Genomic DNA, 57,273 nt, shown 5'->3' on the forward strand with positions numbered 1-57,273 from the left:
CCGAGGCACGGCGCCCGCGCCCCCGCTGTCGTACCGACAGCGGGGGCGCGGGCGTATGTTCTATTCTGCCGGTGAGACGACACGGGGGTGGACCGGAAATGCCCGAGCGTGACCACGACGACCAGGAGCGCGAGTTCGACCTGAGGTGGGCGGACAGCGCCGAGCACAAGGAGCCCTCGGCGCGGGCCCGTATGCTCGCCGCGCGCTGGAAGGAGAACCCGCCCGGTCCGGTGCCGTTCCGGGCCGACCCCGACCATGTCGCACGACGGCACCGCCGGTCGGGCTGGGTGTCCACGGCGATCGTCCTGGGCTGTGTCGCCGCGGTGATCGTCCTGCTGGGCTACATCAACTTCCGTACGTACTGAGACCGAGGTCTTTGCTGGTCCTAGGGCCGATCACGACCCGTTCATGGGCGTCGCCGGGTGCACACTGGGCAGTGGGACGAGTGCCTGAGTGCGCGGGGTGATGCGAGATGCGGAGCCGCTTCCGGAGTGATCGCGGGCTGACCGCCCGTATGGGGATCACGCTGTTTCTGCTCGGGTTGTTGTACGTGGCCTTCGTCGCCGCGCTGATCGTGCTGCTGAAGTCCTGGGTCCTGGTCGTGGTGGTCGCGGCCGCGCTGCTGGGGGCGCAGTACTGGTTCTCGGACCGGATCGCGCTGTTCGCGATGCGCGGGCGGGTCGTGGAGCGGGAGGAGTATCCCGAGCTGCACGGGGTCGTCGACCGGCTGTGTGCCCTCGCCGACATGCCGAAGCCCGTCGTCGCCGTGTCGGACATGGAGATGCCGAACGCGTTCGCCACCGGACGGAATGCCGATCACGCCGTGGTCTGCGTGACCACGGGGCTGCTGCGGCGGCTGGAGCCGGACGAGTTGGAGGGTGTGCTCGCGCACGAGTTGTCGCACGTGGCGCACAAGGACGTCGCCGTGATCACGGTGGCCTCGTTCCTCGGCGTGATCGCGGGGCTGATCGTGCGGTTCGCCTTCTACTCGCAGCTGTTCGGCGGCGGGCGCCGCGACCAGAACACCGCGGTGGTCTTCGCCGCCGTGCTGGGTGTGTCGGCCGCCGTGTACGCGATCAGCTTCCTGCTGATCCGGGCCCTGTCCCGGTACCGCGAGCTGGCCGCCGACCGGGCCGCGGCGCTGCTCACCGGACGGCCCTCCGTGCTGGCCTCCGCGCTCACCAAGGTCTCCGGCGACATCGCCCGGATCCCCACCAAGGACCTGCGGACCGCGCAGGCCTTCAACGCCTTCTACTTCACGCCGGCGCTGGGCCGGGAGCCGAGCGTCTCGCGGCTGTTCTCGACCCACCCGAGCCTGGAGCAGCGGCTCGACCAGCTGGGGCGGATCTCCGCCGAGCTGGGTGAGGCGGCGGCTCCCGGAGGGGCGTGAGCATGGGACTGCTGGACATCCTGCTCGGCCGTACGAAACCGGTCGCGCCCGATCTCGACCAGCTTTTCGGGCTGCCGTCGGCGGCGGTGACGCTGGAGGCGACGGCCGGGTTCCGGCCGACCGGGAGCGGGGCGGTGTGCTTCGCGGCGGTCGAGGGCGCGGCCTTCGAGCAGACGCACCGCGAGGTCCAGGCGCTGCTCGACGCGGACGCCGATCGGGAGGGCCGGCCGGTGGAGCTGACGCGGGACGGCTACGGCTACTCGTGGCTGGTCTCCCGGCGCACACCCGAGCAGCTCCCGGAGCTGGTCAACGACCTGCACGCGGTGAACAGCGCGATGGAGGTCAACGGCTTCGGGCCGCAACTGCTGTGCTCGCTGGCCGGGTTCGCGGACGAGGCGGGCAGGCGGCTCGCCCTCGTCTACCTCTACAAGCGCGGCACCTTCTACCCGTTCGCGCCGCTGCCCGGCACCACGGAACGGCGTGACAACCCGCTGGAGCTGCGGGTGAAGGCGGCCCTCGCGGACGATCTGCGGATCGAGCAGGACCTCAACCGCTGGTTCCCCCTCTGGGGCGCCCCCGGCCTGTGACCGGGGGCGCCTCGGACTACCGGCGCGGCTGGTCTCACCTGCTTTTCTCGCGCTCCTGACGACGGGCCTCCAGGGGACGCTCGCGGCGGTAGCGGCGCTCCCACTTTGCCTGTGTGTCACGGCGGTTGCGGTAGGCGCGGTAGTCCGCGGGCATGGCCCCTGACGACGAGGCCCCTCCCCCGGCCCCGCCGCTGGACGCCGCGGAGTCCCGGCCGTAGCGCAGGTACAGGAACAGCACGGCGACCGCGGCCAGCCAGTAGAGGTGGTTTCCGAATCCGAGGATCACCAGGACGACAGTCCCGGACATGACGATGGTGCCCATCACGGGCCTCCGTGAGCGTGGGTCGATTCTGGATCTCGAGCGGTGACCGATGTCCCGACGGGGCGCTGGGGAAGGACGGCCGTCCGTCGGTACGCAGTAAGCCGCCCCGAGTCCGCAGGGCGGCGCCTGCCCTGCGCGAAGCGGCGTGAGCTGCTCCGTTACGCGTGTCCAGCGTAGGGATCCGGTCACCGGGCGTGCACCTCCTTTTCCCGTGGCCCAAGTGCCGTGAATGAATGGGCGCATGACCGAGCTCTCCTCCGTGCTGTCCTCCTTCGCATACGCCCACGACGGTGAACTGCTCAGCGGTGTGTACGCCGGTGACGCCGAAGGCGCCGGGGCGGCCACCGTCGTTCTGCTGCACGGCGCGGGCAACGGCAGCAAGGAACGGCTGCTCCCGCTGCTCGCCGAGTTCGTGTCCCGCGGCTGCCGTGGGCTCGCCTTCGACTTCTCGGGGCACGGCGAAAGCACCGGGGAGCTGAGGGAGTTGAGCCTGCGGCGACGCTTCGAGCAGGCGGTGGCCGTCATCGACGCGCGCGTGCCGGCGGACGGCCCGCTGATCCTGGTCGGGTTCAGCATGAGCGGGCAGACGGTGTCGGACCTCGTCGCGCACTACGGGGAGCGCGTGGCGGCGGTGGGGCTGTGCGCGCCCGCGGTGTACGCCGAGGAGGCGTGGGACGTGCCCTTCGGGGCGGGCGACGGGCGGTTCAGCGAGATCATCCGCAGGCCGGACGGCTGGCGCGGGGCGCCCGCGCTCGACGTGCTGCGGGCGTACGAGGGCCGGGCGGTGCTCGCGGTGCCGGGAACGGACGCGGTCATCCCGCCGGCCGTGACGGAGGCGGTGCAGGACGCGCTGGCCGCCCGCGCCCGGTTCACGCGGTTCGAGGTGCCGGACGCGGAGCACAGGCTGGGGCTGTGGTTCCAGGAACACGCCGAGGACAGACGGGAGTTCGTGACGACCGTACTGACCGGCCTGGGCGACGGGGGCTGGACGGCCACCCGGTCATGGCTGGCCGAGCGGCTTCCCGAGGGCCGGACGGTCACCGGCACGGCCTTCGCGACGGGCGGTTGGAGCTCGCAGATGCGGCGGCTCACCCTCGACGACGGCACTCAGCTCGCGCTGCGCACCTTGGTGAAGCCCTTCTTCCGCCGGCACGCGCCGGGCCTGCTGACCCGGGAGGCGTCGATCCTCACCCTGCTCGCCGGCCAGGAGCGCGTCCCCGCGCCCCGGTTGGTCGCCGTCGACGCCACGGCCGAGCACTGCGACCACCCGTCGCTGCTGATGACCCTGCTGCCGGGCCGGGTGCGGGTCGACGAGGAGGACCTGGACCGTCGCCTGGACCTGCTGGCGGGCCAACTCGCCGCGGTCCACGGGGTCGTACCGGACGAGCGCCCGCGTACGTATCAGGCGTGGACGTCCCCGGAGCAGGTGCGCACTGCCGGCGGCGCGCTCTGGGAACGGGCCGTGGACGTGATCCGCCGCGAGCCCCCCGCCTACGAGGGGTGCTTCCTGCACCGGGACTTCCACCCGGGGAACGTGCTGTTCAGCGGCGCGGGCGGGCGGCTGCGGATCAGCGGTGTCGTCGACTGGGTGGAGACCTCCTGGGGCCCGGCCGACCTCGATGTCTCCCACTGCTCCACGGCGCTCGCGCTGCTGCACGGCCCGGAGCACGGGCTCGGCTTCCGGCAGCGGTACGAGGCGCACGGCGGGCGCCGCCTCGCCGACGCCGGCGACCACCTGTACTGGCGGCTGCTCGACGCCCTCGCCTACGCCCCCGACGCCGCGAAGCTCGCGGGGCCGTGGCGGGAGCTGGGGCGCACGGAGCTGACACCCGAGGTGCTGGGCGAGCGGCTGACCGCGTACGTGGGCGGGCTGCTGGAGTGGTACGGCTGACGGCGGTCAGATCCCGGGCGCGGCGCTGACGACCCCGGCCGCGACGGCCGCGCCCAGGACGGCGTGGTCGGCGGCGGTCTGGTCGGCGTAGGCCAGCGCGAAGTCGGTGACCGCGCGGTCGAAGGTGTCGGCGCCGCCGAGGCCGCCGGCGATGGCGATGCGGTCGCCGGAGCGGGCGTGGGCCCGGGCGAGGGCGGTGCCGCACAGCCGGGCGTAGGTCAGCAGGTCGTCCGGGCTCATCCCGGCGACGTCCGCGGTGCCCTTCATGTCGCGTAGCTGACGCCAGTAGAAGTCGCGGCCCTGCGGCCCGGACATCCAGCCGAGGAAGATGTCACCGGCGGCCTGCAACAGACGCTGGCCCGTGACCACGCGCCGGCCGTGGTGGACGTGCGGACCGCTCGGCAGGTGCTCCTCCAGGACGGACTGCCGCGCCTCCTTGATCTGGAGGAACAGCGGGTCGTCGGTGTCCCGTCCGGCGAGCAGCACGATGAAGCAGCGCAGGCCGACGCTGCCGACGCCGACGACCTTGCGGGCGGCGTCGACGAAGCGGTAGCGGTCCAGGAGCAGGCGGCGTTCCTCGGAGAGCGTCGAGCGGTAGTCGCTGAAGATCTTGCGCAGGAAGGCCATGTCGGAGGCGCCCGCGGGTTCCAGGAGCGGCGGGTCGTGGATGATGCGCCGACGTCCGTCGACCACGTCGGTCAGCTTGTCGAAGGCTTGCAGGCTGGTGCGGCGGCGGGCGCGGCCGAGGGTGGACGCGGCGCGGCGACGGTCCCGGGCGGTGCGGGCAGGCGGCAGGAGCTGCTCGGCCTCGACGCGCGTGTACCAGACCTCCAGCTCGCCGCGCCGGGCCAGCCTGCGGATCGCGGTGCGGTACGCGGTCACGGCGGCCAGGGTCGCGCGGCCGGCCTTGGCGTCCGGGTGGCCGCTCTCCCGGGCGGCCACGGCGACGGAGGCGGCGAGCCGTTTGACGTCCCACTCGAACGGGCCGGGAAACGTCTCGTCGAAGTCGTTCAGGTCGAACAGCAGGGTCCGTTCCGGGGAGGTGTACAGGCCGAAGTTGAGCAGGTGGGCGTCGCCGCACAGCTGGACGGTGAGCCCGGTGTGCGGGGCGGCGGCGAGGTCGGCGGCCATCACGGCGGCCGCGCCGCGCAGGAAGGCGAACGGGGACGCCGCCATGCGGCCGTATCTGATCGGCAGCAGCTCCGACAGCCGGTCGCGGCCCTGGCGTTCCAGTACGGCGACGGGGTCGGGGCGGTCGGCGGAGGGGACCCAGGCGGCGTGCGCGGAGCGGGCGACCTGTTTGCGGGCGGCCTTGCCGCGCAGGGCCCGGTCGGCGGGGGTGGCGGAGGCGCCGGGGGCGGTCATGACAGGCCGGCTCCGCGTCGGTGCGGCCCGTGCGGCGGCTGTGGCTGTCGTATGCCGTGCGTGTCCTGGCTGCCCATCGTGCCTCCCGCTGCCGCGCCCGCTCGGGCGGGTCGCCACCTCCTGATCGCAGTGAACGGCGGGACGGGCGAGGTGCGCATGCCGGGTACGGCAATCGGGTGACGGGGCCGGTGGCCGTCCGGCGGCGGGCCGTTGTCAGTGGCGTCCGGGAAGATGCGAGGCGACGGGGAAACCGTGTGACGGCATGACGGGTGGAGGCCGGGATGGGTGAGGGACCGCGGTACATCGGTGTGGCGGAGCGGCGGGCCCGGCTGGGGCTGCGGCATCGGCTGGCCGGGGCGGCGCGAGCGGCGCACCCCGTGGAGGTCGCCGATTCCCTGGTCGCCCTGCACGGCACCGATCCGGCGACCGTGTACCTGGCCGTGGGCGCGCGGCTGGCGGAGCCCGCGAAGACCGTCGCGGAGACCGAGCGGGCGCTGTACGAGGACCGGGCGCTGGTGCGGATGCACGGCATGCGGCACACGGTGTTCGTGTTCCCCGCCGGGCTGACGGCCGTCGTGCACGCCTCGACCGGCCTCGCGGTCGCCGCCCGGGAACGGGCCACGCTGGTCAAGCACATGGCGGCGGCGGGGGCGCCGGACGCGGCCTGGCTGGCGGAGGTCGAGCAGTCGGCGCTGGCCGCGCTGGCGCGGCGCGGGCAGGCGACGGCGGCCGAACTCGCCGAGGACGAGCCGCGGTTGCGCGAGCGGTTCGTGTACGGGGTCGGCAAGAGCTACGAGGGGATGCACACCGTCTCGACGCGGCTGCTGCGCGTGCTGGGCGTCGAGGGGAAGGTGGTGCGGGGCCGGCCCCTGGGCTCCTGGACGTCCTCGCAGTTCCGTTGGGCGGTGGCGCCCGAGCATCCCGAGCTGGACGTGGCCGGGGCCCAGGCGGAGCTGCTGCGCCGCTGGCTCGCGGCGTGCGGACCGGCGACGGAAGCCGACCTCAAGTGGTGGACGGGGTGGCGGGTGACGGAGGTGCGCCGGGCCCTGGCGGCGATCGGCGCGCAGGCCGTCTCGCTGGACGACGGGACGGGGTACGTCGCGGAAGGCGATGCGGACCCGGTACCGGAGCCCACCGAGCCGTGGGCGGCGCTGCTGCCCGCGCTCGACCCCACGGCGATGGGGTGGCAGCGGCGGGAGTGGTATCTGGCGCCGGAGCTGTGGCCGTCGCTGTTCGACCGGAGCGGCAACGTGGGGCCGACGGTGTGGTGGAACGGCCGGGTGGTGGGCGGCTGGGCCCAGCGCGGGGACGGGGAGGTCGTCTGGCGGCTGCTGGAGGACCTGGGGGGCGGGGAGCGGCGCGCGGCGGAGGCGGCGATCGCGGCGGAGGCGGAGCGGTTGCGGGGGTGGGTGGGGGCGGCTCGGGTGACGCCTCGGTTCCGGACGCCGTTGGAACGGGAGTTGGTGGGGTAGGGCGGGCGGCGGCCCTCGGCTCGACGGCGACGACAGCGCCGGGTGCCCCCCGGCAAGAGGGGGCACCCGGCGCCACGGCTTACCGCGCGTACCGCATCAGCGCCCGCACCATGTGGCACGTCGTCTCCGACGGCGGATGCACGCCGATCATCTGGGCGGTGCTCCGGATCGTCTCGTTACGAGCCTGGTTCGGCATGTAGACGCCCGAGTCGAGCAGGGCGATCGCCAGGCGCATGGCCTTGAGGCGGCGGTTGTGGGTGACGTACCACTCGCGTGGACGGCCCGGCGGCAGCGGCCGCTTCTCCACGGGCGCGTACGGCAGGTCGAGCAGTACCGGGTGCTTCGCGGTGGACTGGGTGGGCAGCGGCTTGCGGGTCGGCTTCGGCTTCAGTGCGGCAGCGGGCACAGGCATCCTCCTGTCGCGGTCGGAGCGCCGGCCGGCCTCCCGGCGACGCCCTTCGAACACTACGTACAGTCTACTGCCCGCCACTGACATTCGAAGGGCTGACGAGACGCCCAAATCGCCTGGTCAGAAAGTAAATTGTCACCCTGTCACAGCAGGTCCCGGAGGTGCGCGTGAGACCTCGTCAAAATCGAACACAGCCCTGCTGTCCGAGCTCGTGGGGACTGCGCGGGATACCGTGAGGCGCATGGAGATCTGGATCAACCCGGCCTGTTCCAAGTGCCGCAGCGCCATCAGCCTGCTCGACGCCGAGGGGGCCGACTACACCGTCCGCCGCTATCTGGAGGACGTGCCGACCGAGGACGAGATCCGGGACGTGCTCGACCGGCTGGGGCTCCAGCCCTGGGACATCACCCGGACCCAGGAGGCCGTCGCCAAGGAGCTCGGCGTCAAGGAGTGGGCCCGGGACGCCAGTTCACGGGACCGGTGGGTCAAGGCCCTGGCCGAGCACCCGAAGCTGATCCAGCGGCCGATCATCACCGCGGACGACGGCACGGCCGTCGTCGGGCGCACCGACGAGGCCGTACGGGACGCCCTGTCCCGCGAGAGCTGAGCCCCCGCTCGCTGCCCCCGCTTGATGTGACGCACGTTACTTCGGCGACCTCGGCAACCGCTGAGTAACCTCGTTCGGTATCTCGTACATAACGACGTTCGCTCCCCTACCTCTCAGGAGGCGCGCATGTCGCGTAGGAGAACTCTCGGTACGAAGAAGAAGCTCGCGCTGCTGGTGAGTGCGGCGACGGTGGCCGGAGGCGGTGCCTTCGTCATGGCGAGCACCTCGAACGCCTCGCAGACGCCGACGCTCAAGTCCGCCGCGGATTCCAGCGTCTGTCAGGGGCTCGCCACCGCCCTCGGCAACAACCAGCGGTTCATCGAGGGGCAACGGGCCAACCCGGACGCGCAGTCCGCTGCCCGGATCGCCAATCGCGAGGCCGTCATCGAGCAGATCGAGGTCCAGCAGGAAGCGTCCGGATGCGCGGTCGGGGAGTCGGCTCAGGGCTCCCAGGCTTCGCAGCCGGCGCAGGGCGGTCAGCAGGGCGGCGGCCAGCAGGCGGGGGGCGCCGCGCCGTCGCAGAGCGCCCCTGCGGGGAACGGCAACGCGGGGAACACCGGCGGCGGGGGCGCGGCCTCGGGCGGGCAGGTCTGCAACGGCTCGACGGTCACGCTCTCCGGCGAGGGCGGTGCCCCGGCCGCGTCCAGCAACCAGTTCCCGGCCGGCACGAAGCTGAAGGTCACCAACCTGGACAACGACAAGTCCACGACGGTGGAGGTGACGTCGGTCTCCGGTAGCTGTGTGCTGCTCAACGACGCCGCCTTCGAGCAGGTCCGTGAGCCCGGCAAGTTCCTGATCCGCCGTGCGGTGATCGAGAAGGTGGGGTGACGCCCGGCTGATGACGGCGTACGTGTCATGATCCTGTCGCTCGCGCGCGGCCCCGGGCGAGCGACAGGATCGACGCGTGAAACGCACCACACCACCCCCAGGTAACACGGGGTTCACATGCGAGCAATGACCGGGAAATCGCCTGTTGACAGGCTCGCGGACATCAACAGCGGCGCCTCAGTGCCGCAGCGCCGCAGCACCCGCAAGTGCGCCTGACCCACCCCCGAAGGATGTGGCCCGTGACCTTCAAGGCTGAGTACATCTGGATCGACGGCACCGAGCCGACGGCCAAGCTGCGTTCCAAGACCAAGATCATCGCGGGCTCGCCCGCCGGTCTCGACGCACTGCCGATCTGGGGCTTCGACGGGTCCTCCACCAACCAGGCCGAGGGCCACGCCTCGGACTGTGTGCTCAAGCCGGTCTTCACCTGCCCGGACCCGATCCGCGGCGGTGACGACGTGCTCGTGCTGTGCGAGGTCCTGAACATCGACCTCACCCCGCATGCCACCAACACCCGTGCCGCGCTCGTCGAGGTGGCGGAGAAGTTCGCCGCCCAGGAGCCGATCTTCGGCATCGAGCAGGAGTACACCTTCTTCCAGGACGGTTACCCGCTCGGCTTCCCCAAGGGCGGCTTCCCGGCCCCGCAGGGCGGCTACTACTGCGGTGTCGGCGCCGACGAGATCTTCGGCCGTGACGTCGTCGAGGCGCACCTGGACAACTGCCTGAAGGCGGGTCTGGGCCTCTCCGGCATCAACGCCGAGGTCATGCCCGGCCAGTGGGAGTTCCAGGTCGGCCCGCTCGCCCCGCTGGAGGTCTCCGACCAGCTGTGGGTGGCCCGCTGGCTCCTCTACCGCACCGCCGAGGACTTCGGCATCGCGGCGACGCTGGACCCGAAGCCGGTGAAGGGCGACTGGAACGGCGCCGGCGCGCACACCAACTTCTCCACGAAGGCCATGCGCGAGGGCTACGACGCGATCATCACCGCCTGCGAGTCGCTCGGTGAGGGCTCCAAGCCGCTCGACCACGTCAAGAACTACGGCGCCGGCATCGACGACCGGCTGACGGGCCTGCACGAGACCGCCCCGTGGAACGAGTACTCCTACGGCGTCTCCAACCGCGGCGCCTCGGTCCGCATCCCGTGGCAGGTCGAGAAGGACGGCAAGGGCTACATCGAGGACCGCCGCCCGAACGCCAACGTCGACCCGTACGTGGTGACCCGCCTGCTCGTCGACACCTGCTGCTCCGCGCTGGAGAAGGCCGGCCAGGTCTGATCCGCCCAGCGGCTCCATGAGGGGCGCCCGCCGTCTTGGCGGGCGCCTTTCTGCGTATCGTGCGCCGCATGGGGACCGACGGGGTGGACTGGGCCGCGCTCACGCACGCGCACGGTTCGGCGGAGGACGTACCGGGGCTGCTGCGCGCGATGGAGTCCGAGGACGCGGACGCGCGCGAGCGGGCCATGGACGCGCTGGACTCCGCGCTGTGCCGCCACGGGGACGTGTACGCGGCGACCGCGCCCGCGGTGCCCCACCTGGCCCGGCTCGCCCTGCACGGCCCCGGCCACCGCGTCGAGCTGCTGCGGCTGCTCGCGGACATCGCGGACGGCTACGGGCGGCCCGACGAGCGGAACGCCGCCCGGCGGGCCGTGGCGGTCGCGCTGCCGTCCCTGCTCTCCTTCGCCCACGACGCCGACACGCGCGTACGGGACACCATGCTGCTCCTGATCGCGGCGTGCGGCCGGCCGTACGCCCTGCCGCTGCTTCCCCTGCTGCGGGCCCGGCTGGACGCGGAGCCCGACCCGGCGGTGCGGAGCCGGGCGGTGACCGCGCTGGCGCTGCTCGGCGCGGGGGACGGCCACTGGCGGCACGGGCTGCTCGGCGACCCCGAGCCGCGCGTGCGGCTCGCCGCGGCCGAGGATCTGCTGCGCACCTGCGAACCGCCCCTGCCCGGCGCGCTGGTGGACGTCTGCGCGCGGGCCTACGCCGCCGATCCGCACCCGCGCGAGCGCGGCTACTGGCCGCTCCCCCACCTCCCCTTCACCGAGCGCCTCCTGGAGGATCCCGAGGCCGCGCTGCGGGCCCTCGCCACGGGCGTGCCGCGTACGGGCCGCCCGCGGGATCCCGACGACGAGGTGGCGTGGGTGACGCTCGCCCACGGGATCACCGATCACTGGCGGGGCCGCGAGGCGGACGTGCTCCCCTGGGCACTGCGCGCCATGCGGGGCGACCCGTGGGAGGTGAACTGGCTGGCGCAGATGGCCTGCGCGCTGCCGCCGCGGCAGCGTGCGCGCGTACGCGACCACGTGCTGCCCCACCTCGCCTCGGAGGTCCCGGACACGCGGGCGACGGCGGTCACCGCGCTGGCACGCGCGCGCGTACCGCAGGCGGTGGCGGAGACCGTACGACTGGTCGAGGAGCAACCGGGTGCGTACGTCACCGTCCGCGCCGTCACGGCGGTGGCCGAGGTGTTCGGTGCCGACGCGCGGGCGGCCGCGCGGGCCGTGGTCCGGCGTCTGGCAGACGCTCACTCGGAGCTGGTCAGGGTGCTGGCACGGTTCCCGGAGGTGGCGGTGGACGTCGTGGACGAACTCGCCGCGCTGCTGACGCGGCAGGGCACCGGATACCCGCCGGTCGCGGTCGAGGTGCTGGGCCGGCTGGGCCCCGCCGCCGGCGCCGTGGGCGAGCGGGCGCTGCGGACGTGCGTGGTCGAGGGTGTCCACTCCTCCGTCTCGGCGGTGGCGGCGGTGGCGCACTGCCGGGTCGGCGGGGACCCCGGCCTGGCGCTGTCCCACCTCCGGCGGGAGCTGAGCGACGGACCGTCGGCCTGGTCGGCGCACCTCGCGGGCGAACTCGGTCCCGCGGCCGTGCCGTTGCTGCCGTTCATCGAGCCGTACCTGGCACCCGATGCCGGCCTCGGCGCCCGCGCGGAGGCCGCACAGGCCGTCTGGCGCATCACGGGCCGGACCGAGGACACCCTGGAGCCGGTGGCCCTGCGGGCGCTCGCGTGGGAAAAGGTCTACCCCGGCCGGCGCCACCCCGTGGAGACCCTCACGGAGATGGGGCTCCTCCCCCGCTTCGCGGTGGCCCCGCTGCGGAGCGCGGCCGAGTCGCCACGACGGATCATCCACGACGGCCTGAGTCTCGGCGACGACCCGCATCCGGACTATGTCGTACGGGACGCCGTCCGAGAGCTGCTGGCCACCGCGCAGATCGTCGAAACCGCCGGCTGATCGCGTTGTCAGTGGGGCGTGTCATGGTGGGGGCATGGAGATCGACGGGGGCCTGGCCATCAAGGTCGAGACGGAGAACTGGCAGACGCACGCGCGGATTTCGGCGGGGCGGCTGCGTGAGCTGGTGGAGCGGATCGGGAGTCGCGGGGACCGGTTCCTGATCCTGCAGCGGATACCGGACCTGCCCGACGTGTTCGCCCAGGTGTGGCACGAGGAGGGCGGGGACTACCGGCTGGAGCACCGGCTGGGCGAGGACGCGTTCCACGGCACGGATCTCGCCGACGCCGGACGGGTGGCGGAGCTGCTGACCGGCTGGGCACGGCAGGACCCCGGTTGGGACACGGGCGTGGAGTGGGAGCCGATCGACCTGGGGCCGCAGGAGGAGGTGCCGGAGCTGCCCGACGACGTACGGCAGAAGGTCGAGGAGCGTGTCCGGGCTCGGTTGCGCTGCGGGTACGACAGCCGGGCCGTGCTCGTCGAGATCGCCGAGGATCACCTCGTCGACGGTGACCTGCGGCCGGTGTCCACGGCCCAGGCGTGGCAGCTTGTGGACCGGCTGTGGTGGGAGCGGCTCGCCGAGCAGGAGGCGTGGGAGGGCGTCACCGACCCGGAGCGGCTCAGCAGCGCCTTCGAGGCGCTGGAGGCCGGCGGCATCACCGCCCGGGAGAACTTCGCGTGCTGCCGGGGGTGCGGCATGACCGAGATAGGCGCGGAACGCGCGGACGCGCGGGGATTCGTCTTCTTCCACCAGCAGGCCACGGAGCACGCCGCGGACGGGCACGGGCTGTCCCTGTACTACGGCGGGTTCGACGGCTCCGAGGAGACCACCACCGCCGTCGGACACGAGGTCGTCGCCGCGCTCGCCGGCGTCGGACTTTCCACGGAGTGGGACGGTTCTCCGGGCAGAGCGATCAACGTCACGCCGCTGACCTGGCACAAACGGCTGGAGGGATGAGACGCGGGGTCCCCTCCGGGGCGGCTGTCTGCTTCAATGGGGGCATGTTCGGCATCCAGAAGCACTCCGCGACAGGTCGCCATGACCTCGAGCCCTTCTGGCCTTCCCGTCAGCACCACGACTTCGACCGGGTGTGTTGCCGCGCGGTGACCGCGCGGGCCCGGTAAAGCCGTATTTTCTCGGCCTTCGGCCGGCGCGAAACGACGTACGTCTCCCCACGGACCTCTCGCGCGAAAGAGCTGACCTCTCATGGCGACCACTCGTTCTCTGCCCACCGCCACGCTCGACTCCCCCGACTCCCCCACCCCGAACGGTGCACGGCATCATCTGCGTGCCGTGGACCGGGACGAGGTGCTCGACGTGGCGGACCTCCTGCCGCCGGGAGCCACCTGGCTGCCCGCTCCCCAGCACTCCCTGCCCACACTGCCGGGACAGCCGCCGATGATCGGCTACCTGGTCCTCGTCCCGGCCGACCAGCGGCCGCCGGTCGCGCCGGTGCCGTCGCCCCGCGCCGGCGACGACCCGCTCGTCAGCGTCGACACCGTGCGGCGCACCGCCGCCGTCGACGGACGTGAACTCGACCTCACCTACCTGGAGTTCGAGCTCCTCGCCCACCTGGTGGCCAACCCCCATCGCGTGCACACCCGCGACCAGCTCGTCACGACGGTGTGGGGCTACGGCCATGTCGGGGACGGCCGTACCGTCGACGTCCACATCGCCCGGCTGCGCCGCAAGCTGGGCGCCGAGCACCGGGACACCATCCGGACGGTGCGGAGGGTGGGCTACAAGTACGCCCCGCCGGCCGGACGCTGATCCTCCGCCGGCCTTCTGCTGTCGGCAGAGTCCCGTTACGTCCCGCGTCGGCGCCGGGCACAGTCAGGGCATGAAGCTACTGATCCTGGGTGGTACGGAGTTCGCGGGACGGGCCGTCGCGGAGGCGGCCCTCGGGCGCGGCTGGGAGGTGACCGTCTTCCACCGGGGGCGGCACGAGCCCCCGGCCGGGGTGCGGTCGCTGCACGGTGACCGCACCGCGCCCGACGGGCTCGCCGCCCTCGCGGAGGCGGAGGGCGACTGGGACGCCGTCGTCGACACCTGGTCGGCGGCGCCGCGTGCCGTACGGGACTCGGCGCGGCTGCTGCGGGGCCGCGCCGGGCGGTACGTGTACGTGTCGAGCTGCTCGGTGTACCGGTGGGCGCCGCCCGCCGGGCACGCCGAGGACGCGCCGCTGGTGGAGGGCGCCGAGGCCGACGCGGAGCAGACCGAGTACGCGCAGGACAAGCGGGGCGGGGAGCTGGCCGCGGTCGAGGCCTTCGGTGCGGACCGCTCGGTGCTGGTGCGCACGGGGCTGCTGCTCGGGCCGTACGAGAACGTCGGCCGACTGCCCTGGTGGCTGAACCGGATCGCGCGCGGCGGCCCGGTGCTGGCGCCGGGACCGCGCGACCTGCCCCTCCAGTACGTCGACGTCCGCGACCACGCGGAGTGGATCCTGGGCGCGGTGGAGCGGGAGCTCAGCGGGCCGTACAACCTCGTCAGCCCCCAGGGCCACACCACCATGGGCGAGTTGCTCGACGCCTGCGTGGCCACCGTCGGTGGGACCGCCGAGCTGCGCTGGACCGACCCCGAGGTGATCCTGGACGCGGGCATCGAGCCGTGGACCCAGTTGCCGGTGTGGGTGCCGCCGGGCAGCGACCTGCATGACGCCCTGCACGGCGCGGACGTGTCCAGGGCCGTGGCGACGGGGCTGCGCTGCCGTCCCGTCGCCGAGACCGTCGCCGACACCTGGCGCTGGCTGAGGGACGCCGGGGGCACCGCGCCCCAGCGGCCGGACCGGACCAGGAAGGGGCTCGACCCGGAGGTGGAGGCGAAGGTGCTCGCGGAGGTCATGGAGGGTGTACCTGGCACCACCCCCTGATCCGGGGGCTCGGCCCCGTGACCTCCGCCCGCGGCCTCGGCGAGACTGACGCCATGACCAACGACAGGAAAAGCGGGGGCGGTTCGAGGGCACGGGGCATGGGGCTCGCCGCACTGCGGGGGCTGGCGCTGGCACTGGTGTCCCTGCCGGGGGCCGTCCTGTGCTTCACCCTCTCCCTCGTGTCCCTCGCGCTCATCCCGATCGGCGTCGGCCTCGTCACGACGCCGTATGTGCTGAACGGCGTCAGGGCGTTCGCGAACTGGCGGAGAGTCCTCGCCGCCGAGTGGGGCGGGGTGCGGATCCCGTCGGCGTACCGGCCGTTGCCGTCGCCATGGGTCGCCAATCCGTGGACGCGCACCTTCGGGATGCTGCGCGATCCGGCGACCTGGCGGGACCTCAGGTGGCTGCCGGTCGACATGACGGCCGGGTTCCTCACCGCGCTGCTGCCGGCCGTACTGCTGTTCTACCCGCTGGAGGGGTTCGCCATCGCGGCCGGGCTGTGGCGGGTGTTCACGGACTCAGCCGGCGGCACCTACTGGTACGGCTTCGTGCCGGTCACCGGACAGGCGTCCGCGCTCGGCGCCGGCGCCCTGGCCGCCGTACTGCTCGTGTTCGCCCACTTCTACACCCCACGCCTCCTTCTGACCCACTTCCGGCTCACCCGGGCGGTCCTCGGCTCCCATCAGGGCGAACTGGCCGAGCGGGTAAGGGTGTTGACCGAGACCCGACGGGACGCCGTCGACACCTCCGCCGCCGAACTGCGCCGTATCGAACGCGACCTGCACGACGGGGCACAGGCCCGCCTGGTCGCGATGGGAATGGACCTGGGCACCATCGAGATGCTGCTCGACAAGGACCCCGAGCAGGCCAGGCAACTGCTCGCGCAGGCCCGCAAGTCCTCCGCCGACGCGCTCGCCGAGCTGCGCGACCTCGTGCGCGGCATCCACCCGCCCGTGCTCGCCGAGCGCGGACTCGGGGACGCGGTCAGGGCGTTGGCGCTGCGCCTGCCGGTCACCACCGAGGTGAACGCGGAGCTGCCCGGGCGTGCGGAGGAGCCCGTGGAGTCGGCGGCGTACTTCGCGGTCAGCGAGGTGCTCACCAACGCGGTCAAACACGCGGACGCCGACCGGATCTGGATCGACCTGCACCACAGGGACGACATGCTGCGCGTCACCGTCACCGACAACGGCAGGGGCGGCGCGGTGATCGGGGCCGGCTCCGGACTGTCCGGAGTCGAGCGGCGACTGGGTACATTCGACGGCGTCCTGGCCGTCAGCAGTCCCGCGGGCGGCCCCACCATGGTCACCATGGAGATTCCTTGCGCGTTGTCCTAGCCGAAGACCTGTTCCTCCTGCGCGACGGACTCGTCCGGCTTCTTCAGGCCTACGACTTCGAGATCGCGGCCGCCGTGGAGACCGGCCCCGAGCTGACCCGGGCACTGGCCGAGCTGGAGCCGGACGTCGCCGTCGTCGACGTCCGGCTGCCGCCGACGAACACCGACGAGGGGTTGCAGTGCGCGCTTCAGGCCCGCCGCAGGAAGCCGGGGCTTCCGGTGCTCGTCCTCTCCCAGCACGTGGAGCAGCTGTACGCGCGTGAGCTGCTCGCCGACGGCAGTGGCGCGGTGGGGTACCTGCTGAAGGACCGGGTGTTCGACGCGGACCAGTTCGTGGACGCGGTACGACGGGTCGCGGCCGGCGGCACGGCGATGGACCCGCAGGTGATCCAGCAGTTGCTGACCCGGCGCGCGGCCGACGACCAGCCGCTGGCCCGGCTCACGCCCCGCGAGACGGAGGTGCTGGAGCTGATGGCGCAGGGGCGGTCGAACGCGGCGATCGCCGACCGGCTGGTCGTCACGGAGCGGGCGATCGCCAAGCACACCGCCAACATCTTCGCCAAACTCGGCCTGGAGGTGTCGGACGACGACAACCGTCGCGTGCTGGCGGTTCTCGCGTATCTCGACCACGGCCGGTGAAAACGGACCAGCCCATTCACCCGCCGTGCGGGATCAACAACTGCCGGTGTTTCCGGGGCGGTTGAGGACACGGCGTCCTCACGAATCCGCCGACAATTTCCGGGACGGCTGAACACCCCTGGGACGCGCTCCGTATGAGAAGGAGCCGCTTCACTCCTGTCGGGCGCCTCGATGCCCCGAAAAAGGAAGTCAGAGGAGTTCCATGGGACGCAACACAAGAAAACGCCGTACGCCGCTGGCCACCAAGGCCATTGCCGCATCGGCGGCCCTAGCGCTCGGTGGGGGCGGGCTTGTCTGGGCCAACTTCTATGCTTCGGCTCACGAGGACGACAACTCTGGGTGGAACCGGACGAGGTCCGCGAACGCCCAGGTCGCGACCATCAACTGCCCGGACGTCGGCCAGCAGCTGACGGACGTTCCGCAGAGCGCGCGCAACGGCGTCGCCAAGGAGCTGGCGCTGCTCGACAAGCAGATCACGGACGCCTACGCGCGCCTCGCGGACACGCGTCAGGCGCAGGCAGGTGACCCGGGCTTCGTCAACAACGCCATCCTCGGCCCGCTGAAGTCCAAGCGGGTCGCCACTCTGGACCGGATCCGCATCAACATCAACCGCGTGGGCGGCGAGGCTCCGGGGAGTCTGCAGGACCTCGCCGAGTGCCAGGGCGTCCCGGCCGAACAGCCGGAGACGAACGACGGCAACGGTGACGGCGGGCAGAACAACGACGGCCAGGACCAGAACAACGACGGTCAGGACAACGGTCAGGACAACGGCCAGGACCAGGGTCAGGACCAGGGCCAGGACAACGGCCTGGATCCGGTGCCCGAGGGCAACGGCGGCCAGGCCGGCAACGGCCCGGTGGCTGCCGACTTCGTCAACATCGAGGACGTCCAGCCCAACTCCCGCAACCTGCCGAACGGTCTGGCGGCGAACGGGGACACCGGCTCCACCGGCTCCTTCACCACGGAGTGCGGTACCAACGGCAACGACCTGTTCAACACCGACAACCTGATCGTCGCCCCGGGTGTGGACAACGGCGCCCACCACACGCACGACTACGTCGGCAACCAGGACAACGACGCCTTCTCCAGCGACGAGGACCTCGCCAACGCGGACACCTCGTGCCAGAACCCGGCGGACAAGTCCACCTACTACTGGCCGGTGCTCCGGCTCCAGGACGGCTCCGACGAGTTCGACGCCGATCAGGCCGGCGGTGGCGCCGAGGGCAACGTCGGCACGATCCTGGAGGCCAGCCAGGCGGAGATCAAGTTCGTCGGCAACAAGCAGGGCGACGTCGTGGCGATGCCGAAGTTCCTGCGCATCATCACCGGTGACGCCAAGGCCTTCACCAACGGTCTCGCCAACGCCAACACCTCGTTCAGCTGCACCGGCTTCGAGGACAGGCAGGTGACGGACAAGTACGTGATCTGCCCCGAGGGCAGCCAGGTGGTGCGCACGTCCAACTTCCAGAGCTGCTGGGACGGACAGAACATCGACAGCGCCAACCACCGTGACCACGTGGCGTTCGTCCAGGCCGACGGCAGCTGCGCGAACGGCTTCCAGGCCATCCCGCAGCTCCAGATCCGCCTGGTGTACGACGTACCCGCCCCGACCGTCGAGAACGGTCAGGTGCAGAACCCGTACGCCGTGGACGGCTTCCCGGAGCAGCTGCACAAGCCGATCACCGACCACAACGACTTCATCAACGTCATGGACGAGGACCTGATGAACCAGGTGGTCGAGTGCATCAACTCCGGCCAGGACTGCCAGTGACGCCCTAGGCGGGCGGGCATGCGAGAGCCGGCGGTGGATCTCCCACCGCCGGCTTTCGCGTGCCCCGGGTCTGTGTGGTCAGCTCTTGTGGTCGGCAGTGTGGCCGTCCGAGTGACCGGAGTGGTCGGTCCCTATCTCTATGTCCCCGCCCAGCTCGCCCCGCAGCGCCGTCACCACGCTCTCATGACCGACGGCGACCCACTTGCGGCCCACGAGGTAATAGCCGCCGTAGTCCTTGGCGGTGTTGATCCACTCCCGCTGGCCGCGGTCGGTGGCGAAGGTGGCGAGGATGTACTTCTCCTTGCCGGTTCTGCAGATGGCCTGGCGGATCTCGTCGGCGTCGGTCTGCATGTTCGGGTCGCACTTCGCCCTGGCTGCCAGAGACTCCAGGCTGCCGGTCGCCGTCTTGGGCACGTCGGCCTCCTCACCACCGCCGGAGCCGCAGCCCGCCAGCGCGAACACCGCGGCCGTGCCGGCCAGCGCGAGCCTCGGTCGGGTCAACCTCATCTGTTCCTCCGGTCCCTTCCGGCGACATGCCGTACGGGGCCCCGGCGAGGGGCCCTCGTGTTCGATACGGCTGCGGCGCCCGGAGCGCTCAAAATACCGGTGCGCTCCCTGATACGCCTGTGCGAGGGTGAGCCGGTGAACCGGGACTGGGAAGATCGCGTCACCGCCGCGTGGGCGGCCTTCGACGACTACGCCGAGGACGAAGGGGCGGACTTCCGGGCGGTGATCGACGCCCTCGTCGCCGAACTGCCCGACGACAGCCCGCTGGGCCCCTTCGAGCAGGCGTGCGCCTGGGACTCCACCGGGCACTCCGACAAGGCGGTACCGCTGTACCAGGAGGCTCTCGACCGAGGGCTGACCGGCTACAGGGGCCGGCGGGCCAGGATCCAGATGTCCAGCTCGCTGAGGAACATCGGCCGGGCGGAGGAGGGCGTCAAGCTGCTGACCCCGGAGCTGGACGCGCCCTCCGACGAGCTCGACGACGCGGTACGGGCGACGCTCGCCCTGTGCCTGTCGAGCCTCGGGCGGGACCGCGAGGGCCTGTCCCTGGTCCTGGGCGCCCTGGCGCCGCATCTGCCGCGCTACCAGCGCTCCATGGCGAACTACGCCCGAGCGCTGGTGGAGCCCGAGGGCTGAGTCGGGCCCCGGAGAACGCGTCCGGGGGCTCCGGGTGACGGTGACCAACCGACGATTCGCTCGTTCTGCTGAACGTGCAGTCACAGGATGTCGCCCCGCGCCCCGCCCCCGCCCCGGCCGACCCGGTCGTCGACGTCGAGCGGGCCGAGGCCGCGCTCGTCGAGCACTACCCGCGTCTGGTCCGGCTCGCCTACCTGGTGCTGCCGCCGAGCCTCGGCCGCAACCGGCGCGTGGTGACCGCGCACTCCCTCACCCAGCGCGCGCTGCCCCGCGGCCGGGCGACCACGGCACCCGTGATCCCGGCCCAGCAGACCGGCCGTGAAGGCGACCTGGGATACGCCTTCCTGCGCCTGCGCGTCCTGCGTACGGCGCTGGAGGCGGGCCGGCCGCTCAAGCGCCTCGCCTGGCCCAGGCGCTCCCAACTGCCGCCCGTGCTGCCCCAGGTCTGGGGCCTGCGCCTCTTCCCCACGTCGGGCGGCGCCGACGAACTCGCCCTGGACCAGCGGCTGTCGGCGCTGTCCGGCCCGGCGCGGGCCGCCTACGTCCTGCGCGGCCTGGAGAAGCTCCCGGACGACGACGTACGCGAAGTGCTGTCGGCGGCCGGCGTCGAGGACGTGGACGACGCGCTGGAGGAGGCGGACACGGTCGAGGCGCGGTACGCGCTGCTCGACTCCCCGGAGTTCGACCCCTGCTCGCTGCACGCCCGGCCCACCGACCTGATGCGGCGCAGGCAGCACGCCAAGGCCGCGCTCGCCGCCGGGGCCGCCCTCCTGGTGTGCGGGGCGCTGCTCGGCCTGCCCGGCGAGGGCTGGAGCCCGGACGGTCCGGCCGCGCCCCCGTACGCGCAGAACCCGGCGGCCGAGGCCGCCCTCGACCCGGCCCAGTTGACGAAGGTCCCCGCGCTGGCCTGGCAGTCCGCCGCGCGCACCGACTTCTCGGTGTGGCCGGCGCGCGGCGACCTCACCGACGACTCGGCCCTGCTGCGCCGCGCCCTCGCGGTGTGGGCCCGCCCCGGCGAGACGGTCGCGGTCTCGGCGACCCCCGGCACTCCGTCGGGCGGCCCGCCCGGGGCGCCCCAACTGCTGTACGCGGGCAACGTCGACAACGCCCGCGTGGTGATCCTCTACGACGGCCTGCGCATCGCCCGTTACGCCGAGCCGAAGGACGGCACGGCCGGCGCCGCCCTGGACTTCTCCCGGGTCGACGGCGCGACCAGGACCGAGGCGAGCGCGGTGGTGCTGAGCCGGGCCGACGGCAACGTCCGCTATCTGATGGCGCCGTGGGTGAAGAAGGCGGCCGAGCGGGACCTGCTGAAGCCGCGGACCGGGGCGATGGGCCTGACCATGACCGACGGCGTCACCTCACCCATGGCGAGCCCCGCCACCCAGCGGTCCGGCACCTGCACGTCCTGGAACGCCCTTCAGGTCACCGACAGCACCGGCACCCGCCTGCTGACCGACCTGGCCGAACTGGTCCCGGCCCGCCTGACGACGGGCCGTCCCGGTGCGGTCGCGGACGTGTCCGGACCGGCGGCGCTGCGCGCCTGGGCGCCGTACTCCTGCTCGCTGGGCTCGCTGCGCTCCGCGGGCGTGCGCACGGTCAACGCCTGGACGTACGCCCGGCATCCGCTGCCCGACGGGACCGGCACGGGGGACTGGGTGTGCACGCGTGCCGAGACCTGGCGGGGCGGCGGCGAGCGGGTGCTGGCCCAGTTCCGGACGCCGGGCACGACGCAGGCGGCGGTGGTGGCGAAGGCGCAGAACGTGTCGGCATGCGGGGCGCGGGATCCGCATGTGCTGGCCGGCGTGCTGTGGAAGGCGCAGCCGGGCGACTGGTACCTGCTGGCGGCGGGCGCCCGGGACACGGAGTCGATCCGGGCCACGGGCGGAGTCCAGGGCACCTCCCAGGGCAGCCTCTTGACCGTACGGGCCAATCAGGGCGCCCAGGCCGAGCTCAAGGGCACGCTGGAGAGCGGACGCTCGATCAACGGGCTCGGGTGAGATCGGCGGCACGGCGAGGAACGCCTTGCTGACAGTCATGTAAACAAGGTCGCGCACAGGGGTTCACCCGCGGGCTACCCGTCAGTACATTGACGCCATGTCGCATACGCGGGAGCGGGTGCCCCTCAAGGCCCGCAAGGTGTCCTTCTCCTGGGACGGCACCCCGTTGCACTGGGTGCCCGGGGATCCGTTCACGACCCACACCATCAACGTGCTGCATCTGCTCCTGCCCGCCGGTGAGCGGTGGTTCGTGCACGTCTACAAGCAGGTGCTGCCGTACATCCGGGACGAGCGGCTGCGCGAGGACGTCCTCGGGTTCATCGGGCAGGAGGCGATGCACTCCCAGGCCCATGACGAGGTGCTGCCGCATCTGCGGGAAAAGGGCCTCGATCCGACGCCGTACACCGCGCAGGTGGACTGGCTGTTCGAGAAGCTGCTGGGCGACCGCACCCTGCCGCCGGGCCGGGCGCGCCGCTGGTGGCTGATGGAGCGGGTGGCGCTCATCGCGGCCATCGAGCACTACACCGCCTTCCTCGGCGACTGGGTGCTGAACGCCGAGGAGCTGGACCGGCGCGGTGCCGACCCGACCATGCTGGACCTGCTGCGCTGGCACGGTGCCGAGGAGGTCGAGCACCGGTCGGTCGCCTTCGACCTGTTCACGCACGTCGACGGGAGCTATCGGCGGCGCGTGCGGACGTGGGCCACGGCCTTCACGGCACTGGTGTTCCTGTGGCAGCGCGGGGCGCGTTTCTTCATGGAGAACGACCCGACGCTCGTCGACGGCAAGGCGACCTTCAAGGACTTCTACGTGCGCGGCAGGCGCGGCACGCTCCCCGCGACCGGGGACATGCTCAGGTCCGTCCCGCGCTACCTGAGCCGCGCCTACCACCCCTCCCAGGAGGGCTCCACCGAACAGGCCGTCGCCTATCTGGCCTCCTCCCCCGCCGCGACGGCGGCGGAGAAGTCGGAGAAGGGTGCCGCCTGATGCCGAAGCTGCGGACCGTGACGGTCGTCGCCGGTGCCGCCCTGCTCGCCCGGCGGGCGATGCGGCGCCGGATAAAGGCGTCGCCCCTGTGGCCGATGCCCGCCCTGGAGGAGCCGATCTCCGGACGGCCGCGCTCGCGGGCGCTACGGCTGCTGGTGACCTCGCGCGAGCCGGTCGCCGAGGGGGTCGTACGACTGCGGCTGGAGGGGCACGACCTGCCGCGCTGGGAGCCCGGTGCGCATCTCGACCTCGTGCTGCCGTCGGGGCTGGTGCGGCAGTACTCGCTGTGCGGCGACCCCGCGGACACCTCGTCGTACACCGTGGCCACCAGGCTGGTCCCGGACGGCCGGGGCGGCTCACGGGAGGTGCACGAGCAGGTGCGGGAGGGGATGGAGCTGGAGGTGCGCGGGCCGCGGAACCGCTTCCCGCTGGTCGAGGCCGAGTCGTACGTGTTCGTCGCGGGCGGCATCGGGATCACCCCGGTCCTGCCGATGCTGCGGGCGCTGCCCGACGGCGTCGAGTGGCGGTTGCTGTACTGCGGACGCGACCGCGCCTCGATGCCGTTCGTGGCGGAGGTCGAGAAGCTCGGCGAGGACCGGGTGACCGTCGTCGAGGGGCTGCCGGATCTCGACGGGCTCCTGGCGGACGTACCCGGCGGTGCCGCCGTCTACTGCTGTGGGCCGGAAGGGCTGATGGCCTCGGTGGAGGAGCGGTTCCCGGGCGTCCACCTGGAGCGGTTCGCGCCCCGCGCCTCGGGAGGCGGCGCCTTCGAGGTGGAACTCCGGCGCAGCGGGCGGACGTTGACCGTGCCGGAGGACTCGACCGTCCTGGCGGCGGTACGTGCCCAGCTGCCGGACACCGCGTACTCCTGCGAGCAGGGTTTCTGCGGGACCTGCCAACAGCGGGTGCTGGAGGGCGAGGTGGAGCACCGGGACGAGCTGCTGACGGACGCGGAGCGGGGCGACTCGATGCTGATCTGTGTGTCGCGGGCGCGAGGTGATCGACTCGTTCTGGACATGTGAACGCCGCTGACCGGTCCGGGTCCGTTCGGGGCCGGAATCGATCGGTAAGGTGTTCGCATGACTACCGGGGTACGGCGAAGAATGGGAGTCGAGGAGCGGCGCCAGCAGTTGATCGGCGTCGCCCTCGAACTGTTCAGCCAGCGCTCGCCCGATGAGGTCTCCATCGACGAGATAGCGTCGGCCGCGGGCATTTCGCGCCCCCTGGTCTACCACTACTTCCCCGGCAAACTCAGCCTGTACGAGGCCGCGTTGAAGCGTGCCTCGGAGGACCTGGCGGGCCGTTTCGTCGAGCCCCACGACGGCCCGCTGGGGACGCGGCTGCTGCGGGTGATGCGCCGGTTCTTCGACTTCGTCGACGAGCACGGCCCCGGTTTCTCGGCGCTGATGCGGGGCGGCCCGGCGGTCGGCTCGACCGCGACGAACGCGCTCATCGACTCCGTACGGCAGGCCGCGTATGTCCAGATCCTTTCGCATCTGCGGGTGGAGAACCCGCCCGCGCGACTGGAACTGGTCGTCCGCTCCTGGATCTCGCTCGCCGAGTCGACGGCACTGATCTGGCTGGACGGCCGGCGCATCCCGCGTGCCGAGCTGGAGAAGCAGCTCGTGCACGACTTCGCCGCGCTGGCCGCCGTCAGCGCCGCCTACGACGACGAGATGGGCGCGCTGCTGCGCCGCATGCTGAAGGACGAGCCGGCCGACGGTCCCTTCAGTGACCTGGTCGGCCGGCTGATCTCGCTGGCGTCCTGAGGCTCAGGCGTCGAACTTCCGGTACGACGGATCAAGGTCCCGCACCTCGGCGGACGCGTGCAGCGCGGTGCCGTCCGCGGGCTTCACATGGGTGCGCAGCAACTCCAGTACGGCCTCGGTCAGGCGTGCCTTGGTCTCGTCCGTGCGTCCCGCCAGCAGACCCAGGGTGACATGGACGATGGCGTGGCCCTCCGCGTCCCGCCCGACGGTCGTGTCCTCGCCGGGCCGGAACTGCGTCTTGCACGCCTCGTACTTCGCGGCCGCGATCTCGACCACCGCGTCATGCAGGGCGAGCGCGAAGCCGCGCCGGTCGAAGCCCTCGGCGAGCGGGGCGGAGTAGTCGACGGTGATCTGCGGCATGAGCACTCCTGTTCTACGGCGACAGGGCTCACCCTAACCGCAGCGCCAGCATCGCGATGTCGTCCTCCTGGTTGTGCCCGAAGCAGCCCAGCAGGGTGTCGCACAGCTCGTCCACCCCGGGCGGGGCGTCGGCGGCGGCCGTGCGCAGCTGCTCCATGGAGGTGTCGAGGTCGATGCCGCGGCTCTCGATGAGCCCGTCGGTGACCATGAGGAGACGCTCCTTGCCGGTCAGGACCAGCTCGCTCGGCTCGGGCCGGTCGAGGCCGAGCCCGAGCAGCGGACCGTCCACGTCGACGTACTCGGCGTCGCCCTCGTCCCGCACGACCAGCGGCGGGATGTGGCCCGCGTCGGCGATGCGGGTGCGTCCGGTCCCCGGGTCGACCAGGGCCAGGCAGACCGTGGCGGTGACGTCGGGGTGGTAGTGCTGGAGCATCCGGTCGAGCCGTTCGGCCAGCGCGCCCGGGTCGCTCTCCTCGACGCAGTAGGCGCGCAGCGCGTGCCGGATCTCGACCATGACGGTGGCCGCGTCCAGCGAGTGCCCGACGACGTCCCCGACCGCGGTGAGCACACCGTCCGGGGTGCGCAGGGCGGCGTAGAAGTCGCCGCCGATCTCGGCCTGCCGGGACGCGGGCACATACCGGACGACGACCTCCACGCCGGGCAGCGAGGGCAGACGGTACGGCTGGGGCAGGAAGCTGTGCTGCAGGGTGAGGGCGACATGCCGCTCGGCCTGGTACATCAGCAGGGGTTCGGCGGCGAGCGCGGTGGCCTGCGCGAGCCGGGCGAGGAGGCCGTCGTCGGCGTGGCACACCGGTGTGGCCACACACACGGGGGTGCGGCCCGCCTCGGAGAACGCCAGCACCCGGCCGGCGTCCTCCTGGACGCCGGGGCGGAACAAGCCGGCGGGCCACAGCGCGGCGGGCACGACGGTGCTGTGCGCGCCGCCCCGTCCGGGCCGGCCCTTGGCGAGCCGCGTGATCAGCCGTGCCGCCGCCACGTGCGGGGCCGTGCCGGGCAGGCCGGTCCCGGGCAGCCCCGCGTCGGGCAGGGCGGTGGGGGTCCCCGCCGCGCGGGCGACCCCGCGCCCCGGGGGCGGGTGCGGGGAGCTGCCCCAGTGCGGTCCGCCGTCCGGGCCGATCACGAACACGACGGCGGGGGTGCCGGTGAGCCGGGCCGCACCGGCGGCGGCCGCGTCGGCCAGCTCCCCCAGGCAGCGTGCGGTCTGCACGTCGACGATCGCCTCGGACAGCAGCGTCAGCCGGTGGGCGAGCGTCTCGGCCGCGGTGCGCCGGCGCGCCCCGCGGACGGCGGCCCGTACGACGGCCTGGATCTCGCTCGGCTCGGCCGGCACCGTCAGATATGCCTCGGCGCCCGCGTCCAGACCCCGGCACCGGTCCCCCGCCTCCACGGCCCTGGCGGAGAAGTGGACGACGGGCAGCGCGGCCGTGGACGGCCGGGACTTGACCCGGCGGCACAGCTCGAAGCCGTTCATGTCCGGCAGCCCCACGTCGACGAGGGCCACGTCGGGCAGGGCGCCCGCGCGCAGCCGCACGTCGAGTTCGCTCAGCGCCTGGCCCGCGGTCGCGACGGGCACGACCTCGTGGCCCGCGCGGCGCAGCACGGCGCCCATGGCATAGCGGTTGGCCGATACGTCGCCCACGACCATCACGGTCGTGCCCGGCTGCCTGCCGTAACCGTCCATCGTCGCCAGCCCCTGGGTACACACACGGATGGGGCGGGCCCGGCGCACCGGGTCCGCCCCACTCAAGCTAGCGCCGCGTCAGGGGATCCGTGAGAAGACGGCGACACTACGCCCCGGAACGGCGAACGTGCCGGAATTCTGCTCATAGGACGATGACTTGACGATAGAGTCCGCCCCCGCGGCCTGTACCGGATGCAGCTCATAGCCCTCGCCGGCCAGCGACCCGATCCGCTGTTCCCGCTTCTCGGGCGTCGCGTTGAAGACGACGACGAGGTCACCGAGCCGCATGGTGATCACGCCGGGCGTCTCGTCCGGCCCGGACAGCGGGAAGGACAGCTTCGACTGCACCTGGGCCGCCGTGCCGAGGGAGAACGCCGACTCCGTCGACCGGATCCTCAGCAGGTCCCGGTACGCCGCCGAGGCCCCCTCGATCTGCTCGCAGCCGACCTTGACGCTGCCCAGCAGGGGCTTGGCGTACGGCCACTTGGACGCGTTGTCGGCCGCCATCGGCAGGCCCCGGCCGAAGCCGTTGCCGTCGGCGCAGTTCCAGTGGATGGCGTTGAACCAGTCGCCGCTGTCGTAGGAGTTGCGGTCCAGGGACTTGGAGCGCAGCAGGTCGGTGCCGGCCTGGGAGAGCGCCGGGCCCTGCGAGAGGGTGGCCGTGGCCATGGCGAGGACCTGCATACGGGCGCGGTCGGCGGCGCTCACCGTCGCGGGCAGCTTGAAGGCGAGGGTGTCGAACAGCGACTCGTTGTCGTGCGCGTCGGCGTAGGCGAGGGCGTCGCCGGGGGCGTCCGCGTAGCCGGCGGGTGCGCCGTTGTAGTCGACCTCGGAGCCCTTGACCTCCTTGCCGCTGGTGTCGGTGAAGCGGTAACCGGCGAGATTGCCGGACAGCCCGACCTTGATCAGGTCCTGGTAGTGCAGCAGCCGCGCCTTCTGCTCCTGTGCACTGCCGTTGTTCTGCGACGCGTTGGGCTCGTTGAACAGCCCGGACGCGAAGCCCTGGACGCCGGGGTCCTCGTCGAAGGGGCCGCCACCGCGCACGGCGTCACGGGCGCGGTCGGAGAAGGTCGCGATACCGGTGCCGGCCATGTTCTTCTGGGTGGCCTGCTCGAAGCGGGCGTCGTCGGCGACCTCGCCGAAGTTCCAGCCCTCGCCGTACAGGATGATCTTCTTGCCGTCGACGCCGTCCTTGGCGAGGGTCAGCTCGTCCAGGGCCTTGCGGACCGCCAGGATGTTGGCCTTCGGGTGGTGGCCCATGAGGTCGAAGCGGAAGCCGTCGACCTTGTACTCCTTGGCCCAGGTGACGAGCGAGTCGACGACCAGCTTGCCCATCATGGCGTTCTCGGTGGCGGTGTTGGCACAGCAGGTGCTGTTCGCGACCGAGCCGTCCGCGAGGAGGCGCTGGTAGTAGCCGGGGACGATCCGGTCGAGGACGCTGGTGTCCGCCTGGCCGCTCGCGGCGGTGTGGTTGTAGACGACGTCCATGACGACGCGGAGGCCGTCCTCGTTGAGGGCCTTGACCATCTTGCGGAACTCGACCGTGCGCGCGGTGCCGTCCGGGTCGGTGGCGTACGAGCCCTCGGGGACCGTGTAGTGGTACGGGTCGTAGCCCCAGTTGTAGGCGTCCTTCGCGGCGATCTTCGCCACGCACTCCTGCTGCTTGTCGGAGTCGGCCGGGAAGGAGGCCAGGTCGCAGTCGACGGTCGCCTGCTCGGACTTCTTCTCCGGGATGGTGGCGATGTCGAAGGCGGGCAGGAGATGGACGTACGAGGTGCCGGCCTTCGCCAGCTCACGCAGGTGCCTGGAGCCGTCGCTCGCCTTGTCGGTGAAGGCGAGGTAGGTGCCGGGGTGCTCGGCGGTCTTGTCCTCGACCGAGAAGTCCCGGATGTGCAGCTCCTGGATCTGGGCGTCCTTGAGCGGTACGGCCTTGGGCTTGGTGTACGTGGACCAGCCGCCGGGGGTCAGGGACTTGTCGTTCAGGTCGACGACCAGGCTGCGCTGGGAGTTCGCGGTGAGGGCGACCGAGTACGGGTCGGTGACCTTGTTGGTGACGACCTTCCGGACGCTGGGCGCCCAGACCTTCACGACGTACCGGTACGGCTGGTTCTTCCAGGACCTGGGGCCGGTGGCGGACCAGACGCCGGTGCTGTCGTTCCGCTTCATGGCGACGGTGGAGTCACCGATCTCCAGCTTGACGGACTGCGCGGTGGGCGCCCAGACGGCCAGGGTCGGCCGGCCCTTGTCGAAGGTCGGGCCGAGGTCGGACTTCGTCGCCCCGGAGTACAGGTCGTCGAGCACGCCCGCGATCTGGACACCGGTCGCGGCCAGGACGGCGCCGTCGGCAGCGCGCTGGGAGGCGACGATCTGGCCCCTGACGGCCTCGCGGACCCGGTCGCGGTCACGTGGGTCGACCGACCAGGCTGCGTAGTCCTTCAGGTGCGGGAACTTCGCCTTCTGGGCGTCGGTGAGGGAGGTCCTGGACAGGCGGAGCCAGCGAGCGTCGTCACCGGTCAGCGCGCCGTCCTTCACCTCGATCGAGCCGTCGCGCGAGTACAGCAGCTGGGTGGAGGCGGCGCCCTCGGAGCCGTTCCAGGCGAGGGTGTCGCGGTCGATCCAGACCGCCTTGGAGGTGGTCAGGTCGAGCGCGGCCGCCGAGCCCGCCGGCTGCGGGAGCAGGTACTTCTCCTGGCCGCTCACCAGCCACACCTCGTGGCCGTTCGCCGTGAGGTCGAGCGACTGGTCGGCGGGCAGGTCCTTCTCGTCGCCCTTGTGGATGATGTAGCTGAGGCTGGTGGCACCGTCGGTGAGCGGTACCTCGAAGACCGCACCATAAGGGTCAGTCTTGACCGGCTTCAGGGGGTTCGACCAGTCGGTGGGGTTCGCGGCGCCCGTCCAGACGTGCAGGCCCCAGCCGTCGTAGTCGCCGTCGGCGCGGTGGTAGTGGAGGGTCGCCCTGGTCTTGTCGGGAGCCGGGTAGTCGGCCGCGGGCTTCTCGGTGCGTACGGCTTCCTCGCCCTGCTCGATCCAGATCTCGCCGGTCTTCGTGAGGTCGATCGTGCGGTCGGCGGAGATGTCCTTGTCGCCGTCCTTGTCGATGACGAGGAAGCTTATGTTCGAGGCGCCCGGCTTCAGCTTGACGTAGGCGAAGGCGCCGTAGGAGTCGCGGCCGACGAAGGGGTGGCTGTCCGGCCATTGGGTGGACTCGCCGTCGGCGACGTCGCCCCAGGCGTACAGGCCCCAGTTCGCGTAGTCGCCGTCGGCGCGCTTGTAGTGGACGATCGCGTGGTCGCGGGAGGCGGCCGTGGGGGTCTCGGGCGCGGGCGGGGTGCCGGTGGCGGAGGCCGCCGTGGCACTCGCCGTACGGCCCGCCGAGTCGATCACGACCGCCTTGTAGCGCAGGGCGGTGCCGGGCGGCACGTCCTCGCCGATGGTCTGCGTGACCTTGTACGGGGCGTGGTCGGCGGAACCGAGGGTGCGCCACTTGCCGTCGCCGACCTGGGCGGCGAAGACGACGCGGTTGAGCTGACCGCCGTCGACGTCGGCGGAGAGTTCCACGGTGCCGGTGGCTCCGGCGGCCGGGGCCTTCAGGGTGAGCGTCGGCTTCGTGGCGGGCCCGGCGAGCTTGCCGGCCGCCTTCAGGACGATCGCCGAGCCGGCCGGGACGGTGACGGTGACCTTCTTGTCGCCGTCGCTCCTGACCGAGTCGCCGGTCCCGTAGATGCCCTTGAAGACCATGCGGGCCGAACCGGTGGCGAAGGTCGCCGACTTCGCCTCGTCGGCGTTGTTGAAGGCGACGACGTACTCGGTGCCCGTCCTGGCGTCGGTGCGGGAGAAGGCGTAGACGCCGGCGCCGTCGGCCGCGTAGCGCTCGGTCTGGATCCCGTCGGCGAGGGCCGGGTGGGCCTTGCGGAGCTTGGACAGGGCGCTGATCTGCCGGTAGAGCGGGGCCTTGGTGTCGTAGGCGTCGCTCGCGTGGGTGCGGTCGGTGCCGAGCTGGTCGTCGTCGAGGTAGTCGGCGGTCTTCGAGGCGAACATGCTCTGGCGGGCGTCCTTGTCGCCGCCTGCGCCGGTGAAGCCCTGCTCGTCGCCGTAGTAGACGACGGGGTTGCCGCGGCTGAGGAACATCAGCTCGTTGGCGAGCCGGTCCTTCTTCAGCAGTTCGGCGTCGGTGGCCTTCGGGTTGTCCTGGTTCAGGAAGTACCCGATGCGGCCGATGTCGTGGTTGCCGAGGAAGGTGACCTGCTCGTAGGCGTTGGCCTTGTCGGTCGTGTACTTGTAGTCGGCGCCGAAGACGCCCGCGAGCTTGCGTGCGCTGCCGCCCTGGGAGGCGTACTGGCGTGCCGCCTCCTGGAAGGGGAAGTCGAGCGTGGCGTCGAGGCGGCCCTGGGTGACGTACGGGGACGTGATGTCCGTGTCGGCGGAGTAGACCTCGCCGAACATGAAGAAGTCGTCGCGGCCCTTCTTGGCGGCGTAGGCGTCGAGGGCCGTGGCCCACTGGGTCCAGAACTCCATGTTGACGTGCTTGACGGTGTCGATGCGGAAGCCGTCGATGTCGAAGTCCCGCACCCAGCGCTGGTAGATCTTCTCCATGCCGCTGACGACCTCGGGGCGCTCGGTCCACAGGTCGTCGAGGCCGTTGAAGTCGCCGTGGGTGGAGCTCTCACCGGCGAAGGTGGAGTCGCCGCGGTTGTGGTACATCGTCGGGTCGTTGAGCCACGACGGGACCTTGTTGTTCTTCCTGACCTCGGGCGTGCGCGGGAAGGAGTCCGAGTCGACCGCGGGGAAGCGCTCGGTGCCGTCCGCGTAGTCGGCGTCGTCGAAGGGCTTTCCGTCCTTGGTCAGGTACGGGAATGCGCCCTTGGAGAGGTAGTCGTAGGACTTCTCCTCATAGTCGACGACGTCCGCGGTGTGGTTGGTGATGACGTCGAAGAAGACCTTCATGCCCTTGGCGTGCGCCTTGTCGATGAGGGTCTGGAGGTCCTTGTTGGTGCCGAAGTGCGGGTCGACCTGGGTGAAGTCGGTGATCCAGTACCCGTGGTAGCCGGCGGAGGCGTTCGAGCCGGTGCCTTGTACGGGCTCGTTCTTGAAGAGGGGGGCCATCCAGATGGCGGTGGTGCCGAGGCCCTTGATGTAGTCGAGCCTCTTGGTCAGGCCCTTGAGGTCGCCGCCCTGGTAGAAGCCCTTGTCGGTGGGGTCGTGGCCGGTGGTGAGACGGGATCCGGTCAATCCGCCCTTGTCATTGCCGCGGTCGCCGTTGGCGAAACGGTCCGGCAGGACGAAGTAGAACTGCTCGCGGGTGGCGTCGTGCCGGGCCGGCTCGGCGGCGAGCTTCGCGTCGGACGGGGGCGCCGGCGGGGTGGCCGCCCCGGCGGCGAGGGGCTGGACGAGCGCTGCGGCCAGCGCGGTCACGGTGACCGCAGCGACCCGTCCGGCATGTGCGGTACGGCGCCATGGCGGCGCCGGCCAACTCGGTATCACTGACGTGGACTCCTTGCGATGCGGCTCTCTTGGGTCCGACCCCGCGTGACCGTATCGCCGCCGAAAGCTTTACAGCAAGAGTCCTGAAACGATCGGTAAGAATTTTCAGCAGGGGGAGTTCGTCTGCGTCAGCAGTCCCAGCCGCCAGGGCAGGGTGTTGTAGGGGCCGCCGGCCGCCGGGTCCTTGCCCTGGTAGAGGAACTGGAGGCGGCACGGATTGATGGTGAGGGTCTGGTTGTTGAAGTGGCGGACCATCTCGCCGTGGCTGATGTCACGGGTCCAGGGCGTGCCGCTGAACGTGACGTTGTTGGCCCGTGCGAAGGGGTTGGACTCGGTGTCGGCCAGCGGGGTCCACCTGCCGGTGATGCTGGTCGACGTCCAGGACCGGAAGTACCGCCTGCCGGTGCCGTCGATCGCCTCGACGAGCAGCAGATAGGTGTTCGAGTCCTTGAGTTTGTACACGTTGGAGGCCTCGAACAGGCGGAACTTGTCGGCGTCCTGCATGGCGATGACGGTGTTGCCGAAGCCGTTCGGGTAGTTGGCCATCGTGGTCTCCGACCGGTACAGGTGCCCGTTGTCGTCGGAGGAGAACAGGTAGCACTTGGCGCTGTCGCAGATGACCCAGAAGTCGACCCAGTAGCCGCTGCCGATGTTGTCCTTGACGATCTGCGGCATGCCGTTCGCGTAGAACTTCTTCGGAGCGCTCCACGACCTGGGGTTGCTGATGTCCGTCGTGGTCGAGTAGGCCGCGTTGTCGCCGGTCTGGAAGACGAGGTACCACCGCTTCTGCGGCTCGAACCAGAACACCTGCGGCGCCGCCTTGTACCCGGAACCGATCGCGGTCTGGTCCAGGTAGTGGTGCTTCGCGGAGCCCGCCTGCTGCCAGCTGGGGAAGGTCACGTACACCATGCTGTACGAGCCGCCGGTGGTCGTGGTGCTGGCGAACACGTGCCAGGCGCCGTTGTGGTAGACGACCGACGGGTCCTTGATGCCGCTGAGCTGGTGAGTGGAGTCCGACTTCGGGGAGATGAGCACCCCGCTGGAGTTCCACTTGTAGCTGCTCGGCAGGGCGGCGGCCGCCGCCTCCGACGACGCGGAGGTCGGTGCCACCAGGGCGCCGAGCAGCAGGGCGAGTCCGCCGACGAGGACTCCCAGGAGTCTTGTCAGGCGCATCGTGCCTCCTATCGCTTGATCGTGTAGGTGACGAGCGAGCGGGCCGGGACCGTGGCCTTCAGCGATCCCCCGGTGACCGGCACGGCCGACTGCCGGGCGGTGCTCTGGGAGCCGTTGGTCAGATACGGCGTCGCCGTTCCGGTGGTGAAACCGACGTTCCGCAGGCTGAACGACACCGGGGTGGCGGTCGCGGCCGCGTTGAGCGCCACGACGGTGACGGATCCGTCGGTGTCGCGAAACGCCGACAGCTTGAGGGCGGCGTCGGACGCGGTGGCGCCGATGCGGGTGGCACCGGGCCGGATGAAGCGGCTGTAGTTCGCCAGCGCCCACAGGCGTTTGGAGACGCGGTAGTTCGCGCCGTCCATCTGGATCAGCCCTCGGGTGGTGCCGACCGAGGCGCCGTACCAGTAGACATAACCGCTGGTGTTGCCCTTGGTGAGGGCGTCGTGCACGGCGGAGGCCACGGTGAACCCGTCGTAGCCGCTGCCGTCGTCCCATGCCTCGTTCCAGGTGGAGCCGTCGGGCGACCACTCCGACATCCAGGTCCGCTTGCCGGTCGGCAGCGGGCTGTCGACCGGGCTGGCGTAGGGGTGGCCGGCGTGGGTGTCGACGTAGCCCCGGGCGGTCGCGTCGGCCTCGATGGCCCTGGTGTACTCCTTCTGCTGCTTCCAGCCGAGGGAGTCGCAGCACACGACCTTGTACCCGCCCGCCCTGGCCACGGGCCCGAAGACCTTGGTGAACTCGACCGCTTGGGCGTGGGTGAACCGCATCGAGTCGTAGGTGGTCGTCCAGTCGGGCTCGTTGGTGAACCCGAGGTCGGTGATGCGGATGCCCTCCTGGGCGTAGAACTTGGCGTACTGGACGAGGTAGTTCGCGTACGCCTTGCGCCAGTCGCCGCTCGGGCAGGAGGCACCGGCCAGGCCGCACAGGGTGCCGCCGTTGACATCGCTGCCGTTGGTCTTCATGTAGCCGGGCGCGGTCCAGGCGTCGGCGTAGAAGCGGTTCACGCCGTACGCCTTGGCCTGCTGGGCCAGCCACACCTGGCCGTTGTCGTCGCGGTCCCACACGTACTCGGGGGTGGCGTTCGGCCCGCCGGGGTCGGTCGGCTGGATGCCGGAGTCGATGCCGAGGCGCAGGATGCTCAGCCCGACGCCGCTGGTTCTGCTGAACAGCAGGTCGAGGATCTCGCGTTGCCGTTGTGCGGGCAGACCCTGTGAGCCTCGCATGATGTCGGCCCGCCCGAAGTGCTCGGAGATGCCGAAGCCGTCGATGGGCTGGTGCCTGGTGGACCCGTCGATCGTCGCCGAGGCGTCCGCCCGGACGGCCTCCCGGGTGTCCGCGGGTGAGGCCCCCGCGGCCCCCGCCGTGATTCCGGCGGTCGTCAGCAGCACCGCGACGGAGGTCACTGTCCACTTCCTGAGGCCGCGCAGCGTGATCCGTCCCGTCATGGGAGCGCTCCCAGTGGTATGCGGTCGCCCCTCGGGACACCGAGGGGCGATTGTTCGAAATGATGAACAGCGTTCAGGGAGTTGCCACTGTGAAGGAACGTAAGGCAGCGTTCCGGAAGCGTCAATCCCTCCCGCACCGCATCCGTGCGCTCCTGCTCAGCAGTTCGATCTGCCCACGTGGAGGGCGAGCGCCGTGTGCGCGCCGAGCGTGGCGGTGAACCGGCCGCCGGAGTCGACCGTGACCGCGGTGTTGTTCTGCACGTTGCAGTAGGTCCCCGCCGGCAGGGAGGTCTGGTAGGTCCTGGTCAGGGAGGCGGACTCGTGGTTGATGGCCACGAAGCCCTTGCTGCCGCGCCCGAAGGCGATCGCGTCGCCGCCGTTGTCCCACCAGTCGGTGACGGCCGCACCGCGGGTGGCGTTGCGGAAGGCGACCATCGACCTGATCTCCGGCCAGTTGTGCTGGCACTTCCAGCCGTTCTGCCAGCAGGCGTCCACCTGGCCGCCGTTCGGCGGGCCGGCGTCGTGGTCGGTGAACTCGTAGCCGGAGTTGATGTCCGGGGCGCCGTAGGGCCAGGCCAGCATGAAGACGTTGGCCAGCGTGTAGGTGGCGCCGTCCTTGTAGTTGAGGGTGCTGCCGTTGCGCTCGGTGTCGTGGTTGTCGACGAAGACGCCGGAGACACCGCTGTTCAGGTAGCCCCAGCCCTCGCCGTAGTTCTTCAGATAGGCGAGGTTCTCGTTGGTGAAGACGCGCTTGAGGTCGTAGGCGTAGCGGAACTCCTGGACATCGCCGTTGCCCGTGTACTCGGTGGGCTGGACGGCCTCTCCGCCGCCGTAGATGACCTCCTGCTTCCAGTACACGGACGGGTTGCCCAGGCGGGACTTGATGTTCGCGAGGTCGGCGGCGTCCATGTGCTTGGCCGCGTCGATGCGGAAGCCGTCGACGCCGAGCGAGAGCAGGTCGTTCATGTAGCCGGCGATGGCGCCGCGGACGTAGCCCTCACCCGTGTCCAGGTCGGCGAGGCCCACCAGTTCGCAGTGCTGGACGTGCCAGCGGTCCTGGTAGTTGGAGATCTGGCTCGTGCAGTCGTCGAAGTCGAACGACGAGTACAGGCCCGGGTAGGTGTACTTGCTGTACGACGAGCCGCCGGTCCCGGTGCCGCCGCCCGCCGACATGTGGTTGATGACGGTGTCGACGACGACCTTCACACCGGCCGCGTGGCAGGTGTCGACCATGTTCCGGAAGGCCGCGCGGTCACCGAGGCGCCCGGCGATCTTGTAGCTCACCGGCTGGTACGAGGTCCACCACTGCGAGCCCTGGATGTGCTCGGCGGGCGGGGAGACCTGGACGTAGCCGTAGCCGGCGGGGCCGAGGGTGCGGGTGCACTCCTTGGCGACCGAGGCGAAGTTCCACTCGAACAGGACGGCGGTGACGTCCTTGCCGCCGGGCGGGGAGGCGGACGCGGGAGTGGCGGGGGCGATGACGGCTGCCGCCGTGGCGGCGAGCACGGTCGCGGTCACGGACCATCTCGATATCACAGGCGTAACTCCTTGCGATGACGGCCAGGCGTCTTTGCCGGGCGCCGGCGCGACCGTATCGCCACGAAAGGTTTACAGCAAGAGAGTTGAAAGTCATAGCAAGTACTTTCATCCGCAACCTTGACGTGCCCTCCTCAACCCCCTCACGAACTCCCTCACGAACTCCCTCACGCTCACCCGTCGTTGAAACCCGGACCCGCTGCTTCCCCTCCCCTCCGGGTGAACGCAAGCGGCCCGGCTCACCGCGGAACGGTGGGCCGGGCCGTTGCTTCGGTCCGTCAGGCCGTCGTCCACCACACCGTGGTGTCCGACGGGACCTTCGCCTCGCCGTCCGCCTCGGTGATCTCGCCGCTGGTGAGCAGCACGCGGCCGTACGCCGGCAGCGTCACGGACTCGCCGCTCGTGTTCACGACGCAGACGAACTCGCCGCGGCGGAAGGCCAGGACGCCCTCCGGGGCGCGAAGCCACTGCACCGAGTCACCGGCGCCGAGGTCGGGGTGTTCGCGGCGGGCGGCGAGAGCGGCGCGGTAGAGCTCCAGGGTGGAGTCCGCGGCGCCGCTCTGAGCCTCGACGCTCAGCTCCCCCCAGCCCTCCGGCTGCGGCAGCCAGCTGCCGCCCGTGCCGAAGCCGTACGACGATCCCGTGCGCGTCCACGGGATCGGCACCCGGCAGCCGTCGCGGAAGCCGTCCTGACCGGCGCCGCGGAAGTACGCCGGGTCCTGGCGCACCTCGTCGGGGAGGTCGACGACGTCCGGGAGCCCCAGCTCCTCGCCCTGGTAGACGTACGCCGACCCCGGCAGCGCGAGCATCAGGAGCGTGGCGGCGCGGGCGCGGCGCAGGCCCAGTTCGCGGTCGCCCGCGGTGCGGATCTGCGTGCCGAGGCCGGGCGGGTTGGCGAAGCGGGTGGCGTGCCGGGTGACGTCGTGGTTGGACAGCACCCAGGTGGCGGGGGCGCCGACCGGGCGCATCGCATCGAGGGTGCGGTCGACGACCTCGCGGAGCTCGGCCGCGTCCCAATCGGTCGACAGGTACTGGAAGTTGAACGCCTGGTGGAGTTCGTCCGGGCGGACGTAGTTCGCCGTGCGCTCGACGGTCGGGGTCCACGCCTCCGCGACGAAGATCCGCCCGCCCGTCTCCCACCACCGCCCTTCCGACGAAGGCCCTTCGGGCCCCTTCTTCTCGGCGTACTCGTCGAGGATCGTGCGCCACTGCCGGTAGATCGCGTGCACGCCGTCCTGGTCGAAGAACGGCATGACATCGTTGCCCAGCAGTTTGAGCTGCTCGTGGGAACCGAGGTCGGGCAGGCCGTCCGCCTTCACCAGGCCGTGGGCCACGTCGATGCGGAAACCGTCGACGCCGATGTCGAGCCAGAAGCGCAGGATGGAGCGGAACTCGTCGCCGACCGCCGGGTGTTCCCAGTTGAAGTCGGGCTGCTCGGGGGCGAAGAGGTGGAGGTACCACTCGCCGGGAGTGCCGTCGGGCTCGGTCACCCGCGTCCACGCCGGACCGCCGAAGATGGACTCCCAGTCGTTGGGCGGGAGTTCGCCGTTCGCGCCCTTGCCCGGGCGGAAGTGGTAGCGCTCCCGGAGCGGGGAGCCGGGGCCGTCGGCGACCGCCCGCTTGAACCACTCGTGCTGGTCGGAGGAGTGGTTCGGGACCAGGTCGACGATGATCCGCAGGCCCAGCTCGTGGGCGTCGCGGATCAGCGCGTCCGCGTCGAGCAGGTTGCCGAACATCGGGTCGACGGCCCGGTAGTCGGCGACGTCGTAGCCGGCGTCGGCCTGCGGGGAGGCGTAGAAGGGGCTGAGCCACACGGCGTCCACGCCGAGGTCGCGCAGGTACGGCAGGCGGGAGCGTACGCCTTCCAGGTCGCCCATGCCGTCGCCGTTGCTGTCGGCGAAGCTGCGCGGATAGACCTGGTAGATCACCGCGTCCCGCCACCAGTCACGGCGCTTGGCGACGGTGGCGACGGCGGAGGTTTCGGCCCGGGCGGTGGGGTGCTGGCTCATGGTGTCCTTGGTGCGTAACGGATGTGAGGTCGAGGTCATGGGGGTGCGTCTCCGGCGAGCGGGGATGATGAGGCGGCCGCGGTGACAGCGGGGTCGGATGGACACCGCGGCCGCCACCCGCGCGACCAGGCGCACGGGAGTCGAGATGAGCCTTGGCTCAGCCCTTGGTGCCGCCCGCCGTGAGTCCGGTCACCAGGTTCTTCTGCACGAAGTAGAAGAACGCGGAGACGGGTATGGCGATCAGCACCGCGGTCGCGGCCATGAGGTTGCGCTGCGCGTCGTGCTCGCTGACGAAGGTCTGCAGACCGACCGCGAAGGTGTACTTCGTGTCGGACAGCATGAACGTCGACGCGAACGCGACCTCACCGAAGGCCGTGAGGAAGCTGTAGAACGCGGCGACCGCCAGACCCGGTTTGGCGAGCGGCAGGATCAGTCGCGCGAACGTGCCGAAGGGGGTCAGCCCGTCGACGCGTCCCGCCTCGTCGATCTCGAACGGGATCGTGTCGAAGTATCCCTTCATCAGCCAGGCGCAGTACGGCACGGTCGTCGAGCAGTAGACGAGGATGAGACCAAGGTAGTTGTCGATGAGCTGGAGCTCGGACAGGATCTGGTACATCGGCACCATCAGGACGGCCACCGGGAACATCTGGGTCACAAGCAGCACCCACATGAACTTCTTGTAGCCCGGAAAGCGCATCCGCGAGACCGCGTAGCCGGTGGTGGCGGAGATGATGACGCCGATGACCGTGGTGCCCAGCGTGACGATCAGTGTGCTCGTCAGCCAGTCGAAGAACTTGGTCTCCGTCAGGACGAAGGTGTAGTTGTCCAGCGTCATCTTCCCCCAGATGCCGCCGGGGTGGAGATAGTCGTCCTTGTCCGGTCCGAGGGACAGGAAGACCAGCCAGGCGACGGGGAACAGCGCGATCAGGCTCGCCATGATCAGGATGCCGTGGGAGACGAGGGACGTACCGAGGCTGTTCTCGCCGCGGCGCACCTTGCGCGGGCCTGCGGTGGTCACGGAGTCCTGCTTGTTCACCGGGGTCTCAACAGTGGTCGTACTCATGGGGACTCCTGCCTCAGATCGCGAGCTGCTGGTCGTTGCGGTTCAGCCAGCGGCGGTAGAAGGAGGTGAAGACGATCAGGATGGCCAGCAGCAGGATGCCGTAGGCGGCCGACTGCGCGAAGTCGCGCGGCTGCTGTCCGAAGCCGAGGTAGTAGGCCCAGGTGACGAGGATCTGCGCGTCGGGGGCGGTGTCGCCGAACAGCAGGAAGATGATGGCGAACTGGTTGAAGGTCCAGATGACGCCGAGCAGGACGACGGTGGAGCTGACGGACCTCAGGCCCGGCAGGGTGACGTACCGGAACTGCTGCCATCTGCTCGCGCCGTCCATCTCGGCGGCCTCGTACAGCGAGGAGTCGATGGACTGCAGTCCGCCGAGCAGGGACAGCATCATGAACGGCACACCGCACCAGGTGTTCACCATGATCGCGGCGAACCGCTGCCAGAAGGTGTCCTCCAGCCACAGCGGCGTCGGCAGGTGGAGCGTCTCCAGGAACGAGTTGATGATGCCGCCGTCGGCGAGCATGAACCGCCAGCCGAAGACGGTGACGAAGGTCGGCACGGCCCACGGCAGGATCAGGATCAGCCGGTACAGGGTGCGGCCGCGCAGCTTCTGGTTGAGCAGCAGGGCGAGGCCGAGGCCGATGGTGTAGTGCAGGGTGACGCAGGCCGCCGTCCAGAAGATCGTCCAGACGAAGTGCGACCAGAAGCGGTCGTACGCCGTCTCGCCCCACAGGATGTCGGCGTAGTTGTCGAAGCCGATGAACTTGTAGGTGGCCTCGATCTCGTTGACGCCGATGGTGCGGGCGCTGTTGAGGCTGGTGGCGTCGGTGAGGGTGAGGTAGAAGCCGTACGCCAGGGGGTACAGCACGAGGACGCCGAGGACGACCACCACCGGGGCGATCATCGCGTAGGCGTACCAGTGCTTCTGGTAGCCGTGCTTCAGGCGCCGGCCCAGCCCGGGGCGCGGCGCGCGGTCACCGCGGCGCTTGCCGGTCGCGCGGTCGATGGCGACTGTCATGGTTCGACAACCTTCTCGAAGATCAGCAGATCAGGGGTGTACGGCACACAGGCCGATGGCCGCCGGGTCCGTCCCCCCATGTCCAGGCGGACCCGACGGCCACTCGGGGTCACTTGCTGAAGTCCGGCACCAGCTTGGCGATGGCGGTCTCGGCGGTGCTCAGCCCCTTGTCCAGGGACACCTTGCCGCCGGCGATCTTCAGCAGCTCGGTGTCCAGCGGCCCCCACAGGGAGCTGTACTCGGGCAGGGCCGGTCGCGGCTGGGCGGAGGACAGGACCGTCTGGTAGCCGGCGATGCCCGGGTCGGCCTTGACCGCGGCGGTGTAGGCGTCGTCACGGGTGGGCAGCGTGGAGTTCTTCAGGGCGATGGTCTCCTGGGCCTTCGCCGAGGTCATGAACTTCACGAACTTCAGGGCCGCCTTCTGGTGCGCCTCGTCGGAGCCGGCGTACACGGAGAGGTTGTGGCCGCCGGTCGGGGCGCCCGCCTTGCCGGAGGAGCCGGCCGGGACGGTGGCGATGCCGAGGTTGTTCTTGTTCTTGAACGCCGAGCCCTTGTAGAAGTTGGTGATCTCCCACGGGCCCTGCATGATCGCGGCGACCTTGCCGTTGACGAACGCCTCCTGGATGTGGGCGTAGGCGTCGGCGGTGGTGTCGGCCTTGTGCAGGCCCTTGCCGTCGAAGAGGCTCTGCCAGGTCTGGTAGCCCTTCTTGGCCTCGGCGCCGGCGACGGTGATCTTCTTGCCCTCGACGTCGACGGTGTCGGTGCCCTCGCCGTAGAGGAACGGCTGGGCGTAGTAGGCCTGGGTGGAGCCCCAGTAGCCGTCGACGCCGGTCTTGTCCTTGATCGTGGCGGCGGCCTTCTTCAGGTCGTCCCAGGTCTTGGGCGCCTCGACGCCGGCCTTCTCGAACAGCTCCTTGTTGTAGACCAGGGCGAGGGTGTCCGTGGTGAACGGAACGCCGTAGACCTTGCCCTCGTACGTGGCCTGCTCGATCAGGTTGGGCTTGAACTTGTCCTGCTCGGCGAGGGCCTCGGTGCCGTCCAGCGGCAGGAAGTAGCTTTTCTTGGCGAAGGCGGGCGTCCACCCGACCTCGGAGCGCAGGATGTCCGGGGCGCCCTTGGAGCCGGCGGCCGTGTCGAACTTGTTCTGCGCCTGGTCGAACGGGACGTTGACGTACTTGACCTTGATGTCCTTGTTGGCGGCCTCGAACTCCTTGACGAGGGCCTGGTACGTCGGTGCCTCGTTGGTGGCGTTGGAGGTGTCCCACCAGGTGAGGGTGACCGGCCCGTCGGCACTGTCGCCGCTGTCACTTCCGCCGCAGGCCGTCGCCGCGAGGGCGAGGGACGCCACCAGCGCGGTGGCCGCTATGCCACGCCGCATGAGATCTCCTTGAGGGTGAAAGCCCGTGTGGTGCAGGGGCGGCCCCGTCTGCCTGCCCTGCTGTCGTGCCGACCGCGCCGTTGCCGCCGCCGGGCGTCGTGAACGTAACAGCGATGCAATCCCCGCCGAAAGTCCTTGCAGCAAAAAAATGCAAGAGATCTCCGAAGTTATCCGGGCGTGACCTCTTGGCGACCGTCGTGAGACGCTTCTTTTCAAGGGTGGAGCGGCACATCGGGCAGTTGTGCAAGACTCTGCAAGCTCTTGCCATCACTTTCACGAGGGAGCGCGATGACGCAGCAGCCCGGGCCAGGCCGGTCAACAGGTCGCCCACGGCGTCCCCTTGGTGTGCACGGCGACACACGGCCGGTACAGTCCAGTGGCGTGACCACACGGCTTGCCGACATCGCTGCTCAGGCGGGGGTGAGCGAAGCGACCGTCAGCCGCGTCCTCAACGGGAAGCCGGGCGTCGCCGCCACCACTCGCCAGTCCGTGCTGGCCGCACTCGACGTGCTCGGCTACGAGCGCCCGGTGCGGTTGCGGCAGCGCAGCGAGGGCCTGGTGGGCCTGATCACGCCGGAGCTGGAGAACCCGATATTCCCGGCGCTGGCCCAGGTCATCGGCCAGGCCCTGACGCGCCAGGGCTACACGCCGGTGCTGGCCACCCAGACCCCGGGCGGCTCGACGGAGGACGAGCTGACGGAGATGCTCGTCGACCGCGGTGTGGCCGGCATCATCTACGTCTCCGGGCTGCACGCGGACACCACCGCGGACATGCAGCGCTACGAGCGGCTGCGCGCCCAGGGTGTCCCCTTCGTCCTGGTCGACGGCTTCTCCCCCAAGGTCCAGGCCCCCTTCATCTCCCCCGACGACCGCGCGGCGATGACCCTGGCGGTCACGCATCTGGTCTCCCTCGGCCACACCCGCATCGGTCTCGCCCTGGGCCCCAAGCGGTTCGTCCCGGTGCAGCGCAAGATCGAGGGCTTCGTCCGCACGATGCAGGACCAGCTGAGCCTGCCGGCGGACGTCATAGAGACCGAGCTGATCCAGCACTCCCTGTACACCCTGGAGGGCGGCCAGGCCGCCGCCACGGCGCTCATCGGCCGCGACTGCACGGCGGTGGTCTGCGCCAGCGACATGATGGCGCTGGGCGCGATACGAGCGGCCCGTCAGCACGGTCTGGAGGTCCCGAAGGACGTCTCGGTCGTCGGCTTCGACGACTCCCCGCTGATCGCCTTCACCGACCCACCCCTGACGACGGTCCGCAAGCCGGTCCCGGCGATGGGGCAGGCCGCGGTACGCACGCTCCTGGAGGAGATCGGCGGGACTCCGGCCCCCCACAGCGAGTTCGTGTTCATGCCCGAGCTGGTGGTGCGCGGTTCGACGGCTTCGGCGCCCGGCAACCGACATCACCCCTGAGTCCGCCAAGTCCTCCCCGAGGCGGAGAATTCCCCTGTCCGCCCCTTCGTCGGCAGGAGGACGGGACGGTCCGCCGACCGTAGAACGTGCGCGCTGAACCCAACCGGAGGATGATCGGTCGGGGAAGTCTTTTCTGGCAGACTCTGTGCCCATGGGTGACAGGACCGTGACGACACTGGAAGGTCTGGAAGCGGCCGTTCCGCCCCCCGTCGCGGAGGAGACGGGGCGGGGGCTCCTGCGCCGGTTGCGCACCCCGCGTCGTCCCCGCCTCTGGTTCGAGATCCTGCTGATCGCGGTGAGTTACTGGACGTACTCACTGATTCGCAACGCGGTACCGGAACAGCGGGCCGAGGCACTGCGCAACGCCGACTGGCTCTGGAACCTGGAACACCACCTGGGCATCGCCGTCGAGCAGACGGTCAACCACGCCGTGAACTCGGTGACTTGGCTCATCGTCGGCATGAACTACTACTACGCGACGCTGCACTTCATCGTCACCCTGGGCGTCCTGGTCTGGCTGTACCGCAGCCACCCCGGCCGTTACGCGGCGACCCGCCTCGTCCTCTTCGCCACGACCGGCGTGGCGCTGATCGGTTACTACCTGTACCCGCTCGCTCCCCCACGGCTGATGACCGACGGCGGCTTCATCGACACGGTCATGATCCACGACACCTGGGGCTCCATGGCGTCCGGCGACCTGAAGAACATGTCGAACCAGTACGCCGCGATGCCGTCCATGCACATCGGCTGGTCCGTATGGTCCGGCCTGACGATCTTCGCCCTCGCGAGGCTCCCCTGGGCCCGGGTCCTGGGCCTGCTCTACCCGGCGGCCACCCTGGTGGTGATCGTCGCGACGGCCAACCACTTCTGGCTGGACGCCGTAGGGGGTTTGGCCTGCCTGGCGTTCGGCTACACGCTGGCACGCCTCTGGTACGGAGCGCTCCCGCACACGCTGCCGAGGCGAGTGCCGCACCCACGCACCCACCCGCACCCGACCACGGCGAGCAGGGGCCGTGCCGGGGGGCTTGCGCCCGCGGCGGCGGGCGTCGGCGAACAGCGCCTCGTGCCCGACGGCAACCGCCCGACCGAGGACGCACACCCCCCGGCACGGCCCCGACTCACCCGCCGGCCGTAGGTGCTACGCGCGCCACCACCACCGGCACGGGCCGCGCAGGCACCGACAGGCACCCCCGCCACCCGCCCCGTCACCCCCCGTAGAACAGCTCCTCCACCACACCCCGGGCCCGCCGCGTGGTCCGCCGATACGCGTCGAGCATGTCCCCCACGTGACCGGGCTCGTACCCCAGGTAGCGCCCCACCGCCGCCAGCTCACGGCTGTCCGACGGAAACGTGTCACCGGCCCGCCCCCGCACGAGCATCACCGCGTTGCGCACCCGCGTGGCCAGCACCCACGCCTCGTCCAGGATCGCCGTCTCCTCGGCCGGGAGCAGCCCGGCCGCACAGGCGGCGGCGAGGGCCTCGCGCGTACGGGTCGTACGCAGCGACGGCTCGGCCCAGCCGTGCCGGAGCTGAAGGAGCTGAACCGTCCACTCGACGTCGGAGAGACCGCCGGGCCCCAGCTTGGTGTGCAGCTTGGGGTCGGAACCACGCGGCAGCCGCTCGGACTCCATGCGTGCCTTCAACCGGCGGATCTCGCGAACGGCGTCCTCACCGAGACCGTCGGCGGGATAGCGCAGGGGATCGATCAGCTCCATGAAGCGGCGCCCCAGCTCCTCGTCCCCCGCGACCGGTTCGGCCCGCAGCAGCGCCTGCGACTCCCAGACCAGGGACCAGCGCCGGTAGTAGGCCGCGTAGGAGTTCAGCGTGCGGACCAGCGGCCCCGACTTGCCCTCCGGGCGCAGGTCGGCGTCGATCAGCAGGGGCGGGTCCGAACTCGGGATCTGCAGCAGCCGGCGCATCTCGGAGACCACGCGGTTGGCGGCCGCGGCGGCCTCGTGCTCGTCGACGCCGTCCCGCGGCTCGTGCACGAACACGACGTCCGCGTCACTGCCGTAGCCCAGCTCGTGCCCGCCGAAGCGGCCCATGCCGATGATCGCGAACCGGGCGGGCAAGGTGTCGCCCCAGCCCTCCCGCACCACCGCACGCAGCGTGCCCGCCAGGGTCGCCGCCGTCAGGTCCGACACCGCCGCGCCGACCCGGTCCACCAGGGCGCCCTGGTCGGCCTCGGCGGGCTTCGTCTCGGTGCCGTAGGAGTCGACGATGTCGGCGGCGGCCGTACGGAAAAGCTCCCGTCGCCGCACACCACGCGCCGCCGTCACCGCCTGCACGGCTCCGTCCGCGCGCCCCACCGCGGCGAGGATCTCCTGCTCCAGATGCCCACGCGAGCGCGGCTCCAGCCCCGTGCCGCCGTCGCCGTCCCCGAGCAGCGCCACCGCCTCCGGTGCCCGCATCAACAGATCCGGGGCAAGACGCCCGGCCGACAGAACACGAGCGAGGTTCTCGGCGGCAGCCCCCTCGTCGCGCAACAGCCGCAGATACCAAGGGGTCTTACCGAGCGCGTCGGAGACCTTGCGGAAGTTCAGCAGGCCCGCGTCCGGGTCCGCGGAGTCCGCGAACCAGCCCAACAGGACGGGCAGCAGGGTGCGTTGGATCGCCGCCTTGCGGGTGACGCCGGAGGCCAGCGCCTCCAGATGGCGCAGGGCGGAGGCCGGGTCGGCGTACCCGAGCGCGACCAGTCGCTCGCGCGCCGCCCCGGCGCTCAACCGGGCCTCACCCGGGGAGAGTTGGGCGACGGCGTCGAGCAGCGGGCGGTAGAACAGCTTCTCGTGCAGCCGCCGTACGACGCTCGCGTGCCGTTTCCACTCGCGGTTCAGCTCGGCCACCGGGTCGGCGCGCAGGCCCAGGGAGCGGCCGATGCGGCGCAGGTCGGCGTCGTCCTCGGGCACGAGGTGCGTGCGCCGCAGCCGGTAGAGCTGGATGCGGTGCTCCATGGAGCGCAGGAAGCGGTAGGCGGCGTCCAGTTGGGCGGCGTCGGCCCGGCCCACGTAGCCGCCGGCGGCGAGGGCCTGGAGCGCGTCCAGGGTGGTGCCGCTGCGCAGCGAGGCGTCGTCGCGGCCGTGCACCAACTGGAGGAGCTGCACGGCGAACTCGACGTCCCGCAGACCGCCCGGACCCAGCTTCAGCTGCCGGTCCAGCTCGGCCACGGGGATGTTCTCCACCACCCGGCGGCGCATCTTCTGCACGTCGGAGACGAAGTTCTCCCGCTCGGCCGCCTTCCAGACCAGGGGCTCCAGCGCGGCGATGTAGTCCTCGCCCAGCTCGATGTCGCCGGCCACCGGGCGGGCCTTGAGCAGGGCCTGGAACTCCCAGGTCTTGGCCCAGCGCTGGTAGTAGGCGAGGTGGCTGCTGAGAGAGCGCACGAGGGGGCCGTTCCTGCCCTCGGGCCGCAGATTGGCGTCCACGGGCCAGATGGACCCCTCGACGGTCGTCTCGGAGCAGATCCGCATCATGTGCGAGGCGAGCTTGGTGGCCGACCTGAGCGCCTTGCCCTCGTCGGCGCCGTCCACGGCCTCGCCGACGAAGATGACGTCGACGTCGGAGACGTAGTTCAGCTCGTGGCCGCCGCACTTGCCCATCGCGATCACCGCGAGCCGGCACAGCGCGGCGTCCTCCGGGGCGGCCGCGCGGGCGAGGGCGAGCGCCGCGCGCAGGGTCGCGGTGGCGAGGTCGGCGAGCTCGGCGGCCGTCTGGGCGACGTCGGTGGTGCCGCAGACGTCACGCGCGGCGATGGACAGCAGGCAGCGCCGGTAGGCGACGCGCAGCGACACGGGGTCGGTGGCCTCGGCGAGTCCGTGCTCGAACTCCTCCACCTCGGGGTGCAGGTCCCGCGGCTCGTACATGACCAGCGCCTGCCAGTCGCTCGGGTGCCGGGAGAGGTGGTCGGCCAGGGCCGCGGAGGCGCCGAGGACGCCGAGCAGGCGGTCGCGCAGGGGCTTGGCCGCTATGACCGTGTCGAGCAGTCGCCGCTGGGCGCCGGAGTCGGGCTGTGCTTCGAGGAGCCGTACGAGACCGTGCAGGGCGAGGTCGGGGTCGGCGGTGGCGCCCAGGGCTTCCAGCAGCACCGGGTCGTTCCTGATCGGCGCGAGTTCGGGGCTCTCCAGGAGCCGCTCGGCGGCCGACGGGTCGGTGAATCCGTGCCGCAGCAGCCGCGTGAAGGTACTGCTCCTGCGCCCCGGCGCCGTCATGGTCGGCCTCCCGTCCGATCAGGGTCGTACGCACCCGATCAAGGTCGTACGCGGTCGAGCCTAGCCGGAGTGCCTGGGAGTGGCGCCGATGAGTTACGACGGCCCGCGCGGTCTGCACTGTGAAGCACATGTCTGGAGGACGTCCGATGACCGACAAGCAACCGCGGACCCGGCTGGACGCGCGCTACAGCGACGAGACGGCCACGGCGACCGACTGGGCCGAGGCCGAGAAGATGCTGGCCGAGGCCGAGCTGTTCTGGATCTCGACGGTACGGCCGGACGGGCGCCCGCATGTGACCCCGCTGCCGGCGGTCTGGTCGCGGGGCGCGCTGCACTTCTGCACGGGGCCTGAGGAGCGCAAGGCGCGGAACCTCGCCGAGAACCCGAACGTCGTGCTGACGACCGGCACGAACACCTGGAACCGGGGCTACGACCTGGTGGTCGAGGGCGAGGCGGTGCGGATCACCGACGACGCCCGGCTGCGCGAACTGGCCGCGGGGTGGGAGGCGAAGTACGGCAGCTTCTGGCACTTCGAGGTGCGGGAGGGGTATTTCCGGCACGGCGCGGGACACGCCGCCGTCTACTCGGTGGCGCCGCGCACGGTTTTCGGCTTCGGTAAGGGTGAACCGTTCAGCCAGACCCGTTGGCGATTCCCCTTGGAGGAACAGCAATGGAGTTCACGCTCGAAGTGATCCCGCTGCCCGTGAGCGACATCGACCGGGCCCGCGACTTCTACCGGGACAAGGTCGGCTTCCACGTCGACATCGACACCGAGGTCATGCCGGGCATGCGGATCGTCCAGCTGACGCCTCCGGGCTCCGGCTGCTCGATCGCCCTCGGCGACAGCATCTGGGACATGACCAAGGGTGAGACCAAGCCCGCGCCCGGCTCCTACCAGGGCCTCCAGCTCTGCGTCGCCGACATCAAGGCGGCGCGTGCGGAGCTGGTGGAACGCGGCCTGGACGTCTCGGAGCCGGTCCAGTACTCCCCCGACGACGGCGCCACGTTCATGTACTTCACGGACCCCGACGGCAACGGCTGGTCGATCCAGGAGTACCGGCGCCGGGCCACGGAGCCCCTGCACGAGGTCCTGACGAAGCTCGCGGGTCGGTAGCCGACCCCAGGGGGCGGGGGCACGAGGGCGCGAGCAACTCGCCAGCGGGCCGCACCCGCCGGCGAACCCGCGCCCCACGGCGACCAGGCGCTAAAGAACCGGCAGGTTCTTCCGCAGCTCGAACGCGGTGACCTCGCTGCGGTACTCCTCCCACTCCTGCCGCTTGTTGCGCAGGAAGTGGTGGGGGGCGGGAGCGACCTCGCGCGAGCGGCGTCGGTGCAGCGCCGGCTCTCTGCAGAGGGGCCGTTGGTGGTCGTCGTTGGTCGCCCTGGGCCGCCCTTCGACGGCCCACAGACGGCCCGGCTTTGAAGCGGGGCAGACCGTTGAACACCGCTTCAGGAGTTCGATCGTTGATCGGCTCAGTTGCGGATCTGACTGGCCGCGTCGGTCGTGCCAGGGCGCGCAGTGGTGTCGGCGTCCGTTGCTGTTGATATCAGCCATGGATGCCAACGGGACTCAGCGCTCGTCTCTCAGGGTCAGCCTCGACGAACTCACGGCCCCGGTGAAGACCCGGCTCAAACGGATGCAATACCGCCCCGGCCGCATCAACCGTCTCCTCGACAAAACCGGACTCGACCTCCAACCGCCGTAACCTCAGCCGTTGAAGATCTATAGAACAGAGACCTGAAGGCCGCGGATTTTTTATGAGGGTCGATCCCCGGCCTTCATCGTCTGACTACTTTCGGCTGATGTATCGAAAGCCGAGCATCAGAGGCTGGCGCTCGACTCCTTGGCCTTTTGCAGCAGAGCCTCCTGGTTACGGCGGCTCCGCACATCGTCCTTGCGCAAACTCCTGCCCTCGTTCAAGACAGACTCAAACTGCTCGGCGGCAAGCTTGACTGCAGCAGTAATTGCTGCTTCAATCTTCTCCGATTCGGAAATCTTGAACCTCAGCTTCTTAGCGCCCCTCAGCTGCCGTTTTGCTGTCTCTACCTCAGAGGTTTCGAAGATAGGCACAAGTTCCGGCGTGATCAGTGCGGACACCATCATCGCGATGTGATATTTCGCGGCCTTGAGAGTGGCCGAGTCGGGTGTTCGGGCGAAGAACCTGTCTACTCGATACAAGATCCAGGCCGCGTAGTAGTAAGCCTCAACGGAGTATTCACCCCAAACAAACGAACCCTCAGCTTCTAGCTCCTTCGGAGCACCGATCGCTCGGTAAGAATCACCGAACAGTGTTGCAGCGACCGCTCGGTTGAGTTCAGGAGTCGTGACAACGCGAGTCCGCGGGAAATCAAGAGACGCATGCTGGTTCTGCCGCAGATAACGTAGGCCATTTACGCCCGACTGGTTGAAATACTCTTCCACGTCTTTCGCCATCTGGGAACTTGCCTGAATGTCAGTTGAGCCGATGGGGGTTTGCAGGTTAGTGGCGATCGCCACGCTCGTTCGCACCCCAGCGTCACCTGAGCTGACGATCTTCACCGGGATCCAGAGGTTAGAGAGGAGGGTCGGATTGGCCTTGACGGCTTCGCTTGCTGCCCACCTAACGAGCTGGTGACTCGTCTGCCCGCCATTTACGATCTGATACCCGGAGATGAAGAACCTGTCCCCCGACCCCCGGAGAGATGTCGCAATGATTGTGAGTCCATTGTTAAGGAAGGGGAAGTGCTCGCGGTCGTCGCTCTGAAGGGTTCTCGTGATCCGAGTATTCACTGGGTTGTGACTACCGAGATCGAGACGCACGTTGTCGTCGAAGATTCCTGGTCGTACGGAGCCAGTTTCATCCGTCAGCAATTTCATCACCGCCGTGCCGGACAAGAGCCCAATGTAAGCCTCACTCACCCGCTCAGTCGCAGGGATGGTCTGCCGCTTCTCAAAGTTGAATTGAATATTCTGTGGCCCGTGACGCTCTTTCAGCTTTGCAGCTAGTGCATCGTGGCCATGAGTGTTGAGGTGCAAAGGTTCTGAATAAATGCCGAGAGATCGAATGCGTTCGATCGCTTCTGTGACCTGAAGTTCTTGCTGCGCGCTCTTCCCGTCATTGCCGCTGGTGGTGACGTAGAATAGCTCGCACGGGATTCGCGTGTCTTGAAATTTGTCGCCGCTCTCTGCGATCCGATCGATCAAAGCAGCCAGGTCGACCAGGGCCGGAGGAAGCTTGACGCTCTTGGCCTTGATCGCGTACTTTGTCACGGCCTCGACGCCATGGAGGAACTTCGCGATGAGCTTAGAGTCGTAAGACTCGCTTGTCTTTGCCTGGATGAAGAATACCCTCGCTGAATTAGACGCCTGGTCTGAGATAAGGTCGTCGATTTCTGAGGGTTCGAAGACGATCTGTCCATTGACTACGACGGCAGCGATGTCGATGCCCTCGTCGGTCCCGCCGCCGAGAACAGTGCGCTCAATCTGCTCGACATCGTCCCGTACATAAGGGAAGAGGTAGTTGGCTGCGACGTACAGCTCGAACTGCTTTGCCTCGCCCCCCTCGAAGCCAAAGTCTCGTGCAAACTTGGCCACTCGCTTTCCCGTGAGCGTGTGCACTTCATCCCCCTAGCTAGCGCGAGCGCTGATCGTCATCACGGTGTGTTTGTCAGTGAGCGTAGCGTCTGGGGTGCCTTTGGGTGAGTCAGTTCTAAGCGCCGACGGCGGTCCGCTTCAGTACCGGGTGGACCGCCGCTTCACGAAGACCGTGATGGTGCGCAGTCGGTAGCTTCAGGGCGTCCAGGTGGCGCGCGCCACTGTACGAACGACGTGGACGCCCTGGGCCGCGTCTGCTCGGCTCTGCCTGGGGCGGCGGTGGACGGGATGGGAGCTCCCCGCGCACGCCACAACGTGCCCGCGCCCGGCAACGGCGCCCCCTCCATCCCGGTGTCGGCCCATCCCCGCCGGAGGCACTGGCTCTGACCGCAGCCTCGATCGTGCGGTGCCGGCCACCCATAGCCCGGCCTCTTCCCATTCGTGTGCGCGCGTCGGCGCAGTGCGGGCGGAACGGGCCGAAGGCAGGAGCGGTGCCCGTAGCGCAGCCGAGGCTTGATGAAGTAAAGAGACTTTCACCGCGCTATGGGAGCATCCGGCTTCGCTGTCACCGATCTGGGCCCTCCGGCCCTTGTAGGGACGGCACGCTGGCTCCTGACTGCGGGGCGGCCACGAGGTCTTTTAGTCGCGTGCCGCGGTCGTCGGGACGAGACGGCTCGTGAAGCCGTCAGCAACGAGACGGCGATACGCCGTCTCAACGTCCGCAGGGATCTCCTGGCGAATCATGAACCCCTCGTCCGGGTAGATCATGAGCCGCTGCTGCGCTCCGACCAACATGTCGATGACCAGGCGCTCGTCGCCGATTGTGGTGATGTACTCCGCGAAGCTCATCGGCGCTGAAGCGCAGATCCACTCCACCTCGGGCCACAGCTTCCGCGCCGTTGCGTACGCTCGCCTCTCTTCGTACGGCTTGCAGACGAGCAGGACAGACGACACTTCAACGCCCTGGTCAGCAAGCAGCGCACGCGAGAACGTGATGTTCTCACCGGTGTTCCGGGCGTTCGGTTCGACAAGGATGGCGTCCGCCGGCACACCGAGTTCCAGGGCCCGCTCCCGGTAGTGCTCTGCTTCGCCGCGCGGCATCCGGTCACGGGTGGTTCGGCTGGTCGCTCCCGTGAAGACGATCAGGGGAGCCATGCCGTCGCGATAGAGGGCCGCCGTAGTGTCGGCGACCCCGAGATCATGGCTCCCTAGGCCGATGGCGACCGAGCACAGGCGTACCTCGTGGCCCATCTGCTGGAAGTCCCAGAGTCGTCGCGCATCCGCCCATGACTGCTGCGAGATCACTTCTTGTCTCCGCCTTCCGCTGCCGAGTCGGGCACCTTGAAGTCGTACGTCCATGAGAAGCGTGTGGCTGCGTGCACACCCAGCGCGAATTCGACCACCGTGCCGTCGGCCGTGAACGTCGTTCGGTGCAGCTCTACGACCCACTCACCGGGGGCGAGCTGCAGGAGCTGGACTTCGTCATTGGTGGGGACTCGGGCGAACAGCGTCTCTCGCATGTGGTCGATCTCGTACCCCGCGTCGTACAGCACGCGGAACCCGCCGCCCCTGCCGGCCGGGCCCGGAGTCGGGTCGACGATGCGCGTTCCCTCGACGTGTTCCGGGCGGTAGTAACTGGTCAGAGTGTGAGTGGGCTGCGCCCCTTCCTTGACCAGTCGCGCACGAGCGTAGACGTCGGCTCCCTCGGGCAAGCCGTGCGCTGCCGCGACCACAGGTGGTGCAGGGACCTTGCTGACCGTCTGCGTCTGTTCGTTGCGCCGGTAGGCGCGGCCGGACGCCACCCGGTCCGCGATGAAGGCGACTTCGTCGCCGTCCCTCCACTTGGCCTTGTCGTACCGCTCGATTCCGAGCCGCTTGAGCGGCGGCCGGTCGCGTACGACCGTGCCGTGGCCACGGGAGGACGTCACCAGCCCCTCGGCTTCCAGCGCCTTGTAGGCCGCGTGAACAGTGGACTTGGAGCCCTCACCGGCCTCCACCAAGTCCCTGATCTGCGGCAACTGCTCACCAGGCGCGTATTCGCCAGACCGGATCTTCTCTGCGATCCGGTCCGCGAGCTCCCGCCACTTCGGTGCCATCAGAACCTCCCGTCGACTTCGACCAGTGAAACACAGTCCCAGGACTGTTGACAGTCCTGGGACTGTGAGCCATGGTCTTCTCAAGTGCCTCGCAGTCCCAGGACTGCAGCGCTCCGCGGGGCCTTCTTTGGGCTGCGCACATGCACAGGCGGGGACGCTGCAATCCCGCTAAAGGCCAGGTGGAACAGGGCTTCGGCCCGTACTGGCGAGGTGGCCCGGTGACCGCGAGCAACGGCCGGAGAGTGGGGACGCGATCCCCCTTGCAGTGCTTCACCCCTAGTGATCTCGGCTGAGAGGAACCCCGGTGTACCGACGAAATCCGTGGGGCGCCGCCGTGCTGGACCGGCCGGCGTCGCCCGTCGAACTTCCCGGTCCGCTCTCTTCCTGGCATCGCAGCGCCTAGTGCTGCGGCCGGCTGCCTCTCCCGCCCGTCGACCGCCCTCACGCGGCTGGTCGACGGACGGGAGCGCGGGGAGCCGGAACCTCCGACTTCAACGGCGCGCGGCCCCGGTGCTGGAACACCGGGGCCGCTGTCTGGGCCGTATCACCCTGAGAGGAACCACGACCCATGAAGCAAATCGGTGCTGTTCAGGCGGTTGTTACCGCTGACGAGTTCGACCGCGAGCCGACCGCTGCCGAGCTGGACGCCATCGCCTGCGAGACGCCGCTGATCGTGGCGGAGGTCGAGTTGCTGGACGTGCAGATTAGCCTGCTGGACCGGCCCGCGACGGAGTGGGACACGCGCCGGCTGCGGCGGGCCCGGCGCAGGGTGCTGACCGCGCGGCGTGAGCTGACCAACCGCGGCGCCACGGTGCCGGGGGTGGTGGCGTGATGGCCGGCGAGTTCACGGCGCAGATGCCGACGCGTCGGGGCCGGTGGCACCTGTACGTGGTGCTGATGAACACCACCGCGCGGTGGCCGGAGTACACCTTCGACCGCGGCGGGCCGGTGCCGACGCTCACGGACCGCGTGCACGCGCTCAGCGTGCTCGGCTTCGAGCCGGTGCCGGACGCTGAGTGGCATTGGACCGAGGACAGCGAAACCCCTTCGACCCGTCCTCGCCGGTGCTGCTGATCGCCGCGATCCGGGTGCGTTCACGAGCGGAGGTGGGCGCGTGAACGGCGTTCAGATCCGTTCAGCCGAGCGCGCGCTGTCGGCCGGTACGTGGTTGATCGTGGCGGGCGCGATGCTGTACTCGATCCTCACCGTCACCCCGCTCGCAGCGGAACACACGCCGGATGAGTGGGACTGGACGGCGCCGATCCTGCCGCTCGTGGTCGACGCCGCCGTGGTCATCGTGGTCCGCTTGGACGCGGCGCTGGCCCGTCTCGGCGGGCACGGCGGAGGGTGGCCGGTGGCGCTGCGCTGGATGACCGGCTGCATGACCCTGGCCCTGAACGTCGCAGATTCCGCCCTGGCCAAAGACCTGGTGGGCGTGGCTGTGCACGCGGTCGCGCCGCTGCTGCTGATCGTCACCGCCGAGACCGGGCTTGCCTACCGGCGGGCGATCGCTGCCGCCGTCAGCGCGCTGGAAGACAAGCAGCGAGCCGAACGTGAGGCGCGCGAGAAGGCGGCTGCAGAGCGGCGTGAGGCTGCCGCGCAGCGGGCCCGTGAGGAGCGCGAGCACGCCGCGATGCTGGCGCGTGAACAGCGTGAACATGAGGCCCAGTTGGCCCGCGAGCAGGCCGAGCGGGAAGATCGGGCCCGGCGCGAGGAACAGGAGCGGGCGCAGGCTCGCGAGCGGGCAGAGCGCGAGGAGCGTGAACGCGCTGAACGCGAGCGTGAACGGCTCCGGCTGGAGCGTGAACGCCGTGAGCGCGCTGAGGCCGAGCGCCGCGAGCAGGACCGGCGAGAGCGGGCCGAGCGTGAGCGCCGTGAACGGGCCGAGCGCGAGGAGCGGGCCGAGCGTGAACGCGCCGCGCTGCTGGCTGCCGGACCGGCCGCGGACAAGCTCCCCGAGGAGCGCGCCCGCCAGATGGTGCGGGCCGCGTTCGAGGCCGGGTTGCCAGTGCGGGCCGCCGCCGAACTGTGCGGCTGGTCGGTCCGGTGGGTCTCCGCCCGCTACGCCGAGCACCGTGACCCCGGCAACGGCGGGGCTGAGCTGGCCATCGCAAGCCGCTGATGACCGCCGTCCCGGTCTACCCCTGGCACCTGGCGCCGGACGGGTTGGCCACCCGTCGGCAGCTGCGCGCCCGCGGGCTTCGGCCCGGTGGTCAGGACGTGGCCGCCCAGCTCGAACGTCCCCGCCGCCGGCGGGGGCCGCTGGTCGCCTACCTCTACCGCATCGAGCAGGCCCAACCGGTGCGGCCCATGACCCCGGCCCGCTGGGCGGCCCTGGCCAAAGCCAACGCCGCCCGCCGCACCTGCCCGCAGTGCCACAACGACGCCGGATACGTCATCCCCGCCGCACTCGGGATGTGCGTGTCCTGCGCCTACCCCGACGACGAACAGCGCTCCGCCTAAATCCCTCGAATGCCCTGGGAGTTTCGCTGTGTCCAGCCGTACCCGTACCCGCACCGTGAAGACGGCCGCGGGCACCCACACCGTCCGCATCCCCCGCCAGCGTGGCCGCCGCTCCGACCCGTTCGTGATCGTCGTTCCCGAGCGCCCGTCGCTGACCCGTGAAGTCATCGGTTTCGTGGGCCGCGGCCTGTGGACGTTCCGCCGGGCCCTCGCCCCGACCGGCCTGTCTGTGTTCGCGTTCCTGGTGGCCGGGCTGTTGCACGTGATCGCCTGGTGGTCCTCCATCGTCATCGCCCCCGTAGCGGCGGTCCCGCTGGGGTGGCTGCTGGTCATGCAGCGCCGCCGCCCGGCCCGCAGCACCGCGCTCGCCTGGCGCATCGGTCTGGCCGCCCTCGCCACGCTCGCCGCGGTGTGGCTCGCACTGGCCGCCGGGTTCGGCCCGCTCGCAGGGCCGCTCGCGCTGCTGTGGCTGCTCATCTGGCTCACCGCGCAGACCGCCTGGCTCATCATCCGCCCCTCCCGCTGACCTGAAGAGATCGTCTGATGGCGCAGAACACCAACGGCCAGCGTCGTGCGCGCGGGCCCGTGAACGACCCCAAGACCGGCAAGTTCGCCAACGCCGGCGCCGCCGCCGGCGGGTTCGTCGGAGCCCTGGGCGGCTCGATCGTCCCGCCGATCAACGTCACCGTGAACAACACCAAGCAGACGGGCGGCTCCAGCGGGCGCCGCCCGCACGCCGAAGCCCTGCTCCCCGCCCCGGACTTCACCTCCCCGGCTCAGGTGCGCAACTACTGCAACACCCTGCGAGCCGCGGCCGTCACCCTGTCCATCGAGGTCGCCATGGGAACCGAGATCCTCAAGGGCGTGCTCGCGGCCGTGCCGGACCCCGAGGGACGGCCGTTCGGCTCCCGGATCCGTGCGGCGAAGGTCGCCCGGAAGATGAACCGCGCCGCCGAGGACCTGCGCAGCGCCGCGAAGAACGCCGCCGCCTGCTACGCCACGTTCCAGCAGGAGTTCGAGGAAGAGATCAACCGCGTCCGTCACCGCGCCCGCAAGCCGCAACAGCCCGTCATGAACTGGACCCAGCGGTAAGGAGGTCGACCCATGACAAGGAGCAGCAACAGCCGCATGCGGCGCACGGACTTCCTCGACAACGGCCGGACCACCGACTACACCGGCCCCGGTCTCTTTCCCGGCCAGGCCACTGGCGGGGTGGGCGGCTACCTGCTGCAGCGCGCGATGCCGCACCTGCCGCCGTGGGTGGCCGCCGCCGGTATCGGGATCGTCGGCGGGTTGGGCAGCCTCCAGTGGGCCGAGAGCGCGGCGGCCGGGGTCGGCCTGACCCTCGCCTCCGTCGGACTCACCGGCGCTACCTGGTGGATGGGAAAGGCCACCACTCCCCAGCGGCGCCTGCACTCCGCCATCACCGTGGCCGCGGCGTCCGCGTGGACCACGGCCGCGTGCCTCGCCGGGCCTACCGCAGGCCCGCTGCCCGACCTGTACCTGATGGGCGCCCCGGCGCTGGCGCTGTCCTGGAACATCCGCATGATCCTCCGCCGCAACGACGCTCCCAGCGCCGAGGGCAGAGACAAGGGGCTGCTGGAGAAGGTCGGCCTGGCGCGAGCGCAGATCGGCAACGCCAGGGTGGAGCCGAACCGGGTCACCGCCCCGCTCGCGGTGGAGGCCGGTGAGCAGACCAACGACGACGTGTCCAAGGCCCTGGGCCGGATCGCCTCCGCGCTGGACC

49 protein-coding genes and 1 pseudogene (1 of these 50 only partly in view) are annotated in these 57,273 nt (G+C 70.4%); 31 read left to right on the plus strand and 19 right to left on the minus strand.

The genetic code is table 11. The features are described 5' to 3' along the window. Positions 1–98: 98 nt before the first annotated feature. The 3 genes from ABZ078_RS05220 (at position 99) to ABZ078_RS05230 (ending at position 1,977) form a co-directional block, all read left to right on the plus strand. Positions 99–365, plus strand: coding sequence for a hypothetical protein (locus ABZ078_RS05220; protein ID WP_356571800.1), 267 nt, complete (start codon positions 99–101; stop codon positions 363–365). Between the two features lie 107 nt (positions 366–472). Next, the gene (htpX, locus tag ABZ078_RS05225; protein ID WP_356571802.1) at positions 473–1,390 is read left to right on the plus strand and encodes a zinc metalloprotease HtpX; all 918 of its coding nucleotides are present in this window, start codon (positions 473–475) and stop codon (positions 1,388–1,390) included. 2 nt (positions 1,391–1,392) lie between these two features. Then, complete coding sequence (locus ABZ078_RS05230; RefSeq protein ID WP_356571804.1) at positions 1,393–1,977, plus strand: hypothetical protein; 585 nt, start codon at positions 1,393–1,395, stop codon at positions 1,975–1,977. Between the two features lie 34 nt (positions 1,978–2,011). Here the strand turns inward: ABZ078_RS05230 and ABZ078_RS05235 are convergent, their stop codons facing one another. Further along, the gene (locus tag ABZ078_RS05235; RefSeq protein ID WP_356571806.1) at positions 2,012–2,299 is read right to left on the minus strand and encodes a hypothetical protein; all 288 of its coding nucleotides are present in this window, start codon (positions 2,297–2,299) and stop codon (positions 2,012–2,014) included. Positions 2,300–2,540: 241 nt separating this feature from the next. Here ABZ078_RS05235 and ABZ078_RS05240 point away from each other — a divergent pair, with 241 nt between their 5' ends. Then, positions 2,541–4,190 carry an alpha/beta fold hydrolase gene (locus ABZ078_RS05240; protein ID WP_356571808.1) on the plus strand — a complete coding sequence of 550 codons (1,650 nt, stop codon included), beginning with the start codon at positions 2,541–2,543 and terminating at the stop codon, positions 4,188–4,190. A gap of 6 nt (positions 4,191–4,196) precedes the next feature. Here the strand turns inward: ABZ078_RS05240 and ABZ078_RS05245 are convergent, their stop codons facing one another. After that, complete coding sequence (locus ABZ078_RS05245) at positions 4,197–5,555, minus strand: DUF2252 domain-containing protein (protein WP_356571809.1); 1,359 nt, start codon at positions 5,553–5,555, stop codon at positions 4,197–4,199. A 281-nt stretch (positions 5,556–5,836) separates the two neighbouring features. Between ABZ078_RS05245 and ABZ078_RS05250 the strand changes: the two genes are divergently transcribed. Beyond that, positions 5,837–7,027: a winged helix DNA-binding domain-containing protein gene (locus tag ABZ078_RS05250; protein ID WP_356571811.1), complete on the plus strand. Its 1,191-nt coding sequence runs from the start codon at positions 5,837–5,839 to the stop codon at positions 7,025–7,027. 79 nt (positions 7,028–7,106) lie between these two features. Here the strand turns inward: ABZ078_RS05250 and ABZ078_RS05255 are convergent, their stop codons facing one another. Beyond that, a complete protein-coding gene (locus tag ABZ078_RS05255; protein ID WP_356571813.1) occupies positions 7,107–7,433 on the minus strand; it encodes a hypothetical protein in 327 nt (108 codons plus the stop codon). Between the two features lie 244 nt (positions 7,434–7,677). Between ABZ078_RS05255 and ABZ078_RS05260 the strand changes: the two genes are divergently transcribed. From ABZ078_RS05260 to ABZ078_RS05305, 10 genes are all read left to right on the plus strand, one after another. After that, the gene (locus ABZ078_RS05260; RefSeq protein WP_356571815.1) at positions 7,678–8,043 is read left to right on the plus strand and encodes an arsenate reductase family protein; all 366 of its coding nucleotides are present in this window, start codon (positions 7,678–7,680) and stop codon (positions 8,041–8,043) included. A 126-nt stretch (positions 8,044–8,169) separates the two neighbouring features. Next, positions 8,170–8,871 (plus strand): hypothetical protein, encoded by a 702-nt coding sequence (locus ABZ078_RS05265; protein ID WP_356571817.1) that lies wholly within the window; start codon positions 8,170–8,172, stop codon positions 8,869–8,871. Between the two features lie 239 nt (positions 8,872–9,110). Beyond that, complete coding sequence (gene glnII, locus ABZ078_RS05270) at positions 9,111–10,142, plus strand: glutamine synthetase (protein WP_356571819.1); 1,032 nt, start codon at positions 9,111–9,113, stop codon at positions 10,140–10,142. Between the two features lie 68 nt (positions 10,143–10,210). Next, positions 10,211–12,097: a hypothetical protein gene (locus ABZ078_RS05275; RefSeq protein WP_356571821.1), complete on the plus strand. Its 1,887-nt coding sequence runs from the start codon at positions 10,211–10,213 to the stop codon at positions 12,095–12,097. A gap of 34 nt (positions 12,098–12,131) precedes the next feature. After that, on the plus strand, positions 12,132–13,052 hold the full coding sequence (locus ABZ078_RS05280; RefSeq protein WP_356571822.1) for a hypothetical protein: 921 nt from the start codon (positions 12,132–12,134) through the stop codon (positions 13,050–13,052). Between the two features lie 249 nt (positions 13,053–13,301). Continuing rightward, positions 13,302–13,865 (plus strand): winged helix-turn-helix domain-containing protein, encoded by a 564-nt coding sequence (locus tag ABZ078_RS05285; RefSeq protein ID WP_356571824.1) that lies wholly within the window; start codon positions 13,302–13,304, stop codon positions 13,863–13,865. Between the two features lie 70 nt (positions 13,866–13,935). Continuing rightward, positions 13,936–14,964 (plus strand): SDR family oxidoreductase, encoded by a 1,029-nt coding sequence (locus ABZ078_RS05290; protein ID WP_356571826.1) that lies wholly within the window; start codon positions 13,936–13,938, stop codon positions 14,962–14,964. 53 nt (positions 14,965–15,017) lie between these two features. Further along, entirely contained in the window at positions 15,018–16,298 is a 1,281-nt protein-coding gene (locus ABZ078_RS05295) for a sensor histidine kinase (protein ID WP_356571828.1), read from the plus strand. Then, positions 16,283–16,936, plus strand: a complete 654-nt coding sequence (locus ABZ078_RS05300) for a response regulator transcription factor (protein WP_356571830.1) — start codon at positions 16,283–16,285, stop codon at positions 16,934–16,936. The genes ABZ078_RS05295 and ABZ078_RS05300 overlap by 16 nt, the downstream gene beginning before the upstream one ends. Positions 16,937–17,138: 202 nt before the next feature. Beyond that, entirely contained in the window at positions 17,139–18,707 is a 1,569-nt protein-coding gene (locus ABZ078_RS05305; protein ID WP_356571832.1) for a DUF1996 domain-containing protein, read from the plus strand. Between the two features lie 78 nt (positions 18,708–18,785). Here ABZ078_RS05305 and ABZ078_RS05310 read toward each other — a convergent pair whose 3' ends face one another. Next, a complete protein-coding gene (locus tag ABZ078_RS05310; protein ID WP_356571834.1) occupies positions 18,786–19,214 on the minus strand; it encodes a hypothetical protein in 429 nt (142 codons plus the stop codon). A 117-nt stretch (positions 19,215–19,331) separates the two neighbouring features. Here ABZ078_RS05310 and ABZ078_RS05315 point away from each other — a divergent pair, with 117 nt between their 5' ends. The 5 genes from ABZ078_RS05315 (at position 19,332) to ABZ078_RS05335 (ending at position 24,604) form a co-directional block, all read left to right on the plus strand. Beyond that, positions 19,332–19,850: a tetratricopeptide repeat protein gene (locus tag ABZ078_RS05315; protein WP_356572090.1), complete on the plus strand. Its 519-nt coding sequence runs from the start codon at positions 19,332–19,334 to the stop codon at positions 19,848–19,850. Between the two features lie 74 nt (positions 19,851–19,924). Further along, positions 19,925–21,850 (plus strand): hypothetical protein, encoded by a 1,926-nt coding sequence (locus ABZ078_RS05320; protein WP_356571836.1) that lies wholly within the window; start codon positions 19,925–19,927, stop codon positions 21,848–21,850. 97 nt (positions 21,851–21,947) lie between these two features. Then, entirely contained in the window at positions 21,948–22,835 is an 888-nt protein-coding gene (locus ABZ078_RS05325; protein WP_356571838.1) for a metal-dependent hydrolase, read from the plus strand. Continuing rightward, complete coding sequence (locus tag ABZ078_RS05330) at positions 22,835–23,857, plus strand: PDR/VanB family oxidoreductase (protein WP_356571840.1); 1,023 nt, start codon at positions 22,835–22,837, stop codon at positions 23,855–23,857. Before ABZ078_RS05325 ends, ABZ078_RS05330 begins: the two co-directional genes overlap by 1 nt. Positions 23,858–23,914: 57 nt before the next feature. Then, positions 23,915–24,604 (plus strand): TetR/AcrR family transcriptional regulator, encoded by a 690-nt coding sequence (locus tag ABZ078_RS05335; protein WP_356571842.1) that lies wholly within the window; start codon positions 23,915–23,917, stop codon positions 24,602–24,604. 3 nt (positions 24,605–24,607) lie between these two features. On the opposite strand, the gene ABZ078_RS05340 is transcribed toward ABZ078_RS05335, so the two are convergent. The 10 genes and pseudogenes from ABZ078_RS05340 to ABZ078_RS05385 form a co-directional block, all read right to left on the minus strand. Further along, a complete protein-coding gene (locus tag ABZ078_RS05340) occupies positions 24,608–24,964 on the minus strand; it encodes a 5-carboxymethyl-2-hydroxymuconate Delta-isomerase (protein WP_356571844.1) in 357 nt (118 codons plus the stop codon). A 28-nt stretch (positions 24,965–24,992) separates the two neighbouring features. Continuing rightward, positions 24,993–26,666 carry a fused response regulator/phosphatase gene (locus ABZ078_RS05345; protein ID WP_356571846.1) on the minus strand — a complete coding sequence of 558 codons (1,674 nt, stop codon included), beginning with the start codon at positions 26,664–26,666 and terminating at the stop codon, positions 24,993–24,995. Between the two features lie 78 nt (positions 26,667–26,744). Then, a complete protein-coding gene (gene pulA / locus ABZ078_RS05350) occupies positions 26,745–32,147 on the minus strand; it encodes a pullulanase-type alpha-1,6-glucosidase (RefSeq protein ID WP_356571848.1) in 5,403 nt (1,800 codons plus the stop codon). A 105-nt stretch (positions 32,148–32,252) separates the two neighbouring features. After that, positions 32,253–33,227 (minus strand): annotated as a pseudogene (locus ABZ078_RS05355) (non-reducing end alpha-L-arabinofuranosidase family hydrolase); the annotation flags it as partial. Between the two features lie 101 nt (positions 33,228–33,328). Beyond that, entirely contained in the window at positions 33,329–34,768 is a 1,440-nt protein-coding gene (locus ABZ078_RS05360; RefSeq protein WP_356571850.1) for a glycoside hydrolase, read from the minus strand. Positions 34,769–34,924: 156 nt separating this feature from the next. Further along, entirely contained in the window at positions 34,925–36,301 is a 1,377-nt protein-coding gene (locus tag ABZ078_RS05365) for an alpha-amylase family protein (protein WP_356572092.1), read from the minus strand. Positions 36,302–36,582: 281 nt separating this feature from the next. Then, positions 36,583–38,313 carry a glycoside hydrolase family 13 protein gene (locus ABZ078_RS05370; protein ID WP_356571852.1) on the minus strand — a complete coding sequence of 577 codons (1,731 nt, stop codon included), beginning with the start codon at positions 38,311–38,313 and terminating at the stop codon, positions 36,583–36,585. Positions 38,314–38,470: 157 nt separating this feature from the next. Further along, positions 38,471–39,376 carry an ABC transporter permease subunit gene (locus ABZ078_RS05375; protein ID WP_356571854.1) on the minus strand — a complete coding sequence of 302 codons (906 nt, stop codon included), beginning with the start codon at positions 39,374–39,376 and terminating at the stop codon, positions 38,471–38,473. A gap of 13 nt (positions 39,377–39,389) precedes the next feature. Beyond that, positions 39,390–40,394 carry a sugar ABC transporter permease gene (locus ABZ078_RS05380; RefSeq protein WP_356571855.1) on the minus strand — a complete coding sequence of 335 codons (1,005 nt, stop codon included), beginning with the start codon at positions 40,392–40,394 and terminating at the stop codon, positions 39,390–39,392. 109 nt (positions 40,395–40,503) lie between these two features. Beyond that, the gene (locus ABZ078_RS05385) at positions 40,504–41,772 is read right to left on the minus strand and encodes an extracellular solute-binding protein (protein WP_356571857.1); all 1,269 of its coding nucleotides are present in this window, start codon (positions 41,770–41,772) and stop codon (positions 40,504–40,506) included. Positions 41,773–42,153: 381 nt separating this feature from the next. On the opposite strand from ABZ078_RS05385, the gene ABZ078_RS05390 reads away from it, so the two are divergent. Together ABZ078_RS05390 and ABZ078_RS05395 are read left to right on the plus strand one after the other, a co-directional pair. Then, positions 42,154–43,188, plus strand: coding sequence for a LacI family DNA-binding transcriptional regulator (locus tag ABZ078_RS05390; RefSeq protein WP_356571859.1), 1,035 nt, complete (start codon positions 42,154–42,156; stop codon positions 43,186–43,188). 151 nt (positions 43,189–43,339) lie between these two features. After that, on the plus strand, positions 43,340–44,323 hold the full coding sequence (locus ABZ078_RS05395; RefSeq protein WP_356571861.1) for a phosphatase PAP2 family protein: 984 nt from the start codon (positions 43,340–43,342) through the stop codon (positions 44,321–44,323). Between the two features lie 70 nt (positions 44,324–44,393). On the opposite strand, the gene ABZ078_RS05400 is transcribed toward ABZ078_RS05395, so the two are convergent. Beyond that, positions 44,394–47,393, minus strand: a complete 3,000-nt coding sequence (locus ABZ078_RS05400; protein ID WP_356571863.1) for a bifunctional [glutamine synthetase] adenylyltransferase/[glutamine synthetase]-adenylyl-L-tyrosine phosphorylase — start codon at positions 47,391–47,393, stop codon at positions 44,394–44,396. A 146-nt stretch (positions 47,394–47,539) separates the two neighbouring features. Here ABZ078_RS05400 and ABZ078_RS05405 point away from each other — a divergent pair, with 146 nt between their 5' ends. Continuing rightward, entirely contained in the window at positions 47,540–48,085 is a 546-nt protein-coding gene (locus ABZ078_RS05405) for a pyridoxamine 5'-phosphate oxidase family protein (protein WP_356571865.1), read from the plus strand. Beyond that, positions 48,064–48,507 (plus strand): VOC family protein, encoded by a 444-nt coding sequence (locus ABZ078_RS05410; protein ID WP_356571866.1) that lies wholly within the window; start codon positions 48,064–48,066, stop codon positions 48,505–48,507. The genes ABZ078_RS05405 and ABZ078_RS05410 overlap by 22 nt, the downstream gene beginning before the upstream one ends. Positions 48,508–48,597: 90 nt before the next feature. Here the strand turns inward: ABZ078_RS05410 and ABZ078_RS05415 are convergent, their stop codons facing one another. The 4 genes from ABZ078_RS05415 to ABZ078_RS05430 form a co-directional block, all read right to left on the minus strand. Then, the gene (locus ABZ078_RS05415) at positions 48,598–48,948 is read right to left on the minus strand and encodes a hypothetical protein (protein WP_356571868.1); all 351 of its coding nucleotides are present in this window, start codon (positions 48,946–48,948) and stop codon (positions 48,598–48,600) included. Between the two features lie 267 nt (positions 48,949–49,215). Beyond that, on the minus strand, positions 49,216–50,967 hold the full coding sequence (locus tag ABZ078_RS05420) for an AIPR family protein (protein ID WP_356571870.1): 1,752 nt from the start codon (positions 50,965–50,967) through the stop codon (positions 49,216–49,218). Positions 50,968–51,606: 639 nt separating this feature from the next. Then, entirely contained in the window at positions 51,607–52,272 is a 666-nt protein-coding gene (locus ABZ078_RS05425) for a YdcF family protein (RefSeq protein ID WP_356571872.1), read from the minus strand. Next, entirely contained in the window at positions 52,269–53,063 is a 795-nt protein-coding gene (locus ABZ078_RS05430) for a GntR family transcriptional regulator (RefSeq protein WP_356571874.1), read from the minus strand. The genes ABZ078_RS05425 and ABZ078_RS05430 overlap by 4 nt, the downstream gene beginning before the upstream one ends. A gap of 568 nt (positions 53,064–53,631) precedes the next feature. Here ABZ078_RS05430 and ABZ078_RS05435 point away from each other — a divergent pair. The 7 genes in view from ABZ078_RS05435 to traB are tightly spaced (at most 40 nt apart) and all read left to right on the plus strand, a layout consistent with a single transcriptional unit that may run on beyond the window. Continuing rightward, positions 53,632–53,895 (plus strand): DUF6284 family protein, encoded by a 264-nt coding sequence (locus ABZ078_RS05435; protein WP_356571876.1) that lies wholly within the window; start codon positions 53,632–53,634, stop codon positions 53,893–53,895. Beyond that, entirely contained in the window at positions 53,895–54,137 is a 243-nt protein-coding gene (locus ABZ078_RS05440) for a DUF6303 family protein (RefSeq protein ID WP_356571878.1), read from the plus strand. Before ABZ078_RS05435 ends, ABZ078_RS05440 begins: the two co-directional genes overlap by 1 nt. A 40-nt stretch (positions 54,138–54,177) precedes the next feature. Continuing rightward, a complete protein-coding gene (locus ABZ078_RS05445) occupies positions 54,178–55,185 on the plus strand; it encodes a DUF2637 domain-containing protein (protein ID WP_356571879.1) in 1,008 nt (335 codons plus the stop codon). Continuing rightward, a complete protein-coding gene (locus tag ABZ078_RS05450; RefSeq protein WP_356571881.1) occupies positions 55,185–55,526 on the plus strand; it encodes an RRQRL motif-containing zinc-binding protein in 342 nt (113 codons plus the stop codon). Before ABZ078_RS05445 ends, ABZ078_RS05450 begins: the two co-directional genes overlap by 1 nt. Before the next feature lie 28 nt (positions 55,527–55,554). Beyond that, on the plus strand, positions 55,555–56,052 hold the full coding sequence (locus ABZ078_RS05455; protein WP_356571883.1) for a hypothetical protein: 498 nt from the start codon (positions 55,555–55,557) through the stop codon (positions 56,050–56,052). A gap of 17 nt (positions 56,053–56,069) precedes the next feature. Next, positions 56,070–56,618, plus strand: coding sequence for a plasmid transfer protein TraA (traA, locus tag ABZ078_RS05460; RefSeq protein ID WP_356571885.1), 549 nt, complete (start codon positions 56,070–56,072; stop codon positions 56,616–56,618). 12 nt (positions 56,619–56,630) lie between these two features. Further along, on the plus strand, positions 56,631–57,273 hold the start of the coding sequence (gene traB / locus ABZ078_RS05465; protein WP_356571887.1) for a plasmid transfer protein TraB. It continues 1,433 nt past the right edge of the window; the window shows 643 of its 2,076 coding nt (coding positions 1–643); the start codon lies at positions 56,631–56,633; its stop codon lies beyond the right edge, outside the window.

Source organism: Streptomyces sp. NPDC006385, from assembly GCF_040612485.1.
Lineage (GTDB): Bacteria > Actinomycetota > Actinomycetes > Streptomycetales > Streptomycetaceae > Streptomyces.

Excerpts from the sequence above, each read along its gene's own strand:
- ABZ078_RS05395 (WP_356571861.1), top strand. The coding sequence starts at position 43,340 with ATGGGTGACAGGACCGTGACGACACTGGAAGGTCTGGAAGCGGCCGTT.
- ABZ078_RS05380 (WP_356571855.1), bottom strand. The coding sequence starts at position 40,394 with ATGACAGTCGCCATCGACCGCGCGACCGGCAAGCGCCGCGGTGACCGC.
- ABZ078_RS05415 (WP_356571868.1), bottom strand. The coding sequence starts at position 48,948 with ATGGCTGATATCAACAGCAACGGACGCCGACACCACTGCGCGCCCTGG.
- ABZ078_RS05230 (WP_356571804.1), top strand. The coding sequence starts at position 1,393 with ATGGGACTGCTGGACATCCTGCTCGGCCGTACGAAACCGGTCGCGCCC.
- ABZ078_RS05245 (WP_356571809.1), bottom strand. The coding sequence starts at position 5,555 with ATGACCGCCCCCGGCGCCTCCGCCACCCCCGCCGACCGGGCCCTGCGC.
- ABZ078_RS05430 (WP_356571874.1), bottom strand. The coding sequence starts at position 53,063 with ATGGCACCGAAGTGGCGGGAGCTCGCGGACCGGATCGCAGAGAAGATC.
- ABZ078_RS05265 (WP_356571817.1), top strand. The coding sequence starts at position 8,170 with ATGTCGCGTAGGAGAACTCTCGGTACGAAGAAGAAGCTCGCGCTGCTG.
- ABZ078_RS05280 (WP_356571822.1), top strand. The coding sequence starts at position 12,132 with ATGGAGATCGACGGGGGCCTGGCCATCAAGGTCGAGACGGAGAACTGG.
- ABZ078_RS05385 (WP_356571857.1), bottom strand. The coding sequence starts at position 41,772 with ATGCGGCGTGGCATAGCGGCCACCGCGCTGGTGGCGTCCCTCGCCCTC.
- ABZ078_RS05250 (WP_356571811.1), top strand. The coding sequence starts at position 5,837 with ATGGGTGAGGGACCGCGGTACATCGGTGTGGCGGAGCGGCGGGCCCGG.
- ABZ078_RS05450 (WP_356571881.1), top strand. The coding sequence starts at position 55,185 with ATGACCGCCGTCCCGGTCTACCCCTGGCACCTGGCGCCGGACGGGTTG.
- ABZ078_RS05275 (WP_356571821.1), top strand. The coding sequence starts at position 10,211 with ATGGGGACCGACGGGGTGGACTGGGCCGCGCTCACGCACGCGCACGGT.
- ABZ078_RS05260 (WP_356571815.1), top strand. The coding sequence starts at position 7,678 with ATGGAGATCTGGATCAACCCGGCCTGTTCCAAGTGCCGCAGCGCCATC.
- ABZ078_RS05310 (WP_356571834.1), bottom strand. The coding sequence starts at position 19,214 with ATGAGGTTGACCCGACCGAGGCTCGCGCTGGCCGGCACGGCCGCGGTG.
- ABZ078_RS05290 (WP_356571826.1), top strand. The coding sequence starts at position 13,936 with ATGAAGCTACTGATCCTGGGTGGTACGGAGTTCGCGGGACGGGCCGTC.
- traA (WP_356571885.1), top strand. The coding sequence starts at position 56,070 with ATGGCGCAGAACACCAACGGCCAGCGTCGTGCGCGCGGGCCCGTGAAC.
- ABZ078_RS05360 (WP_356571850.1), bottom strand. The coding sequence starts at position 34,768 with ATGACGGGACGGATCACGCTGCGCGGCCTCAGGAAGTGGACAGTGACC.
- ABZ078_RS05370 (WP_356571852.1), bottom strand. The coding sequence starts at position 38,313 with ATGAGCCAGCACCCCACCGCCCGGGCCGAAACCTCCGCCGTCGCCACC.
- ABZ078_RS05410 (WP_356571866.1), top strand. The coding sequence starts at position 48,064 with ATGGAGTTCACGCTCGAAGTGATCCCGCTGCCCGTGAGCGACATCGAC.
- ABZ078_RS05435 (WP_356571876.1), top strand. The coding sequence starts at position 53,632 with ATGAAGCAAATCGGTGCTGTTCAGGCGGTTGTTACCGCTGACGAGTTC.
- ABZ078_RS05440 (WP_356571878.1), top strand. The coding sequence starts at position 53,895 with ATGGCCGGCGAGTTCACGGCGCAGATGCCGACGCGTCGGGGCCGGTGG.
- ABZ078_RS05345 (WP_356571846.1), bottom strand. The coding sequence starts at position 26,666 with ATGGACGGTTACGGCAGGCAGCCGGGCACGACCGTGATGGTCGTGGGC.
- ABZ078_RS05400 (WP_356571863.1), bottom strand. The coding sequence starts at position 47,393 with ATGACGGCGCCGGGGCGCAGGAGCAGTACCTTCACGCGGCTGCTGCGG.
- ABZ078_RS05295 (WP_356571828.1), top strand. The coding sequence starts at position 15,018 with ATGACCAACGACAGGAAAAGCGGGGGCGGTTCGAGGGCACGGGGCATG.
- htpX (WP_356571802.1), top strand. The coding sequence starts at position 473 with ATGCGGAGCCGCTTCCGGAGTGATCGCGGGCTGACCGCCCGTATGGGG.
- ABZ078_RS05240 (WP_356571808.1), top strand. The coding sequence starts at position 2,541 with ATGACCGAGCTCTCCTCCGTGCTGTCCTCCTTCGCATACGCCCACGAC.
- ABZ078_RS05330 (WP_356571840.1), top strand. The coding sequence starts at position 22,835 with ATGCCGAAGCTGCGGACCGTGACGGTCGTCGCCGGTGCCGCCCTGCTC.
- ABZ078_RS05220 (WP_356571800.1), top strand. The coding sequence starts at position 99 with ATGCCCGAGCGTGACCACGACGACCAGGAGCGCGAGTTCGACCTGAGG.
- ABZ078_RS05235 (WP_356571806.1), bottom strand. The coding sequence starts at position 2,299 with ATGGGCACCATCGTCATGTCCGGGACTGTCGTCCTGGTGATCCTCGGA.
- ABZ078_RS05340 (WP_356571844.1), bottom strand. The coding sequence starts at position 24,964 with ATGCCGCAGATCACCGTCGACTACTCCGCCCCGCTCGCCGAGGGCTTC.
- ABZ078_RS05325 (WP_356571838.1), top strand. The coding sequence starts at position 21,948 with ATGTCGCATACGCGGGAGCGGGTGCCCCTCAAGGCCCGCAAGGTGTCC.
- ABZ078_RS05285 (WP_356571824.1), top strand. The coding sequence starts at position 13,302 with ATGGCGACCACTCGTTCTCTGCCCACCGCCACGCTCGACTCCCCCGAC.
- ABZ078_RS05375 (WP_356571854.1), bottom strand. The coding sequence starts at position 39,376 with ATGAGTACGACCACTGTTGAGACCCCGGTGAACAAGCAGGACTCCGTG.
- ABZ078_RS05305 (WP_356571832.1), top strand. The coding sequence starts at position 17,139 with ATGGGACGCAACACAAGAAAACGCCGTACGCCGCTGGCCACCAAGGCC.
- ABZ078_RS05335 (WP_356571842.1), top strand. The coding sequence starts at position 23,915 with ATGACTACCGGGGTACGGCGAAGAATGGGAGTCGAGGAGCGGCGCCAG.
- ABZ078_RS05405 (WP_356571865.1), top strand. The coding sequence starts at position 47,540 with ATGACCGACAAGCAACCGCGGACCCGGCTGGACGCGCGCTACAGCGAC.